Source organism: Rhodococcus sp. Q1 (genome assembly GCF_004153645.1).
Lineage (GTDB): Bacteria > Actinomycetota > Actinomycetes > Mycobacteriales > Mycobacteriaceae > Rhodococcus > Rhodococcus gordoniae.
In genome coordinates, this window is record NZ_SDMJ01000007.1 from 114,916 (window position 1) to 161,035 (window position 46,120).

The following is a 46,120-nucleotide window of genomic DNA, read 5'->3' on the forward strand; positions in this document are numbered from 1 at the left end:
TGGGTCCTCGACCCCGTCGGTGTGGGCGGACTCGCGTGGCGCACCTCGCTCGCCGCCGACCTGCTGAAGTTCCGTCCCACCGCGATCCGCGGCAACGCCTCCGAGATCATCGCGCTGGCCGGTCTGGGTGGCGACACGCGCGGCGTCGACAGCGCCGACGAGGCCGCTGCCGCCGTGCCCGCCGCCCTGACCCTGCTCGATCACGCCGACGCCGTGTCGGCCTCCGGTCCCGTCGACCATCTCGTCGGCCGCGACCGCGAAGGCTCGATCGTCGGGCTACGCATCGCCGGCGGCAGCGCGATGCTGCCGCGCGTGACCTCCACGGGATGCTCTCTCGGTGGTCTCGTCGCCGCCTACCTCGCGGTCGCGGAGACCCCGCTCGCCGGCCTCGCGGCAGCACACACGCACGTCGCGGTGGCTTCCGAGATCGCCGAGGGGAACTCCACCGGCCCAGGCTCGTTCGCCGTCGCCTACCTCGACGCCCTGTTCACCGTGGACGCCGACACGGTGCGCGCCCGCGCCCGCGTCGAGCCGTTCGAACTCCCCTCGAAGGACACGAAGTAATGCCTGTCAATACCTTCTGGTATCTCACCCAGGCCGACGGCGACTACCCCTGGAGCCCCGGCGGGTTGTACCCGGTGGACGGGCAGCGGCAGATCGAACTCGCGAAGACCATCGACGACGGCGGCTTCGAGGGCGCGCTCGTCGCCACCTGGCCGAACGATCCGTTCATCTCGGCGACGTGGGCGGCCGCGCACACCAGCCGGATGAAGTTCCTCGTCGCGATCTACGCGAACATGATGCCCGCGCGACTGCTCGCCGAGAAGGCCCTGACCTTCGACGCGTTCAGCGGTGGCCGCCTGATGATCAACTCGGTCAACGGCCGGGAGAACATCCTCACCAAGTACGACATGAACGTCGAGCACGACCGGCGGTACGAGCTCGGCGAGAAGTACTGGGACGAATTCCGCCGGATCTACGCCGAGGGCACCGAGTCGAACTTCCCGAACACCCCGTTGCGTATCGACGCGCCGGCCGACCGTTCGGTGCCACTGTGGGGCACGGGCGACTCCCCCGCCGGCCTGCAGAACGCCGGCAAGATCCTCGACGCCTATCTGATCATGCTGCGTGAGACCTCGTTCGTCACGCAGAAGTTCACCGCTGCCCGCGAATCCGCTGCTGCGGAGGGACGCGAGTACACCGACTTCGGCGCACTGTCCGGTGTGATCGTGCGCCCGAGCCGGGACGAAGCGATCGAGCGGTTCCGGTCGCTGTTCGAGAAGGCCGGCATCGAGCAGATCCAGGACGTGCTCGACAAGGCGGTCCGCCGCCGCACCCACGGCAAGCAGGACCTGAAGACCTTCACCGCGCGCGACGCGCAGCGGCAGGGCTGGGTCGACTCCATCAACGCCGGCACGCTGCCCGAACCCGAGGACCTGTATCTCGGCGACGGCCTCTACGCGGGCATCACCGCGTGGTCACCGCTGGACATCTTTGCCACGGGTTCGTCGGCGGTCTACTACGTCGGCGACCCGGACGAGATCACCGGCCACGTGCGCACCCTGCGCGACGCGACCGGACCGACCTCCCTGATCCTCGCCGGATGGCCGCTCATCGACGAAGCGAAGAACGTTGCGGAGCACCTGATTCCGCGTTTCGAGAAGCTCTGACGGTAACGCCGGCGGGATCGGTCAGGGGGTGTCGACGAGACGGAACCCCGACCCGATCCCGTCGCGCGCGTCGATCTCGGCGAGGATCCGGTCGGCCCGCTGGTAGGCGGCGAATCTCGTATCGGGAACCTGCCGGTCGCCGGAGACCCGGGTCGGCGGGAACCGGTATCCCACGGACAGTCCCAGCCACTCACCCGTCTCGGCACGTACGAGCGGACCCCCGGAGTCGCCCGGTCGCATGAGCAACGGCGACGACATCAGGTTCTCGTCCACCCGCACCTCGCCGGTCGCGCAGGCCACCGACGTGCTTCGCCCTGCCGCGCAGTGTGTCCCGACCGGCAGCTCGCCCTCGTCGAACGCCGCCACCGACTCGAGCACCACACGTTCTCCGCGGTCGTTCGGCGCCGACGTGTTCGACCCCCGTACGCGGGTCTCGTCGAGGACGACCACCGCGTAGTCGGCGATCTCGTCGGTGGGGAATCCGAGCGGATCGATCGAACCCGTACTCGCGACATCCGTTTCGGCACCGATGGCACCTCGATGCTGTTCGTCGACCTTCCAGATCGGCGACGATCCCGTTCGATAGCAGTGCCCCGCCGTGATGGCGACCAGACGACCCGCGTCGTCGTGCCCGACCGCCGCGACCGAACACCAGCCCGGTGTCGGCTCCGGCGAGAACGAGATCCCGTCGCCGGGCCGGAGGACGACCCGGTCGTCTCCCCCGCCCGCCGAAGCCACGCCCGACGCTCCGGAAGCGAATGCGGCAGCGGCACAACATACTGTGAATGCGCGTCTCACGACTTCTTCGCAGCCTTCATCGACTTCTTGAACTCGCGCACCTCACGCAACGACTGCTCGTCGACGACGTCGGCGATCGACCGGCGCGCGCCCTCGTGCCCGTAGTCGCCGGCAGCTTCCCGCCACCCTTCGGGCCGCACGCCGATCTGCTTGCCGAGCAGTGCCAGGAAGATGCGTGCCTTCTGGTCGCCGTAACCCGGCAGCTTCTTCAGCCTCCGCAGAACTTCCTTGCCGTCCGGGTGGCCGGACGTCCACAATGCTGCGGCGTCGCCGTCGTAGTCCTCGACGATCGCCGCGCACAGCGCCTGGATCCGCTGACCCATCGACGTGGGGAACCGGTGTACGGCCGGTTGCTGCGCACACACCGCGACGAACTCGTCGGGATCCGTCGACGCGATGCGGTGCACGTCGAGACCACCGAGACGGTCGGCGAGCTTCTTCGGTCCCGCGAACGCGACCTCCATCGGCACCTGCTGGTCGAGCAGCATGCCGATGAGAAGGGCCAGCGGATCCTCGGCCAGCAGTGCGTCGGCGTCGGGATCTCCGACCAGGTTCAGCGTCGATGACATGACGACGATCATGCCCTGCGCGTCAGGGCCGGCGCCACACGACCACCGCGATCACGATGCCCAGGGTGAGGGCGATCGATGTGGTCAGCGCATGCAACCAGTGCGGGAAGAGAGTCGGTTGCGACGTTGCCGGAACGGCGGCCAGCGCAGCGAACAACGCCACGACGGCGATGACCGACGCGGCCGCGGACCACCCCTGGGCGAGGCGGGTGTGCCTCGCCCCGCGCAGCTCCGCACTGTGCAGCAACGCGTGCTCGACGACTTCCACGATCTCGGACAGCTCCGCGTCGAGTTCCGCCATCTCGGCGGCGACCCGGCCGGCCATGAGGGCGCGCAGCTGGGTGGGGTGCGTCCACGAGTGGAACCGGTCGTCGTGGAGCGATTCCTTGCGCAGGAGAAGGCGGTCCATCCGGCGGGCCTGCATGATCGCGATGTCGTCGAGAACGGTGGCCAGCCGATCCCCGCGGAGCCCGTCGGGGTGGCGCAGACGGTCCATGATCGTCCAGTAATCGGCCGAGGCCCGCGCTCGCACCGCCACCCACGGGATGAGCCCGTAGATCATCTCGCGAGTGCCGTGCCCGACATAGTCGCTGCCGAGAGAGGTGGCCTCGAGGTCGAACAGCACCGCACCGGAATCCTCCCGCACCGCGAGGGCGGCGCCCGGCTGAACGGGCCGGTCCACCAGCGGCACGCGGTCCCATCCCCACAGCACACCCCAGGACCGTGCCGCGGCGCGGGCCTCCGGACCGATACGCGGTCCGTCGACGAGAGAACGGACGCGCTCGCCACCGCTGGAGAGCACTTCCACGACCATCCCCTCGACGACCTCCCGATCACCTACTCCCCGGTGGCGGTGGACGACGAGTTCGTGGAGGGGACGGAACGTCGTCGGCGCGCACAACCGCCTGTTCAGACCCGGGAACACATCGTTCAGGCAATCGTCGGCCGTCAGCTCGAAGGGTGCGAGGAACTCGCCGAGCACGGGACGCAGACCGGCTCCGTCGCGGTCCTGCAGCGGGTCGCTCCGCCAGTCGATCAGCGGGGAGCCGTTGTCCGTCAGCGATTCCAGCGCCAGCACGAGGCCGTGACCCGGAACGTCCCACAGCGACACGCACGTCGCGGGGTGACCCACATACGGCCGGGTCGCATCCGGGGCCTCCCGCAGCGAACCCGTCGACGCGCCGAACGAGACGACCGGCCGTGCCGGGTCGACGATGTGCCGGAAGGCGAGCAGGCACGGCGGACGCACACCGTGGTCGGTATCGGGGTGATCGGCGATGCGTGCGGGAAGGAAGGGCTCCATCTTCTCGACGGGCGGAACTCGCGGCGGCGTCTCGGGCGCCGCCTCGATGTCGAGCGCCAGGAGGAACACCTTCAGTACGCCGACACACCCCGTGACAGATCCGACGGCCGATACGCCGACTCCGGAATCCACGAGCGCGCGGTTTTCCATCACACTCACCACTTCCGAACCCGCCGCACGGTATGCGGCGACCCTGACCCGCGAGTATGTCAGGTCGGGAGGGGAAAGCAAGTCGGTGTGACGCCGGGTCCCGAAAACGCTCCGAACAGGGTGGTTCGGGGTTGTCCACCGCCCATCCACGTGTTGTCCACAACTTTATCCACAGGCTGGGAACAAACTCACAGACTCTGCAGCCGGGGAGGTACGCAACACAGAAAAGAGGCTCGCAACACCGGCAGTCACTGCTGGTGTTGCGAGCCTCGTCCTCGCGTTGCGGGCCTGTCGGCGCACTACTTACCGGCGAGCGCCTTCTCTGCTGCGGCGAGCAGCACGCAGGTCGCGACACCGTCCATGGCCTTCTCCAGCTCACCGAGCGAAGGGAAGCTCGGCGCGAGACGGATGTTCTTGTTCTCGGGGTCCTTCTTGTACGGGAACGCCGAGCCGGCACCCGTCAGCGCGATCCCCGCTTCCTTCGCCAGGGCGATGACACGGGCTGCCGTGCCCTCGACGACGTCGAGGCTGATGAAGTATCCACCCTCGGGCTCGGTCCACGACGCGACCTTCGACGCACCCAGGCGTTCCTCCAGGACGCGGCGGACCAGCGCGAACTTCGGCGCGAGGATCTCGCGGTGCTTCGCCATGTGTGCGCGCACACCCTCGGCGTCGCGGAAGAAGCGCAGGTGGCGCAGCTGGTTGACCTTGTCGGGGCCGATGGACTTGATGCCCAGGTACTTCTGGTACCAGGCGAGGTTCTCGGTGGAGCTGCCGAAGAAACTCACGCCTGCGCCGGCGAAGGTGATCTTCGAGGTGGACGCCAGCGCGAACACGCGATTGGGGTGACCGGCCTGCGCGGCCAGGCCGAGGATGTCGATCGCGGGCGCGAGGTGCTCGGTGAGCGGATGCACCGCGTAGGCGTTGTCCCAGAAGATCCGGAAGTCGGGAGCGGCCGCCGGCATCGACACCAGCTCGCGGGCGACCTCCTCGGAGTACACCGCTCCGGTCGGATTCGAGTAGGTGGGCACCGTCCACATGCCCTTGATCTGTGGATCGTTCGCGACGAGATCGGCGACGAACCGCACGTCGGGGCCGTCCTCGCGCAGCGGCACGGGGATCATCTCGATGCCGAGCGACTCGGTGATCGCGAAGTGCCGGTCGTAGCCGGGTGCCGGGCACAGGAACTTGACGACCGACTCCTGCGACCACGGGCGCGGCGAGTCGACCGTGCCGTGCAGCAACGACCAGACGACGAGATCGTGCATGATCTCGAGGCTCGCGTTGTTGCCCGCGATGAGGTTCTCGGCGGGGATGTTCAGCAACTCGGCGAAGATCGCGCGGAGCTCGGGCAGGCCCGTCAGACCACCGTAGTTACGGGTGTCGGTGCCGTTACCGTCGCGGAAATCGTCGGCACCCGGCAGCGACAGCAACCTTGCGGAGAGGTCGAGCTGCTCGGGCGAGGGCTTGCCGCGGGTCAGGTCCAGCGTCAGCTTCTCCGACTTCAACCGTTCGTAGTTGGCGGACTGGCGCTCGTGCTCTGCAACGAGTTCCTCATGGCTCATCAACCCGAACTGGGTCTGCGTAGGCATGCGGAGGGACCTTTCACCGTGCACGGCGACACGGGCATCGGCGGAAATTAAGAGGACCCCGCGCACCCGGCAGAGCCCGTTGACCCTTGCTGCCTTCCGGCCCTGGGGGAGTTCACAGGATGCGCGCCGCGCGGGATCCATCGGCAAGTGTAGAGGAACGTGTGCCCCCGCGGCGAACCAGCCCCCGCAGAGCCCTCGGATTCCGGGTGCGACGTGCCCGTTTGGCAACTTGGGGTCACCATTCGGTATGCTTCCCCACGGAGGATTCGCCTAGTGGCCTATGGCGCTCGCCTGGAACGCGGGTTGGGTTAACGCCCTCAGGGGTTCAAATCCCCTATCCTCCGCCACGGAACCCCGTGGGACGCACAGCGTCCCACGGGGTTTCTGCTTTTTCACCCCCTGTGTTCGCGTGCCCGGCCGATCTCGGGCACGATGCGTCTCGTGACCGCGGACGACAATTTCCCGCTCTCCGGCGACGCCGACCACGAGCAGGCTTCGGTCTGGGTGGAGATGTTGGACCGCGAGATCGACGAGCTGTCCACGACCATCGAGAGGACCGGGCAGAAGGCCCGTGCCGAGCATCGGGTGGGCGCCGTGGACCGGGCGCGCCGGTTCGACGCGGAGGTCGAGCGGCTGGCCGCCCAACTCCGCGATCTCCACCGCATGCGCCGCAATCTCACCGACCGCTTCAGCTGATCGGGAGATCGCGGCGGTGCGCTACTCGCAGGCGCTGCGGTGCGCTACTCGCAGGCCACGCCGTCGCCGTCGCGGTCCATCTTCGGGCGGTAGCCGGGCTGCCCCGCGTACAGCGGCGCCGCTCCCGCGGCCCGGGCAGCCGAACAGTTCTCGAAGTACACACTCGCCGGAGCGGCGGGCTGCGCAGGCGCCACCGGTGCGGGCTCTGCGGGAGCGGGTGCCGGTGCCGGAGCAGGGGCGGGTGCCGGAGCAGGGGCCGGGGCCGTCGTGGTCGTGGGCACGACGGCGGGCGCTGCGCCGGCAGGAATTCCTCCTCCGCATTCGGTGAGGACCCGTGCCATCGCATCGTGCTCGGCCTGCGTCACCCACAACCCGTAGATCGCCTTGACCTCGATCTGCCGCGCGACGTACGTGCAGCGGTAGGCGCGGTTCGGCGGCAGCCAGGTGGCGGCGTCGCCGTCGCTCTTCTGCTGGTTGGTCGGCCCGTCCACCGCCTGGAGATTGCGCGGATCGTTGGCGAAATCGGCCCGGGTGCCTGCGTCGAGTTGCTGCGCGCCCTTCTGCCACGCGTCGGACAGCGCGACGACGTGGTCGATCTGCACCGCGGTGGAGGTGTCCTGTCCGCGCGTGAACGCGATCGTCGTCCCGGTGTACACGTCGTTCAGGGTTCCCGACGCCACGACGCAGTCGCGGGTGCCGGACTTGTAGACGATGTCGACGAGGTCGCGTCGCAGGATGTCGTTGCGGGTGTCGCAGCCGTTGCGCCCGAACTCCACCGACACGTCGTCGCTCCACGCCTGACCGAACAGGTCGCGGCTGTAGCCGGTCTTGGGTGCGCGGCCCTTGATCGGCAGGGCCGCCAGCCGGGCCAGGGCATCCGACGAGGCCGCCGGGGCGGCCGGGCTCCGGTCAGCGGGGCTCGGGGCGCTCGCGGACGTGGGGCGTGTCGTGCCGGACGGCGTCGTCGTGGAGGTCTCCGAACTCGGTGCCGGGGATTGTTCGGAGGTCGCCGCCGGCGCGACGGCGGTGTCTTCGACGGTCGAGTCGCAACCGGAGAGGGTCAGACCCACGACCGTCGCGACGACGAGAAGGGACAGCCGGGACGACAAGCGGGGCAAGGACATCGGGAGAACTCCTGAGAACGACGGTGCCGGACGGCTCCGCCTTGTCCATCGCGTTCACGGCGCCCGGTCGTTACAGCACGTAAGTGTCTCGGTAACTGCTGCCGACGTCGTCCCGGTCGACACGGTTCCTACTATCGTCCTGTGGTCGGTTACGGCAGGCAGTTGCAGGGACTCGCGATCGCATTGTCCTCTCTCGCAGGGTTCATCGACGCCCTCGGTTTCATCACCCTCGGCGGTGTCTTCGTGTCGTTCATGAGCGGGAACTCCACCCGTCTCGCGGTCGGCACGGCAGACGGCACGTGGAAGACGGTGGCCCTCATCGGCGGTGTGCTCGCGCTCTTCGTGCTCGGGGTGATCCTCGGCAGCGTCGTGGCGGAATCGACCGACCGCGACCGGCGGACGCGCAAGACCGCGGTCCTCGCGACGGTGACGGTGTTGCTGACGATCGGAGCCGCCGCCGTGTTCGCAGGCTGGACACCGGTCGCCGTGATCGCGATGACGCTGGCCATGGGAACGGAGAACTCGGTGTTCCGCCGTCACGGGGAGACGACCGTCGCGCTCACCTACATGACGGGCGCGCTGGTCAAGATCGGGCAGCGGATCGCGGCGGCGTTCTTCGGTGGTCCGCGCTGGAGCTGGCTGCCCTATCTGGGTCTGTGGGGCGGCCTGGTGACGGGCGCGGTTCTCGGCGCGCTCGCCCACAGGGTGCTGGGGCTGCACGCCCTGTGGATCGCAGCGGCGTTCGCGGCCGCGTTGACGCTCTCGGTCCGTTTCCTCTCCGATCACGAGCTCACCGGCGGGGTGTGATTCCCGCCCCCCGTACGTTCGTACGGTGGAGAGCTCGGTTACGGTGCTCCCCATGCGCACGCGCCCCTACGTCACCACCAGCCCCACAAGGCTCGCCGCGGCCCTGCTCGACGTGGCCGCGCGCAACGGTCTCGACGCGGCGAGCGTGCGGGAGGTGGCCAACGAGGCAGGGGTCTCGATCGGGGCGGTGCAACACCATTTCCCGACCAAGGACGAGATGCTCGCGTACTCGTTCCGCACCCTCTCGGACCGGGTGCTGAACCGGTTGACGAACGTCGATCCCGACATCGATCCGGCGCGCACCCTGTTCTCCGCGCTGAGCCAGCTGCTCCCGCTCGACGAGGAACGCGACAGCGAGGTCCACGTGATGTCGGCGTTCGCCGTGCGGGCGGTCACCTCCCCCACGCTGAGCGCCATCCGCACCGCCACCCTGTTCACGATCCGCACGGGCATAGCGCGCGTATTGATCCGCGCGGGAACACCCGACCCGGAGACCCGGGCCGCCCTGTTGCTCTCGGCCGCGAACGGGCTCGCGCTCGACGCGGCGGCCGGCCCCGATCTGTACCCGCGGGAGTATCTGACCCACGCTCTGCACGCCCAGGTCCAGCTCGTCCTCGACGGCGCCGACGCGCACTGACCCGCGCCCCGGAATCCGGGACGCGGGTCGGGAATACGGTCGCGCAGCGGGTCGGTAATCGACCGACCGCCCCGCGGTCAGTGATCGACCGACCGCCCCGCGGTCAGTGGGCCGACCAGCCGCCGTCCATCGTGTACGACGCGCCGGTGACCATCCCGGCCTCGTCGGAGACCAGCCACGACACGAGCGAGGCCACCTCCTCCGGCTCGACCAGCCGGGGCACCGCCTGATCGGTGAGCAGCACCTCGGAGAGCACGCGATCCTCCGGAATGTCGTGTGCACGGGCCTGTTCCGAGATCTGCTTCTCCACCAGCGGGGTACGGACGTAACCCGGATTGACGCAGTTGCTCGTCACACCGCGGGGACCGCCCTCGAGCGCGACGACCTTGGAGAACCCTTCGAGGCCGTGTTTGGCGGTGACGTACCCGGCCTTGAAGGCCGAGGCACGCAGCCCGTGGACCGATGAGATGTTCACGATCCGGCCGAAGCCCCGCTCGTACATGCCGGGCAGCGCGGCCTTCACGAGCAGGAAGGGCGCCTCGACCATGAGCGTCTGGATGCGGCGGAAGTCGGTGAGGGCGAAGTCCTCCACCGGCCGAACGACCTGGATGCCGGCGTTGTTGACGAGGATGTCGACGTCGAGGCGGAGACCGTCGAGGCCGTCGGTGTCGAGCAGGTCGACGCCCCACGCCTCTCCCCCGATCTCGTGGGCGAGCGTCTTCGCGGCGACCTCGTCGACGTCGGCGACGGTCACTCGGACTCCCCGACCGGCGAGGGCTCGGGCGCAGGCCGCCCCGATCCCGCCGGCACCGCCGGTCACGAGTGCGGTGCGGGCCCTCATGCGGAGACCCCGGCGTTCTCGGCGGCCTTCTCCTGGGCCACCGTCTCCGCGTCCGCGGCGTCGATGTCGCGCAGCGAGATGCCCTTCGTCTCACGTGCCACGATCACCGCGACGATCGTGATCAGCGACGAGCCGAGCAGGTAGAAGGAGATCGGGACCGACGAGTCGAAGCGGCTGAGGAGGCTCGCGGCGATGATCGGGGCGAGCGACCCGGCGACGATCGAGGTGACCTGGTAGCCGAGCGAGACACCCGAGTAGCGCATGCGGGTCGGGAACATCTCCGCCATGATCGCGGGCTGCCCCGCATACATGAACGAGTGGAAGACGAGTCCGATGACGATCGCCGAGACGATCCATGCGCTGTTGCCGGTGTCCATCATCGGGAAGGCGAGGAAGCCCCAGGCACCGGCGGTGACGGCACCGATCATGTAGACGGGGCGTCGCCCCAGCGTGTCCGACAGGCGTCCGACCACCGGGATGACCACGAAGTGCACGGCGTGGGCGGCGAGCATCCACCACAGGATGTGGCTGGTGTCGGCACCGACGACGACCTTCAGGTAGGTGATCGAGAAGGTGACGACGAGGTAGTACATGACGTTCTCGGCGAACCGCAGGCCCATGGCCGTGAAGACGCCACGCGGGTAACGCTGGAGCACCTCGAAGACGTTGAACGAGGTCTCCTTCAGCTGCTCGGCCTCCTGCTGCGCCTCGAGAAAGATCGGGGCGTCGGTGACCTTGGTGCGGATGTAGTAACCGATCAGGACGATGACGGCGGAGAGCCAGAACGCGACGCGCCAGCCCCACGACAGGAAGGCCGACTCGGGCAGCGTCGTGGTGAGGACGAGCAGGACGATCGTCGCGAGGAGGTTGCCCATCGGCACGCCGGCCTGCGGCCAGGAGGCCCAGAACCCGCGCGACCGGTCGGGGCTGTGTTCGGCGACCAGCAGCACTGCGCCGCCCCACTCACCGCCGACTGCGAAGCCCTGGATGAACCGGAGCGTCACGAGCAGCGCCGGGGCCCAGTAGCCGATGGCACCGAAGGTCGGCAGGCAGCCCATGAGGAAGGTCGCGACGCCGACCATGATGATGCTGGTCTGCAGCAGTTGCTTGCGCCCGAACCGGTCGCCGAAATGACCGAAGACGATTCCGCCGAGCGGCCGCGCGACGAAACCCACCGCATAGGTGACGAACGCCGCGATGATCGCGTCGAGTTCGTTGCCGCCGTCGGGGAAGAAGACCTTGGCGAAGACGAGGGTGGCGGCGGTTCCGTAGAGGAAGAACTCGTACCACTCGACGACGGTGCCCGCCATGGACGCACCGACGACCCTCCGCAATGCCGACTGTGAACTCTCCGGCCCATCCGTTCGTGCCTGTTCGACGCTCATTGCTGCACCCTCCCGGGACGATCTGTGACGGGGAACACTTCCACACGCATATGCCGAGTATCGATACGCACATATGCATTCACAATGACGCGATTCGCAGACACAATCTGCGAAACTGCACATATGAGCGTGCCCTCGGCCGATGACCTCCTCGTCCTGCTCGCCGTCGGGCGCAGCGGAAGGTTCACCAGCGCGGCCGACGACCTGGGCGTCAATCACACGACGATCTCCCGCCGGATCGCTGCACTGGAGCGAAGCCTCGGCGGTCGCGTGCTCACCCGGTCGGCGGCGGGCTGGGAACTGACCGATCTCGGCCGCGAGGCCCTCGACGCCGCCGAACGCATCGAAGCCGCGGTCGGGCGACTGCGGAACCCGAGCGGCGAGCGCCGACTCGAAGGCGTCGTGCGCATCTCCGCCACCGACGGTTTCAGCGCGTACATCGCAGCCCCGGCCGGCGCGCTCGTCCGGCAACGCCACCCGGGTATCTCCGTCGAGATCGTCGCCACCACCCGTCGCGCCTCGCAGCAACGATCCGGGATGGACGTCGAGGTGGTCGTGGGACGGCCACAGGTGCACCGCGCCGAAGCGCACCGTCTCGCCGACTACACCCTGGGTCTGTACGCCTCGCGCGACTATCTCGCCGCGCACGGCTCCCCGTCGTCGGTCCGCGACCTGCGCGAACACACCCTCGTGTACTTCATCGACTCGATGCTGCAGGTCGACGACCTCGACGTGGCGCGACGTATCGCCCCCGACATGCAGGATTCGATCAGCTCGACGAACGTGTTCGTGCACGTCGAGGCGACCCGTGCTGCCGGAGGCCTCGGTCTGCTGCCGTGCTTCATGGCCGACCGGCACCCCGACCTCGTCCGGATCCTGCCCGGCGAGGTCGAGGCACGTCTGGCCTACTGGCTCGTCGCACGCTCGGAGACGTTGCGCCGGCCGGAGGTCGCGGCGGCGGTTGCGGCGATCCGGGAGGTCACCCATGCCCAGCGAGCGGTGCTCCTGGGTGCCGCTCGCTAGAGTGCACGGGTGTCACTTTCGGGCGAGGACGAGGCAGGAGCGGGCCGCTTCGCCCCGAGCCCCTCGGGCGACCTGCACCTCGGCAACCTGCGTACCGCCGTCCTGGCGTGGTTGTTCGCGCGGTCGACGAACCGCCGGTTCCTGATACGCGTCGAGGATCTCGACCGGGTGCGTCCCGGTGCGGAGCAACGTCAACTCGCGGACCTCGCGGCGATCGGCCTCGACTGGGACGGCCGGGTGGTCCACCAATCCCGTCGCCTGCGTCTGTACGACGAGGCGATCGCGCGGCTCGAGCAGGCCGGCCTGACCTACGAGTGCTACTGCACCCGACGCGAGATCCTCGAGGCCACCTCCGCGCCCCACGCTCCTGCGGGCGCCTATCCGGGCACCTGCCGCGGCCTCACCGACGAGCAGCGCGCCGAACGCCGGGCCTCCGGCCGTGCCCCCGCGATCCGGTTGCGGGCGTCCGAGGAGTGGTTCACGGTCCACGACCTGCTGCACGGGGATTTCACGGGCATCGTCGACGATCTCGTCCTGCGCCGCAACGACGGAACCCCCGCCTACAACCTCGCCGTGGTGGTGGACGACGCCGACCAGGGCATCGACCAGGTGGTGCGCGGCGACGACCTGCTCACCTCCGCCCCCCGACAGGCCTGTCTCGCACACCTGCTCGGATTGCCGGAGCCCGTCTACGCGCACGTGCCGCTCGCGCTCAACGAGGAGGGCAAGCGACTGGCCAAGAGGGACGGTGCGGTGACGCTGGGCGATCAGCTCGCGCTCGGCCACACGGCCGCCGACGTGCTGGGCACGATCGCCGTGTCGCTGCGTCTTGCGGACCCCGGCGAGCCCGTGTCGCCGGAACTGTTGCTGGACCGCTGGAATCCCGTGCGACTTCCCCGTGATCCGTGGGTCTTCACGCCGGCGGGGGAAGGCATCCGACAGGACACGACGCGGACATAGCGGATGCAGATCCCGTGTGATGTACGTACTCTCTCGGAAGTGTCCGAACCCGGAGACGAGAGGCAGCGATGACCACCGGTGGTTACGACCCGAATCAGGATCCGCAGAAGCCGGGTGGTTATCCGCCGCCCGGCGGCTATCCGCCGCCGTCGGGCGGTGGCACTCCCCCGCCGGGTGGGAACTATCCGCCGCCCGGAAATTACCCGCCGCCCGGTGACTACCCGCCGCCGGGTAACTATCCCCCACCCTCGGGTGGCAACTACCCACCGCCGGGTGGGTCCTACCCGCCGCCGGGGAATTATCCGCCCCCACCGTCGGGGGGCAATTATCCGCCTCCGCCGGGCGCGTACGGCGCCGGAAACTTCGGTGGGCCGCCCACGAACCAGTTGAGTGTCGGCGACGCGATCTCCTACGGCTGGTCCAAGTTCAGCGGCAACGCGGGCGTGTGGATCATTTTCATGCTCGTCGCGTTCGTCATCCAGGGCCTGATCAGCGGCATCTTCAACGGATTCGACTTCACCGGCGACACGACCGAGTTCTCCGCCCTGAGCATCGTCGGCAGCATCGTCTCCGCGATCGTCGGTTACCTGATCCAGGCCGCTTTCGTGCGCGGGGCACTGGCCGAAACGGACGGGCAACGGCCCGCATTCGGCACGTTCCTGCAGATCGGCCCGATCGCCGCGGTCATCGTCGCGGGCCTGCTCGTGGGCATCGGCACGACGATCGGTCTCGTGCTGTGCATCATTCCGGGCCTGGTGTTCGCGTTCTTCGCGTGGTGGACGATGCAGTTCGTCATCGATCGCAACCAGGACGCGGTCACCGCGATCAAGTCGAGTGTCAACGCCGTGAAATCGAATGCGGGGACGTTGTTCCTGCTCGCACTCGCACTGTTCGGCCTCAACCTTCTCGGTGCTCTGCTGTGCCTGATCGGCCTGCTGGTCACGGTGCCGGTGTCGATCATCGCCGTCACGTACGCCTACCGGGTCACCACGGGTGGTCCCGTAGCGGCCTGACCCGGCTCGACGGCGCCCTCCCGTCGCACACCCCCCCGAGGCATCTACCGACGCGCCACGGCACGCTGTACCGTGGCGCGTTGCCATGCCGATCGCGACAAGGGAGACATTTTGACGACAGGCGGATACCCACCACCTCCGCAGGACCCCCACGTTCCGGGTGGATACCCCGGTGGCGGTTCCCCCTCGTACGGTGGCACACCGTCCGACTACACCCAGCAGTTCCCGCAGTACGGTGCGCCCCAGAACGGGGCCCCGCAATACGGCGCACCTCAGTACGGCGCACCCCAGTACGGAACACCGCAGAACGGAGCTCCTCGGTACGACGCACCCCAGTACGGCGCACCTCAGTACGGGGCGCCGGCGGGCGACCAGTTCGGTGGAGGCCCGGGATTCCCCGGCCCGAACTTCGGCACCGGCACCCCGGGGCAGCTGTTGCCGCGTTTCGGCGCCCGCATCATCGACGGCCTCATCGTCGGCATCCCCATGGGGATCCTGAGCGTGGTCATGCTCCTCGCGAGCGGCGGAAGCGGCTTCGTGAACTTCTTCATGACGGTCGTCAGCGGTGTCGTCGCCTTCGGCTACTGGACCTACATGGAGTCCACCCAGGGCGCGACCCTCGGCAAGAAGCTCCTCGGACTGTCGGTCGCCGGTCCCGCGGGCGGCAACCCCACCCTCGAGCAGGCCGCCAAGCGCAACGCCTTCGTCGCGCTGCAGATCCTCACCGGCATCCCGTTGCTCGGCTTCCTCGTCGGTCTGCTGTCGTTCGCCGCATACATCGGTATCGCGGTCACCATCGAGCAGGACGGCAACAAGCAGGGCTTCCACGACAAGTTCGCCGGCGGCACCCAGGTCCGCAAGTCCTGATCTCACGCGTGTCACGGGCCCCGTCCTCGAGCGGACGGGGCCCGTTCGTCACATTTGGGGTGTTCGCGCACGTACAGACGGTCCGCAACTTCGTGATCGGCACGTCGTGATGCTTGGATGTCCGGGTGACCGAGCACGGACCGAACACCTCCCCCGCCCTCTTCGACCACGCCGCCTTCGCACGCGTGAGCCGCAGCCCGTACACGGGAATCGTCGTGCTGTTCACCGCGGTGCTGATGATCTCCAACATCTCCGCGACGAAGGGCATCGCCTTCTTCACCGACTCCGAACTCGGGTTCGGTCCGCTGCAGATCCTGCCGATCATCACCGACGGCGGATTCTTCCTGTTCCCCCTCGCCTACATCCTCGGCGACGTACTCAGCGAGGTGTACGGCTTCGCAGCCACCCGCCGCGCGGTGTTCTACGGATTCGGGGCGGTCGCGCTGTCCGCGCTGTGCTTCTGGCTCACGCAGCAGCTTCCGCCCGCCGACTTCTATACCGGGCAGGAATCCTTCGAGAACGTGCTCGGGGTGGTGCCCCGGATGTTGATCGCCGGACTCGCCGGATACGCGGTCGGGCAGCTGCTCAACTCGTACGTCCTGGTCCTGATCAAGGAGCGCACGCGGGAGAAGTACCTGTGGGCGCGTCTGATCGGGTCGACCGTCGTCGGCGAGTTCGCCGACACCCTGATCTTCTGCTCGATCGCCGCGGGCGTCATCGGCATCACGACCTGGGGCGATTTCGTCAACTTCGTGGTCGTCGGATTCCTGTGGAAGACGCTGGTCGAGATCATCGTGCTTCCGGTGACCTACCGCGCGATCGCGTACGTCAAGAAGCGCGAACCGTCCTACGCGTGACGGGTCACGCCCGATGACTCAGGCCTCCTGACGCCGGCTCGCGTAGAACCGGCCCAGGGTCTCGGTCTTGAACTCGGCGAAGGTGCCGTTCTCGATGCTCGTCCGGATGTCGTCGACGAGCCGCACCGTGAACCGCTCGTTGTGGATCGTGCACAACGTCGAGGCGAGCATCTCCTTCGCCTTGAACAGGTGGTGGATGTACGCGCGCGTGTAGTTCCGGCAGGTGTAGCAGTCGCAGTTCTCGTCGATCGGCGTGAAGTCGCGCCGGTGGCGACTCGTGTTGATGTTGAACCGGCCGTCCGGGTGGTAGATCGCGGCGTTGCGCGCGACGCGCGAAGGATTGACGCAGTCGAAGGTGTCGACACCGTGCTCGACGGCGACGAACACGTCGTCGGGTTCGCTGATGCCCAGCAGGTGCCGCGGCTTGTGCTCGGGCAGTTCCTCGGTGCACCAGCGCACGATCGTGCCGAGGTTGTGCTTCTCGAGCGCACCGCCGATGCCGTAGCCGTCGAACCCGCGGCCGGTCTCACCGACGATGGATTCGAGGCCCCGGCAGGCCTGTCGGCGCAGGTCCTCGTACTGCGCGCCCTGCACGACCCCGAACAACGCCTGATAGGGACGGTGGGCACGATCGGCGGTGAGCTTCTCGTGCTCGGCGATGCACCGCACCGCCCACGCCTGGGTGCGTTCGAGCGAGCGTTCCTGATAGCCGCGCGTGTTCATCAGTGTCGTGAGTTCGTCGAAGGCGAACATGATGTCGGCACCGAGTTCGTGCTGGATACGCATCGACACCTCGGGGGTGAACCGGTGCCGCGACCCGTCGAGGTGCGATTTGAAGGTCACCCCGTCGTCGTCGACGTGCGCGAGCCGTTCCTTGCCCTTGGCGATGACTTCGTCGTTCTGGACGCCCACGGACTCCATCGCGATGACCTTCTTGAAACCGGCACCGAGCGACATGACCTGGAAACCGCCGCTGTCGGTGAAGGTCGGGCCGGGCCAGTTCATGAACTGTCCCAGCCCGCCGGCCTCGTCGACGATGTCGGAACCGGGTTGCAGATAGAGGTGGTAGGCGTTGGCGAGCAGCGCCTGGGAGCCGAGCTCGGCCATCGTCTCGGGCAGCACCGCCTTGACGGTCGCCTTCGTGCCCACCGGGACGAACGCCGGCGTCCGGATGTCCCCGTGCGGGGTGTGGATCGTGCCGGTGCGGCCGAGTCCGTTGTCGAGACGCGCTCCGACGGTGAAGAATGGATCGGACGGGGTCGGAATGCTGGGATCGGTCACTTCCGTATCCAATCATGTCGCCACACCGAGACCGCGAACACGGCGACGCCGGCCAGGGCCAGCAGCACGCCGACCGCGGCGGGAGCGGTGTAGCCGAATCCGGCGGCGATCACGACCCCGCCGATCCACGCCCCGAACGCGTTGGCGAGGTTGAACGCCGCGTGGTGGAGCGACGCCGCGAGCGTCTGGGCGTCCTCCGCGACATCCATCAACCGCACCTGCAGGGCCGGACCCACCGCGGCACATCCGACACCCAGACCGAAGACCATCACGAAGGCGGTCCAGGGGTTGTGGGCTGCGGCGACGAACAGCGCGAGCAGCACCGCGAGCGAGGTGATCGACGCGAAGACGCCGGGGATCACCCCGCGGTCGGCGACACGGCCGCCGACGGCGTTGCCGACGACCATGCCCACTCCGAAGAGCATCAGCGCGACCGGCACGAGCGATCTCGACACTCCGGCGACGTCGGTCAGCGTCGTGCTGATGTAGGTGTACACGGCGAACACGCCACCGAAGCCGATGACGGCCACCGCGAGGGTGAGCCAGACGGTGCTGCTCTTCAGCGCCCCGAGTTCGACCCGCACGCTGGTCGTCGGTATCGACAGTGTCGGCACCCAGGCCGCGAGAGCGACGACGGTGGCCACTCCGAGCACCGCCACCAGCACGAACGCCGCGCGCCAGCCCAGCGCCATGCCGAGCCACGAGGCGGCGGGCACCCCGACGACATTCGCCACCGACAGCCCCATCATCACCAGAGACACCGCCCGCGCGCGGCGACCGGGTCCGGCGAGATGCGCCGCGACCAGCGCGGCGACCCCGAAGTACGCACCGTGCGGCAGGCCGGCGACGAACCGGGAGGCGACGAGCAAGCCGTAGTTCGGGGCCAGCACCGTTGCGGCGTTACCGAGGGTGAACGCGACCATCAGCGCGACCAGCAGTGTCTTGCGCGGGACGCGTGCGGCGATCGTGGCGATCAGCGGGGCACCGACGACGACACCGGCCGCGTAGGCGGAGACGACGTGACCCGCGGTGGGTTCGGAGACCCCGATGCTCGTCGCGATCTCGGGGAGCAGCCCCATGGCGACGAACTCGGTGGTTCCGATACCGAACCCACCGAGGGCGAGCGCCCACATCACCAGCGTGCGCGCAGGATGTCCGGAGTCGGCGTGGGCAGGATCGTCGATGGGGCGGCCGGAAGCCGTGGTGGTCATCGGTGAGGAAACCTTCGATCGTCGATGGCCCCGGAGCCGGACGTCGTGCGGCCCGGGACGAGGGCGCCCTCGGGGAGCGGCGCATGGGCAGCTTCCATTCTGGGGCAGTCCGGCCACTCACTTCTTCCCACGACGACGTGAGTTGCGCCATCTCGGGATCGTCAGGTGAGGAAGGTCGTATCCGCCCGTTCGGCTCTGCGCGCCTCGAGCCTCCTCGCGACGAACTTGCCGGCCTCGTCCACCCACAGCACCGTCGAGCCGACGGCCACCGCGAGCAGCCATTGCTCGGAGGTGAGCGAGGTGGTGTCCATGAATCCCTGCAGGGCGCCGAGCTGCACCACGCAGATCTGGAGAACGACGACGGCGACGATCGCGATCCAGATGGTGTGGTTGGTGAACGTCTGCGCCGAGAACACCGATCCGAGATCCGAGCGCACGTTGAACAGGTTGAAGATCTGGTAGAAGACGAACGTGGTGAACGCCAGGGTGGTCGCGAACAGCGGGTCGGATGCGCTGTCGGGGAACAGTTCCGGGCCGAAATGCAGAACCGCGACGGTGCCGGCCGTCATGACGATGCCGAGCCCGAGGATGCGCTGCACCCGGGAGCGTTCGAGCAGGGCCTCGTGGGCGGGGCGCGGGCGTCGCCTCATCGCGTCCGGGGCGGTCGGATCGACACCGAGCGCGAGGGCCGGCGGTCCGTCCATGATGATGTTCACCCACAGGATCTGCAACGCACTGAAGGGTGCCCCGCCCGCGAGGCCGAGTACACCGGCCGTCAGGAAGATCAGGACGAAGCCCCACGCCGTGGTGAGCTGGAACTTCACGAATTTGATGATGTTGTCGTAGATTCCGCGTCCTTCGGCGACCGCGGCGACGATGGTCGCGAAGTTGTCGTCGGTGAGGATCATGTCCGCGGCGCCCTTGGAGACGTCGGTGCCGGTGATGCCCATCGCGACACCGATGTCCGACTGTTCGAGCGCCGGAGCGTCGTTGACGCCGTCGCCCGTCATCGCGACGATTTGCCCGTCGGCCTGCAGCGCTTCGACGAACCTGATCTTGTGTTCGGGCGCCACGCGGGCGAGGACACCGAATTCCTGTGCTCTCTGGCGCAGTTCGTCATCGGTGAGTGTGTCGAGGTCGGCGCCGGAGGCCGCCGACCCGCGGATCCCGAGTTCCTCGGCGATCGCGGAGGCCGTCACCAGATGGTCACCGGTGATCATGTGCACCGCGATGCCCGCCTCGTGGGCCACGGCGATGGCATCCTCGGCCTCGGTTCGCGGCGGATCGACGATGCCGACGACCGCGTGGACGGTCAGGCCGGACACCTTCTCCTGCAGGGCATCCGTGTCACCACGCGGGACGGCATCGAGATTGCGACCTGCGATCATGAGGGTGCGCAGGCCTTCCGACGCCAGTGACTCCACAGCCCGTCGGATCCTCGCGCGACCGTCGTCGTCGAGCGGCATCGGACCGGCGGAACCGGCGATCGACACGGCCCGGTCGAGCAGCACGCCCGGGGCCCCCTTCACGAAACAGCGGTATCCGCCGCCCGGCAGGGTGTGGAAGGTGGCCATGTACTTGTAATCCGAGTCGAACGGCACCTCCGCGATGCGGTTCAGCGCGGCGCGCGCACCCTCGACGTCGATACCCCCCTTCTCGGCGAGCACCACGAGAGCGCCCTCGGTGGGATCGCCGACGAGCACTCCGTTCCTCACCGTCGCGTCGTTGCACAGACCCATACCGAGCAGTGCGTCCGTGAAATCCGGTGCGGGCAGGCCGTCGCCGACGAGGATCTTGCCGTCGGTTCCGTAACCGGTGCCGGTGACACGGAAAGCGCGACCGGCGACGAGCAGACGCTGCACCGTCATCTCATTGAGCGTGAGGGTGCCGGTCTTGTCGGTGCAAATGTGGGTGGTGCTGCCCAGCGTCTCGACCGCGGCGAGCCGTTTGACGATGGCACCGCGGGCGGCGAGGCGTGAGGCACCCATCGCGAGGGTGAATGCGACCACGGCCGTGAGCCCTTCGGGAATCGTCGCGACCGCGAGCGACACGGCGGTGACGAGGAGATCCGACCACGACTGTCCCCGCAGCAGACCGAGGACGAACACCAGCGCCACCGTCACGATCGCAATGATCGTCAGGGTCTGGGCGAGCTGACCGATGCGTCGTTGCAGTGGTGTCTGTTCGGTGCCGGCCGACCCGAGAAGGGTTGCGATGGCGCCCATCTCGGTACGCATACCCGTTCCGATGACGATCATCGCAGCGCGTCCCCGCGTGACCTCGGTGTTCATGAACAGCATGTCGGTGCGGTCGCCGAGCGGCGCATCGGGATCGTCGACGACATCGACCTGCTTGTCGACCGGCTGGGATTCGCCGGTGAGCGCGGCCTCGGCGACCTGCAACCGGACGGCGGTGACGAGACGGCCGTCGGCCGGGACGGTGTCGCCGGCCTCGAGGAGCACCACGTCGCCGGGGACGAGTTCGGCGCGGGGCACCTCCGTCCCGCGACCGTCGCGCAGCACCCGGCTGGTGGACACCGACATCTTCTTCAGCGCCGCGAGACTGCTCTCGGCCCGCGATTCCTGCACATAGTTCAGCACGGTGTTGAGCGCGATCACCGCGAAGATGACGACGGAGGTCTCCCATTCACGGGAGACAGTGGCGCTGACCACCGCCGCCACAACCAGTACCAGCGTCATCTTGTCGGCGAGCAGCGACAGCACCCGCCGCCAGGTCGGAACCCGTTTCGCCTCGTCGAGCAGATTCGGGCCGTGCTCGTCGCGGCGCCGCTCGACCTCCTCCGCGTTCAATCCGCGTTGCGGGTCGACCGCGAACGCCTCGGCCACGTCGGCCGCGTCGCGGGTGTGCCAACTCGAGGTGGTCGCGGGAGCCTGTGCGGGCATCGGCACTCCTCATTCGGGGCTGCTCTCGGCGGATCGGGCGAACGCGGTCCTGACGGCCGGTTTCACCGTAACCGCCGGAGCGTTCCACTGCGCCGGAAGCCGGTTCGTGATGTGCTGGATACGGCAGCGGAACCGGAGGAGTGAACGCGATGAGCGACAACCCGAACACCGACGATCCCGTCGTCCCGCTCGACGAGGACCAGTGCTGGGACCTGCTCGCGACGGGCAAGGTGGGTCGGCTCGTCACCGTCGTGGACGGGCGGCCGGAGATCTATCCCGTCAACTACGTCGTCGACGAGCGCACGGTGTACTTCCGCAGCGGTGAGGGCAGCAAGCTGTCCGAACTGGCGGTGTACTCGCAGGTCGCGTTCGAGGTCGACGAGATCCACGAGGACTCGGCGTGGAGCGTGGTGCTGCACGGACACGCCCGGGTCCTGCGCAGTTTCGAGGATGCGGCGAGGATCGACGCCCTCGGACTGACCCCGTGGGTTCCCACCCCGAAGTACGACTACGTCGCGTTGAAGGCCACCGATCTCACCGGGATGCGGCTCACGCTCGTCCAGCGCTGAGCAGTGGCACCCTCTGTGCAGCAGCACCGACTGCTGATGCGGTTCATGCTGCTCTCGGTGGCGACCGCGCTCGCGACGATGCTGCTGAAGGCGTCGGCGGCATGGATCACGGGATCGGTGGGTCTGCTGTCGGACGCGCTCGAATCCGGGGTCAACCTCGTGGCGGCGCTCGTCGGCCTCGCGGCGCTGCGCCTCGCCGCGAAACCCGCCGACGAGAACCACGACTTCGGGCACGGAAAAGCCGAATACTTTTCCGCCGCGGTGGAGGGCACCATGGTCTTCGCTGCCGCGACAGCGATTCTGTGGACGTCGGTGGAGCGCCTGATCTCACCGCAGGCTGTGACCGAGGTCGGCATCGGCCTCGTCCTGTCGGCCGCATCCTCGGCGCTCAATCTCGTGGTGGGTCTGCTGCTGATCCGACAGGGACGCGCACACCGGTCGATCACGCTGGTCGCGGACGGAAAGCACCTGCTGACGGACGTGTGGACCTCGGCGGGCGTGCTCGTCGGCGTCGCGCTCGTCGCACTGTCGGGCTGGGACGTGCTCGACCCGATCGTGGCGATCCTCGTCGCGTTGAACATCCTGCGGATCGGATTCGGGCTGGTGCGACAGGCCGTTGTGGGCATGCTCGACGCGGTCCTGCCGGCGGAGGATGTGACGGCGGTCAACGCCGTCCTCGACCGCTACCGCGAACCGGGACAGGTGACGATCCTGCCCCCGCGGACCCGCGAATCGGGACGCCAGCGCTTCGTCTACCTCACGGTGCGGGTGCCGGGCGAATGGACGGTGCGGGCCGGGCACGACCTGCTCGACCGCATCGAGGCGGACCTCGCCGAAGCGCTGCCCGGCGTCGTCGTGTTCAGCCATCTCGAACCCACCCGGGCACCGGCCGAGTCCGGGCGGCCGGGCGGGATCACGCGGACGTGATCAAGCCCGCGCCGAGACCGAGCATGAGTACCGCCACGCCGCCGTCGAGGATGCGCCACGAGGCAGGCTTGGCGAACCAGGCGCGCAGATAACGGGCACCGTAGCCGAGGGCGGCGAACCACACGACGCTTGCGGTGATCGCCCCGGCACCGAACCACCAGCGTCCGGGATTGCCGTAGTGGTTGGCCACCGATCCGAGCATGAGCACGGTGTCGAGATAGGTGTGGGGATTGAGCCAGGTCAGCGCTAGGCAGGTCAGCAGGGCCGCGCCGATGGTCACGGCGCCGCCCGGAGCGGCGGACAACGCGGACGGCTTCAGCGCACGACGTGCCGCGAAGAGTCCGTAGCAGATGAGGAAAGCGGCACCTCCCCAACGGATCACGTCGATCGCGCTGGGTGCGCGGTCGAGGATCGTCGCGATCCCGGCGATGCCCGCGGTGATGAGCAGCGCGTCGGATATCGCGCACACCGCGATCACAGGCAGTACATGTCGTCGCGCGATGGCCATGCGCAGGACGAAGGCGTTCTGCGCGCCGATGGCGACGATGAGGGACAGACCTGTGACGAATCCGGCGGCGACGAGTGACATGGCATCGACGCTAGGAACCCTGCCGAGATAAGAACAATTGATTTTGCTGTAGCTACATTAGAGTTCCTTCATATGGATCTCGACTTCGCTCAACTTCGCACTTTTGCAGCGGTATTGGACGAGGGCACCTTCGACGGTGCGGCGGCTGTTCTTCGCGTCACACCCTCCGCGGTGAGTCAGCGCATCAAGTCGCTGGAGCAACACGTCGGTCGGGTGCTGCTGCGGCGGACCCGCCCGGTGACCGCGACCTCGGCCGGTGAGGTGGTGATGCGGCTCGCCCGGCAGGTCGCCCGACTCGAACAGGATGCTTCCGAAGAACTCGGATTCGGAGCCGACGCCGGGAACTACGCCACGATCCCCCTCGTCGTCAATGCCGATTCCATGTCCACCTGGCTGCTTCGGGCTCTGGCCCGGATGCCCGTGCGATATCGCGCCCTCTTCGAACTGCACCGGGAGGACGAGTTCCATTCGACGAATCTCCTGCGCGACGGCACCGCCATGGCCGCGGTCACCTCCGTCCCCGAACCCGTGCAGGGATGCACGTCCGAGAAGCTCGGCGCCATGCGTTATCACGCGATGGCCAGCGTCGACTTCGCCGACCGCTGGTTTTCCGGAGGCATGACCCCCGCCGCGCTGCGCGAGGCCCCGATGCTCGCCTTCGACCGCAAGGACGACATGCAGGATCGGTTCGTCCGCACACGGACCCGCCGGAAGACGGACCCTCCCCGCACCTACGTTCCGGGCGCCCTCGAATTCGTCGACGCGGCGCGGCTGGGTCTGGGCTGGGCCATGCTTCCCGATGCGATGGTCACCGGCACGACCGATCTCGTGAGCCTGGCACCGGACGACCCGATCGACGTGCCGCTGTACTGGCAGCGGTGGCGGTTGGACTCACCGGTGCTCGACGCACTGACCGATACGGTGCGGCGCACCGCACTCGAAGTGCTGCACTGAAATTCGGCAGACGCGGTTCCGGTCGCGCGGCCGTCCACGAAGCACACCACCGGGATCGTCTGCCCCGCACAGGGATATCGCCCGTGGCCGGGACGCCGCCGAAGCCTGCCGCGGTCACTCCACGAGTGCTTTGAACTGCGCGTCGTACAGCCGCGCGTACGCGCCGGACGCCTCGAGCAACCCCTCGTGCGTGCCCTGCTCGACGATCCGTCCGTCCTCCATCACCACGATGCGGTCGGCGTTGCGGATGGTCGACAGGCGGTGGGCGATGACGAAACTGGTGCGGTCGTCGCGCAACCGTGCGGTGGCCTGCTGGACGAGCAGTTCGGTGCGGGTGTCGACGGAACTCGTCGCCTCGTCGAGGATGAGGATCGACGGCTTGGACACGAACGCCCGCGCGATCGTGATGAGCTGACGCTCACCGGCACTGAGGTTGCCGTCGTTCTCCTCGTCGATGACGGTGTCGTAGCCGTCGGGCAGGGCCCGCACGAAACGGTCGACGTAACTCATCCGGGCCGCCGACATGATCTGGTTCTCGGTGGCGTACGGATTGCCGTAGGCGATGTTCTCGCGGATGGTGCCGCCGAACAGCCAGGTGTCCTGCAGGACGATGCCGATGCGCGAGCGCAGCTCGTCGCGGGACATCGAGCGGATGTCCACGCCGTCGACGAGGATCCGTCCCGCGTCGACCTCGTAGAACCGCAGGATCAGGTTGATGAGGGTGGTCTTGCCGGCGCCCGTCGGGCCGACGATCGCGATCATCTGGCCCGGCTCGGCCCGCAACGACAGGTTCTCGATGAGCGGCCGGTCGGGGGTGTACGAGAACGCGACGTTCTCGAACTCGACGAGGCCGTGCCGGCTCCACGGCATCGTCGGCGCCGCGACCTCCGGTTCCTCCTCCGGTTCGTCGAGCACGGCGAACACCCGCTCGGCCGACGCGGACGCCGACTGCAGCAGGTTGACCATCGCGCCGATCTGCGCGAGCGGCTGCACGAGCTGTCGCGAGTACTGGATCATCGCCTGGATCTCACCGAGCGTCGCGGTGCCCGACGCGATCCGCAGACCACCGAGCACCGCGATGACGACGTAGCCGATGTTGCCGAGGAAGGTCACGAACGGCATCACCAGACCGGACACGAACTGCGCCCGATAGGAGGCCTGGTACAGCGATTCGTTGGTGTCGGTGAAGCGCCGCTGCACTTCTTCCGTCCGGCCGTAGGCGGTGATGAGCTCGTGTCCGGTGAAGGCTTCCTCGATCTGACCGTTGAGCTTGCCGGTCGTCTCCCACTGCGCTGCGAAGTGCTTGCGCGAGCGCCTCGCGATGATCACCGTCGCCACCACCGACGCCGGGACGGTCAGGATCGCGACCACCGCCAGCATCGGCGAGATGTACAGCATCATCACCACGAGCCCGAACAGGGTCAGGACCGCGAGGACGAGCTGGGAGATGGACTCCTGCATGCCCGCCGAGACGTTGTCGATGTCGTTGGTGACGCGGCTGAGCAGGTCGCCGCGCGAATGCGTGTCGAAATAGCGCAGCGGAAGCCGGTGGATCTTGCGTTCGACCCGCGACCGCATGTCGCGCACGACGCGCTGCACGATCTCGTTGAGGCCGTAGGCGGCGACCCAGATCAGGCCGGACGAGAGCAGGTACAGCGCGAGCACGATGACGAGGATCCGGCCGAGGGCCGGGAAGTCGATGCCGAGCCCGGGCACCACATCCATACCCGAGACCATGTCGGCGAACTGGTCGCGTCCTTCGGCGCGCAGACCGGCGACGGCCTCCTCCTTGGACCGGCCGGCGGGCAGTTGCATGCCCACCACCCCGTCGAAGATGACGTCGGTGCCGCGGCCGAGGACGAAGGGCGCCACCGACATGCTCACGACCCCGAGGAAGGCGGAGAACAGGACCGAGTAGACGGCGTAACGCTGCGGGTGGAGCAGACCGAGCACCCGGCTGACGGTGCGCACACGCGACGGCGCCGCGGCTTCCGGAGTCGTCATACCGTGGCCATCCTCTGCGACTCGACGATCTCCGAGTACGTCCGGCACCGGCCGAGCAGCCCCAGATGCGTCCCGGAATCGACCATGACGCCGTTGTCGAGGACGACGATGCGATCGGCGTCCTGCACCGTGGAGACCCGCTGCGCGACGATGAGCACGCATGCATCGCGCGTCTCGGGCTCGAGCGCGGCCCGCAACCGGGCGTCGGTCGCCGGGTCGAGTGCGGAGAAGGCGTCGTCGAACAGGTAGACGGAGGGCCGGCGGACGAGGGCCCGGGCGATCGCGAGTCGCTGGCGTTGCCCGCCGGAGACGGTCGTGCCGCCCTGGGCCAGGACCGTGTTCAGCCCGTCCTCGCTCTTGTGGACGAAGTCCGCCGCTTGCGCGACCTCGAGGGCGTGCCACAGTTCGTCGTCGGTGGCGTCGGCGCGCCCGTACCGGAGGTTGTCGGCAATGGTCCCGGAGAACAGGTACGCCTTCTGTGGCACCACGGCGATGCGTGAGCGCAGCACGGTGGTGTCGAGCGCCCGGACATCGACACCCGCGACGAGCACCTGCCCGGCGGTGACGTCGATCAGGCGCGGCACGAGCCGCATCAGGGTGCTCTTGCCCGAGCCGGTGCCGCCGATGATCGCGGTCGTGGAACCGGGATCGGCGCGGAACGACACCCCGCTCAGCACGGGGGCGTCGGCGCCCGGATAGGAGAAGCCCGCGCCTCGCAGTTCGAGGGTGACGCGGGGCGGGAGTTCACGGACGGGTTCGGCGGGCGACGTGACCGTCGGTTCCGTGTCGAGGACGTCGAGGATGCGTTCGGCGCAGACCGTGGCGCGCGGCGCCATGATCGCGACGAACGACGTCATGAGCACGGCCATGAGAATCTGGGCGATGTAGGTGATCATCGCGGTGATGGAGCCGACCTGCATCGCACCGGCGTCGATACGGTGAGCGCCGACCCACAGCACGGCCACGGTGCTCACGTTCGAGATCAGCAGCACCGCCGGGTACAGCACGGAGTTCACTCGTCCGACGCGCAGGGCGGTCGCGGTGAGGTCGTCGTTGGCGCCGTCGAAGCGGGCCTTCTCGGTCTCGTCGCGCACGAACGCCCGGATCACTCGGATGCCGGTGATCTGCTCACGCAGCACCCGGTTCACCGAGTCGATGCGTTTCTGCATCACCCGGAAGCCGGGAAGCATGAGGGCGATGAGGGTGATCATCGTGAAGATCAGCACCGGCACGGCGACGACCAGCACCAGCGAGGTGCCGGGATCCTGACGGATCGCCATGATCACGCCGCCGATCCCCATGATCGGGGAGGTCACCACGATGGTGCAGGTCATGAGCACGAGCATCTGGACCTGTTGCACGTCGTTGGTGTTGCGGGTGATCAGCGACGGGGCACCGAACGTCCCGAACTCGCGCGCCGAGAACTGCCCGACGCTGCGGACCAGCGCGAGTCGCACGTCGCGGCCGAAGCCCATGGCGGCACGCGCCGCGAAGTAGACGGCACCGATCGCGGCCCCGATCTCGACGGCGCCGATGCCGAGCATCACCAGACCGGTGCGCACGATGTAATCGATGTCCCCGGTCGCCACGCCGTTGTCGATGATGTCGGCGTTGAGACTCGGGAGCAGCAACATGCCCCCGGTGGCGATCAGCTGCAGGAGTACGACCCCCGCGAGGGCACCCCGGTAGGGCGCCATGAAGCGGCGCAACAGCCGTAGCAACATGGGCATCACGCTACCCGCGCCTTCCTGCGACGATCTCCACGGACGGACGGGCGGCCACGCACCGCTGCGGGTACGCGGCCGCCCGGTGGTTCGTCACAGTCGTGCGGATTCCGGGGTGGACTCGGTGGCGGCGAGCTCGCGGGTGAGCTTCTCACCTTCGACGTCGACGTTCGGAAGGATCTTGTCGAGCCACTTCGGCAGCCACCACGCCTTGTCGCCGAGCAGCGCCATCACCGACGGGATGATGACCATGCGGACGATGAAGGCGTCGAAGAAGACCGCCGCCGCGAGCGCGAACCCGATCGACTTGATCAGCGAGTCCGGCTCCGCGATGAACGCCGCGAACACCGAGATCATGATGATCGCCGCTGCGCTCACCACGCGGGCGCCGTGGGCGAAGCCGCTGCGGACCGCGTCCAGCGCGCTCGCGCCGTGCACGTAGTCCTCGCGCATCCGCGTCACCAGGAACACCTGGTAGTCCATCGCGAGACCGAAGACGACACCGATGAGGATGATCGGCATGAAGCTCACGATGGGCTGCGGGTTGGAGATCAGACCGCCCCAGCCCTCCTGGAACACCGCGACGGTGGCGCCGAAGGTCGCCAGAACGCTGAGCAGGAAGCCCAGGGTGGCGGTGAGCGGAACCAGGATCGAGCGGAACACCAGCATCAGCAGGATGAAGGCGAGGCCGACGACCACGGCGAGGTACGGGGCGAGAGCGCTCTGGAGGCTGTCGGAGACGTCGCCCTCGAGCGCGGTCTGACCGGTCACGCCGTAGGACAGGCCGAATTCCTCGTGCAGCTCGGCCTCGCCGTCGCGGATGCTCTGGACGAGGTCCATCGTCGTGGGGTCGGTCGGGCCGCTGCGCGGGGTGACGAGGATCTGGGCGGTGTCGCCCGCCTCGTTCACCGCGACGATCTGGGCGTTGGCGACCTCGTCGTGTTCGTAGAGGGCACCGACGACGGCACCGAACGCGGCCGGGGGCTCCACTTCGGCACCCTGGGTGTCGACGACGACGACCAGCGGGCCGTTGCGCCCGGGGCCGAATCCGTCGTCGATCAGGTCGTAGGCCTTGCGGGCGCTGGTGGCGGGATCCGCGGTGGCCTCCGACGGCAGCGCGAGATTCAGTCCGGTGGCGGGCAGGGCGAGCGCACCGAGGAGGACCACACCGGCGATCAGCGGGATGGCGGGGCGGCGGGTGATCAGGCCGACGAACTTGGCGCCCGCTTTGGGGGTGTCCTCGTCGGACTCACGCTTGTTCAGGAACGGGACGCGACCCGCGAAGACCTTCTCGCCGAACAGTCCGAGCACGGCGGGCAGCAACGACACGGCGATCAGCACGGCCATGAGCACCGTGAACGCGGCGGCATAACCCATGACCGACAGGAACGGGATGCCGACGACGCTCAGTGCCATGAGGGCGATGATCACCGTCAGGCCGGCGAAGACGACTGCGGAACCGGCGGTGCCCACGGCGCGTCCGGCGGCCTCGCCACGATCGGAGGTGATGGTGAGTTCGTGCCGGAAACGCGAGACGATGAACAGCGAGTAGTCGATGGCCACAGCGAGGCCGATCATCACCGCGAGCGTCGGGGTCATCGAGCTGAGATCGGCGAAGCCGGTGGCGATGGTGATGCCGAGGCTGCCGATGCCGACGCCGACGAGCGCGGTGATCAGCGGGAGTCCGGCGGCGACGAGCGAGCCGAAGGTGAGGGTGAGCACGATCGCGGCGATGCCGATGCCGATGAGTTCGGCGGTGCCGCCGGGCATGCCCATCTCGGCGGCGGCCGTGCCGCTGACCTCCACGGTCAGACCGGCGTCACGGCCGATCTCGGCAGCATCGAAGATCTGGTCGCGCAGCGCCTGGTCGACGTCGGTGATCTCGCCCTCGAACGGGACGGTGACGAAGCCGACGGTGCGGTCGGCGCTCAGCGGCGACAGGGCCTGGGCGTCGGACAGCGCAGCCTCTTCGGGGGTGCCCTTCTGCGCGGCGACGGCCTTCATCTGCTCGACGAGACCGGCGTCGGCGAGGACCGGGCCGACCAGGGCGCCGGCCTGCTCCTCCGGAGTTGCGGTGGCGGGGTCGACCTTCGCGGCCGGCGAGACCCGGTCGATGCCGCGGATCGCGGCGAGGACCTCGTCGACGGCGGCCAGGTTGCCGGGCTCGTCGAGCGTCTGCCCGTCGGGTGCCGCGAACACGTAGCGCGCGCTGAGCCCGTTCATGGGGTCCTCGGCCGAGGGGAACCGCTCGGCCATGAGGTCCTGGGTCTTCTGCGCGGGGGTGCCCGGAAGCGTGAACGCGTCCGTGGTGGGCCCGGACAGAGTTGCCGCACCGACCCCGAAGAGGACGAGCAGCGCGATCCAGAAGGACAGCACTGCGCCCTTCCGTCTGTGGGCGAACTTGCCCAGCCGGTACAGGTAGGTCGCCACGGGGCACCCTTTCTATGTCGGAAGATCCTGGTGGAGGGCCGGATGGTGGGGCGGATTCCGCGGTCGGGCGGAGTGGGAGTCAGGGAAGAGCACCGCTACGGAAAACCACGTCGGAGCCGGTCGAACGCCTCGCGGATGAGTTCTTCGACCGACCGGTCCGCCGTCCCGGCCGCATGCGTCTCCATGGCTGCCCGCACGGCACCCATGGCGGCGTAGTTCAGCAGCGACGGGTACAGGTCCGAGGCGGGGTCGGTGCCGGTGCGCTCGGCGATGATCTCGACGAGCAACTGCGACGAGCGGCGCTCGACCTCGATCTGCCGGGACAGCAGCACGTTGCTCTCCTCGAGCAGGGTGATGCATGCGACGATCTCGTCGAACGGCCAATCGGCGTTCTGCACGACATCCAGGGCCACCGTCAGCAACGAGTCCATGATGTCCTCGTCGGCGGGACGATCGCGCAGCAGATCGATCCACTCCTCGACCCTGGTCTCGAGGTACGCGAGGACGGCGTCTTCCTTGCTCGCGAAGTAGTTGTGGAAGGTGCGGGTCGAGACACCCGCGCGCGCTGCGATCGCGTCGGCCGTCACGGCGGACAGACCGTGCTCACGGGCGAGTTCGGCCGCGGCGGTCGCGAGAGCCGCACGAGTGGCTGCCTTCTTGCGGTCGCGCAGGCCGGGAGTGATGGTCACTCCATCCACGGTACCGATTTTGCAGAGCTCTGTAAGTTTGCAGAGTCGTGCAAAGTTATGACATCGCCCACAGGCGATTCCGCTCTATTGCGGGCTTCACACCCGGCGACGCTCCCAGGCGCCCGGATCCTTCGTGAGATCTTCCACGAACCCGGGGAGGCCGCCCGTGACGACGTCCGCGAGCGATACCTCTTCGAGCACGGCGCGCAGGTTCACACGCACTGCGATCCACACGTCCTGCAACCGCTCGGCCGCCCCGCTGTAGGCGACATCCTCGGGCCGCTCGCCGCGCACCGACGCGAGCGGGCCCTCGACCGTGCGGATGATGTCGGCGATGGAGATCTCGGTCGCGGGCCGCGCGAGCGAATAACCACCCTCGGGTCCCCGCCTGCTGTTCACCAGCCCGCCCCGCCGCAGGTCGGCGAGCACCGCCTCGAGGAACTTGTGCGGGATGTTCTGCGCCGTCGCGAGGGTCTCCGCCTTCGTCAGGCGACCGCCCTCGATCGCCGCGAGTTCGAGGAGGGTCCGCACGGCGTAGTCGACCCTCGCGGTGATGTGCATGCCATGCCTCTCGCGCTGCCTGATGTCCTCGGCGTGCCCGTCTCGACGGGGACGGTCAATTCCTACCAGCAATACCGAACCGCCCGGCATCACGCGGGTGCGAGTCACCGTTCCATGCCCCTGGTGATCCATGCCACAGCGGCGGTAATGTGGACGGTTGTTCACAGCTATCGGAGGCCGTTGCGATGTGGGAAACCTTGCAGGAATCGTGGGGGTCGCTGCTCGACCCTCTCCACGATCCGGTGACTCTGGCGATTCCCGCCTTCCTCACCTTCCTGATCCTCGAGTGGGTCGCCGCGCGCACCCTCGAACACGTCGAACCCGGACCCGACGGACGCACCCGTCCCCCGCGCGGCGGCTACGAGAAGCGGGACGCCCGCGCGAGCATCTCGATGGGCCTCGTCTCCGTCGTCACGAGTGCCGCGTGGAAGGTCCTGGCGCTCGTCGGATATGCGGCATTGTGGGTCTACGTCGCACCTTGGCACCTGCCGGCCGACGCCTGGTACACGTGGGTGATCCTGCTCGTGGGCATCGATGTCCTCTGGTACTGGTACCACCGGATGGCCCATCGCGTCCGCCTGGTCTGGGCGACCCATCAGGCCCACCACTCGAGCGAGTACTTCAACTACGCGACGGCCCTGCGCCAGAAGTGGAACAACAGCGGCGAGATCATCATGTGGCTGCCGTTGCCCCTGATCGGCATCCCACCGTGGATGGTCTTCGTCGGTTTCTCCGTCAGCCTCGTCTACCAGTTCTTCGTGCACACCGAGCGGGTAGGCAGGCTCCCCCGCCCGATCGAGTTCGTGTTCAACACGCCCTCGCACCACCGGGTCCATCACGGCTCCGACCCCGACTATCTCGACCGCAACTACGCCGGCATCCTCATCGTCTGGGACCGGATGTTCGGCACCTTCAAGGCCGAGGAACACCGCCCGACCTACGGCCTGACCAAGCCCGTCGGCACGTACAACATCTGGGATCTGCAGACCCACGAGTACCGTGCGATCGCCCGCGACTGGCGCACGGCCGGCAAGTTCCGCGACAGGCTCGGCTACGTCTTCGGCCCGCCCGGCTGGGCGCCGCGGCCGACGCCCGCGGAGGAGACCGAGACCGTCAGTTCTGCTCGAGCGTGACGAGGAAGTCGACGCTGCCCGCGTCGTCGACCGTCACGAATCCGAGGTTCGGCGGTTCGACGCCGTAGTCCGACCAGGTCGCCGGGATGCTTCCCGACGCCACGAGGCGTTCGCCCGTACGCAGGACGTCGACGTCGACGGTCACGGGCCGTTCAGCACCGCGGAGGGTGAGCGTGCCGGTCGCGGTCACGGACCCGATGCTGCCGTCGCCGGGCACGGACGAGAGATCCACAGGCTCGGTGAGCGTGAACGTCGCCGTCGGATGGGTGGCGGTATCCATCACCCGCGTGCGGAACTGGCCGTCGCGCTGACCGCTGTCGGTGGTGATGCCGTCCACCTGCACGACGACCTCCGCGGCGTCGAGGGTGCCGTCGGTGACTGTCGCCGACCCGGAGACCTGATCGGTGCTGCCCACCACGGTGACGTCGGCGCCGCGCAGGATCTCGTGCACGGTGTACCCCGCGGCGGTGCGGTTGGGTTCGGTTCCCGCGACGACGGTCCACTCACCGTCGAGGCCGCCGGTCGCGGCTTCGGCGCCCTCGGTCGAGACGGAAGCCGCGGGTGCGTCGTCCTCGGCGATGAAAGTCCCGTATACCCATGGCGCGACGAAGAAGCCGAGGACCGCCACGACCACGACGGCGACGAGGGCCCACACCAGTTTCCGCATCCTGCAAATTTAAACGATGTCGGGTTCCGTGTGAGGTGCTACGTCACGGCGCGGACGCAACGTGAACCACGCGACTCCGGCGGAGACGATCATGAGGACCACCCCGATCCCGGAGGTGATCGTGACTCCGCTGTCGAACGCCGATCCTGCTGCGGCGAGCAGCGCGTCGGCCCGGTCGGCCGGCAGCGTCTCGGCCACGGCGTGGGCGCCGCCGAGCGTCTCCCGGGCGGCTTCCGCCTGCTCCGCGCTCAACCCGGCAGGAAGCAGGAGGTGCGCGGTGTAGGACGCGGAGAGCACCGAACCGAGGATCGCCGTACCGAGCACGGCACCCATCTCGTAGGCCGTCTCCGACACCGCCGACGCGGCACCGGCCTTCGCGGGCGGAACGCTCGACACGATGAGGTCGTTCGACAGCGTCTCCGCCGCACCGATACCCGCGCCGAGGACCGCGAACGCGACGATGATCGGCGTGAGCGCCGACGGTGAGGCGAGCAGGAAGACCAGTGCGTAACCGATCGCCGAGAGCAGCAGCGCCGAGACGATGATCGACGACGGCCGCACCCACCGCACGATCGCGACCACCGACATCCCGGCGACGACCATCACGGCCAGTCCCGGAACCAGACTCAGGCCGGCCTGCATGGGGCTCTGCCCGATCACCAGTTGCAGATGCTGGGACACGAAGAACAGGAAGCCCACGAGGGAGACGACGGACAGAAGGTTCACCGCGACGGCACCGGAGAAGGTGGGAACACGGAACAGGCGGACGTCGAGCATGGGGTTCGGGCGCCGCAACTGCCGGCGCACGAACGCGACGAGCGCCACCACACCGACCACGGCTGCAACGACGGCGACGGTACCGAGGCCACTGTCGGCGATCTTCTTGATGGCGAAGACGATCGGCGCGAGGGCCAGTAGCGACAGTGCGATGCTCACGACGTCGATGCGGCCCGGGTTCGGATCCTTCGACTCGGGGACGAAGATCGGCGCGAGCACCAGCAGCGGGATCAGCACCGGCACGGCCAGCAGGAAGACCGAACCCCACCAGGCATGTTCGAGCAGGAATCCGCCGACGATCGGCCCGAGTGCAGCTCCCGCCGCGAAGCACGAGGCCCAGATCGCGATGGCGAGGCGACGCTGGGCGGCGTCGAGGAAGATGTTGCGCAGCAACGACAATGTGGACGGCATGAGCATGGCCCCGAAGAAGCCGAGCACACCGCGTGCCGTCACGAGCAGTTCCGCGGAGGGCGCATAGGCCGCCGCGACCGAGACGGCGGCGAATCCGGTCGCGCCGACGAGCAACAGCCGGCGTCGCCCGATGCGGTCGCCGAGACTGCCCATCGCCACCAGCAGACCTGCGAGCACCAGCGGGTAGATGTCGATGATCCACAGCTGTTGCGCGGCGGTGGGCTGCAACGCGGAGGAGATCCCGGGCAGCGCGAAGGCCAGGACGGTGTTGTCGACCGACACGAGCAGCACCGGAAGCATCAGTACCGCGAGGGCGACCCAGTCCCGGGCAGCCGCCTTCGTCACGGTGGGTTCCGAAACAGGCACAGATGTCGCCACGATTATCGAACTTTCGCGAGGGGGGATTCGAACCCTCGTTACTGTACCAGCTGGACGGTACAGTAACGACGTCGTACGATCAGGCCGTGCCACCCGCCCCCGCCGCCCGCGCCAAACTCCTCGACGCCTTCGTGACGATCCTGCTCGAGCAAGGCGAGCGCGCCGCGACCCTCGAGGCCGTCGCCGCCACCGCCGGTGTCTCGAAAGGTGGTCTGCTATACCACTTCCCGTCGAAGGATGCTCTGGTCGAGGGTCTCGCCGAGCACCTCGAAGCGCTTGCGGCAGAAGATGTGGAGGTGATGAATGCGGCCCCGGAAGGACCCGCGGCGTACTACATCCGCACCTCGGTCTACGCCGACACTCCGCTCGACCGGGCCATCGTCGCCCTGACCCGCCTGAGCCAGACCGCGAACCCGCGCGCCCAGCAGGCGCTGCGCCGCATCCACCAGGGCTGGTTCGAGGCCCTGTCCGAGGAGGTCAGCGATCCCGCAGCAGCGCGAGCGGTGATGCTCATCGGAGATGGGCTCTACTACGGGGCTGCGATGTCGGGCGAGACGAGCGAGACGCCGCCCGAGGACGTCGACGAACTCCTCGACCTCGTGCGGAAGCTGATCGGCCCGAGCGACTGACTTCGGGGAGGTCGCCCTCACCCGAGCCGATGCAGTTCGACGTCGCGCAGCGTGCCGTCCTCGATGGTGGCGGTCATGTACGTGCAGTGCGGCTGACGACGCCGGTCGGTGGGCGAACCCGGGTTGAGCAGGCGCAATCCACTCGGTGCCGTCGTGTCCCAGGGAATGTGCGAATGACCGAAGACGAGAACGTCGGTGTCGGGACAGGCGACGGCCATCCGCTTGTCGCGGCCCGTCGACGCCCCGGTCTCGTGCACCACCGCCACCCGCACCCCGTCGAGGGTCACGCGTGCGACCTCCGGCAACCGTTCCCGCAGGATCGGACCGTCGTTGTTGCCCCAGCACGCAACCAGCAGCTGCGACCGTTCCTCCAGAGCATCGAGCAACGACACGTCCATCCAGTCGCCCGCGTGGATCACCACGTCTGCGCGATCCACTTCGTCCCACACCTGCGACGGCAGGTCGCGGGCGCGCGTCGGCACATGGGTATCGGCAAGCAGCAACAGACGCATGGCCCTCAGTCTGCCGTGGGTTCACTGTGTGCCGCAGGCACTCACGGGTAACCACGACGCATGACCACTCCAGCTCACGACAGACTCGCCATCGTCACCGGCGCCGACTCCGGCATGGGCAAGGCGACCGCCGAACTGCTCGCCGCCGAGGGTTTCGACGTCGGCATCACCTTCCACACCGACGAGGCCGGGGCGGAGGACACCCGTGCCGCGGTCGAGCAGCGCGGACAACGATGCTTCGTGGCCCGGCAGGACCTGACCAGCCCGGACACCGCCGACGTGATCGACGAACTCGCCGGCGAACTCGGCGGTCTCGGAGTGCTCGTCAACAACGCCGGCACCGGGCACCGCGACGAAGTACTCGACCTGTCCTTCGACCGGTGGCGGGAGATGCTCGCCACCGACCTCGACGGCCCGTTCCTGTGTGCGCAGCGCGCCGCGCGGCACATGATCGGCTCCGGTAAAGGCGGCCGGATCGTCAACATCACGAGCGTCCACGAGCACATCCCCCGCTTCGGCGCGTCCGCCTACTGCACGGCGAAGGCCGGACTCGGCATGCTCACGCAATGTCTGGCGCTGGAATGGGCCCGGTACGGCATCACGGTCAACTCGGTGGCTCCAGGTGAGATCTCCACGCCCATGACCGGCATGGACGAATCCGAGGCCTTCCACGAGGAGCGACCGGGCAACCCCACCGGACGACCCGGGCACGTCGACGAGGTCGCGTCCGTCGTCGCGTTCCTTGCGTCCCCTCGCTCGTCGTACCTGACGGGCCGCTCCATTCCCGTCGACGGCGGCCTCATGCTGATGGCCGCACACGGACACGACATGAACGACGGGAGTTGGCGCGAACTCTGACGACGACCGGTCACCCCTCCGCCGGCGTCCACAGGCGAACCGGTGGTCGACTCGGAGTTGGGGGGGAACTGGATGCGCACGACACCGCCTACGGAACGATTCGGAGCGGGAACGGCGAGGGGTTACCGAGCGACCTATCGTCCCGAGGTGTGGGCCCTGATCGGCGCGGGCCGCGCGTCGGACTTCATGCTCGTGAACGGTGCTGCTCTGGGATCGCCGACGACGAGCTTCGGCCACGGCGCCGCGGCGATCGGTTCGAAGGGGATGGTGGCATCCCAGCACGGCCTCTCCCGCATCGACGTCGACGCTGCACACAGCCGCTCCGGGGTGGCCTCGGCCGGTGGCATGTCGACGCTCTCCGTGGTGAGACGTAGATAGTCCTCCGCAGTGAGCTCGGGCGGGAGCGCCGCCTGTGACCCGCGAGCACGGGCGAGGTTCTCGGCGACCACCGGTTCGCTCTCCGCAACCTTCAGGCACCCGGGCTGGATCAGGCACAGCGAACGCACCAGGTCCGGCCGTTCCGCCGCCGCGAGCATCGCTGCGACCGCACCGTACGAATACCCGGCGAGGTAGGCGCCGTCGCCGAGCAGTTCGACGATGTCAGCGGCGTCCACCTCGTAGTCGGTGCGATAGGCCCCATCGAGATCCGGCGAGTCGCCATGCCCGCGTCGGTCCATCAGGATCAGCCGACGTGACGCGCCCCAGGGCCGCTGCCGACCGAAACCGTAGGTCTGGTCGTCTCCTCAGGCCGGCACCCCGTGCACGAGAACGGCCGGTGGGACGTCGGATCCGGCGCGTCCGACGATCGTCGAGCAGACGCGCTCCACTATTCCCCCTCCCGATTGCGAGCATGCAGGCGCGAACCTATGGGAAGACCCGTGCGAATGCAGCCGGTTGCATCAGCGCAGGTGGCGCACGAAGAACCTGGACGCGTCCTCGACTGCGAACGGTGGGACGCCGGTATGCCCGCCCATATTGGCCTGCAGTGTCTTCTCCTTCGAGCCGATGGCATCGAACAGGTCCAGGGCCGCCCGGCGGTCGTTCGATTCGTCGTCCCACTGCAGCAGCATGTGCACCGGAACGGTGAGTTCGCGAGCCTCGTCGAACATCACGCGAGGAACGAAGCTCCCCGCGTACAGACCTGCGGCCACGATGCGAGGCTCGACCACTGCCAACCGGATACCGATGGAGATCACTCCCCCCGAACATCCGACGGGGCCGCCGACCTCGGGCAGCATGAGCAGGTCGTCCAGGAGGGCTCGCCATTCCGGCACTGCTCTGTCGACCAACGGGAGGACGAGTGCGTCGACGATCGCGGCGCTCACCGGCTCGCCCGTCTCTATCGCTCGATGCAGGTCGGTACGCGCCTGCTCGACGGCGGGCCACCGGGGGCGGGTGCCGCTTCCGGGGAGTTCGAGGACGGCGGTCGCGAAGCCCTCGGCTGCGGCCTGCTCGGCCCGGGCCACCAGGCGGGGATACATCCTGCGCAGTCCCAGAGGAGGGTGGCCGAGCAGGATCAACGGCACCGGGGCAGACGCCGATGCGGAAGCGGGCGTCCACATGAGTCCCGGAACGTCGTCGAGGACGAATTCACGTTCGACGATGCGGCCGTCGTCGAGAGGCCGCTCGGATTCGAAATGCATGGTCGTGCCTTTCGGGGAGTGCTCTGGTGGCGCTCCCGGACGACCTATCGTCCGACCGTGACGCCGAGTCGGAGCACCCACGTCGATACTGCGTTCACGGGTACCACCTCCTCGTTCACTCGCACGGCTTCCCTGAAGGTAGCAGTAGCCGGCGCGAGCGCCAACGGATTTTCCTCGACCTCGGAGCCGGACATCGCCGAGCGTGCCCGGGCAGTCACTCCCATCGGCGCTCCGGACATGAGAAAAGCCCCTCACCTGCGTGAACAGGTGAGGGGCTCTCTGGCGGTGGCGGTGGGATTTGAACCCACGGACGGGGGTTACCCGTCACACGCTTTCGAGGCGTGCTCCTTAGGCCGCTCGGACACGCCACCGCTAGAAGACTTTACCGGATCGAGCGCCTCAGCCGAAATCCCCTGGTCACAGCTCCGATGCCGGACCGCGATGGTCGCGGAAGAACTCCTCGAGCACCGCAGCGCACTCGGCTTCGAGCACACCACCGCGCACTTCCGGACGGTGCGTGAGACGCCGATCGCGCACGACGTCCCACAGCGACCCGACGGCGCCCGTCTTCGGTTCCCACGCCCCGAAGACCACACGCGACACTCGGGACAGAACCAGCGCACCCGCACACATCGTGCAGGGCTCGAGAGTCACGGCGAGGGTCGCGCCCTCGAGACGCCATCCGTCGCCGTAGACCTGTGCTGCCGCGCGCAGGGCGAGCACTTCGGCGTGCGCTGTGGGGTCTCCGGTGGCCTCGCGGGAATTCGCGGCTCTCGCGATCTCGGTGCCGTCCGGCCCGAACACCACCGCGCCCACCGGCACATCACCGGCGGGCGCGGCAGCGGCGGTCTCCAGCGCGACCCGGATCAGTGCCTCGTCGTCGCGCAGACCCATCTAACGGAGCTTGTCCAGGGTGTTACCCAGGACGTCGTCGAAACCGAGTCGCTGCGCGATCTCGTCGAGCTGCTCATCGGGGTACAGGTCGGTCTCCGACAGGATCACCGAGAGCACAGGCTCGGGCAGACCCATGTCGGCGAGGATGCCGAGGTCGCCTTCCTCCCACGGTTCGATGTCGTCGAGTTCGTCGGGATCGATGTCGGGGATCTCGACGTTCAGCGCATCGAGGACGTCGGCGGCGATGTCGTAGTCGACAGCCATCGTCGCGTCGGACAGCAACAGTCTCGTTCCCGACGGTGCGGGACGCACGATGACGAAGAATTCGTCGTCCACGTTGATCAGACCGAACACCGCGCCGGAACTTCTCAGCTCCCTCAATTCGGTCACCGCAGCGTCGAGACTCGTCAGTGCAGCACCGGCCAACGCCCGGCACTTCCAACGACCCTCCTCACGCGTCACGGCAACGGCGAAACCGTCGAGGTCGTCGTTCGAATTCCCCGTGGGGTTCCCACTCGGGGTAACGGAAGGGCTCTTGTTCCCTACACGCTGTGCAGCCATGGGCGCAACGGTAGTCTGCCGCGTCCGGTGAATGAAGCCCAGCACGCGATATGCCAACCTGAGAAGGTGTCCTCAGCCGTGTCCTCCCCGCCCGTCTGTGTCCTCGGTCTCGGCCTGATCGGTGGTTCGCTGTTGCGCGCCGCCGCGACGACGGGCCGACAGGCATGGGGCTACAACCGCTCCGCGCAGGTCGTCGATGCTGCTGTCGCCGACGGCTTCGACGCCTCCACCGACCTCACCGCCACATTGCGTCGCGCAGCCCACGCCGACGCCCTGGTGGTGATCGCGGTGCCGATGCCGGCGGTGGGCAGCATCCTCGAGGCGGTGGCCGAACATGCACCCGATGTCGCACTCACCGACGTGGTGAGCGTCAAGGCCGAAGTGGCCGCTGCCGTCGCCGCACACGGCCTGTCGCGACGTTTCGTGGGCGGACACCCCATGACAGGAACGGCCGAGTCCGGATGGACCGCAGGCACCGCCGAGCTGTTCCGCGACGCAGTGTGGGTGATCACCGTCGACGACGGCACCGATCCCGAGGTGTGGCGGCAGGTCGCCGACCTCGCGCTCGACTGCGGCTCCGTCGTCGTACCCGCCGAGTCCGGGGAACACGACGCGGCGGTCGCGCGGGTGTCCCATCTCCCCCATCTGCTCGCCGAAGCGCTGGCCCTGTCGGGCGCCGGTGGTGGTGATCTCGCGCTCGGTCTCGCCGCCGGCTCGTTCCGAGACGGCACGCGGGTTGCGGCGACGGCCCCGCCCCTGGTGGACGCGATGTGCGAGGGCAATGCCGAGGCCCTGCTCGTCGCACTCGACGAAACCCTCGACGTGCTGACGACGGCCCGGGAGCAGCTCGCCGACCGCAGCACCTCCGCTCTCACCCGCGCCGGTCACGAGGCCCGGACCCGCTACGAGCAGCGCCGCCGCGACCCCATCGTCGGCACGCAACCCGGCGACGACGGCTGGATCGCAGTATTCCGCGAAGCCGGACGTCGCGGTGGAGTGTGGACGCGATGAACCTCCGCGACACGGCATCGGCCCTGGCCACCGGCAAGACGACCGCCACCGACCACGTCCGCTCGGTCCTTGCAGAACTCGGCGCTCTCACCGGCACCCCCTGGGAGAACGCCGTCGCCGCCCGCAACGACGAGGTCGCCCTAGAAGCCGCGGCCCTCGCCGACGAACAGATCGCCGCGGGGAACTGGATCGGCCCCCTGCACGGCGTCGCGGTCGCGGTGAAGGACAACATCGACGTCGCCGGATTCCCCACCCGCTGCGGCAGCGCGGTCCTCGCCGACGCACCGCCGGCCGGGCGCGATGCCCGCATCATCGAGAAACTCCGTGAGGCCGGAGCGATCGTGGTGGCGAAGACCCATCTCCACGAGTTCGCCTACGGACCCACCGGATTGGTCAACGCATCCGGAGCAGCCGCGCATCCGCACGATCCGGATCTGATCAGTGGCGGTTCCTCGTCCGGATCCGCAGTGCTGGTCGCACGGGGCATCGTGCCCGTCGCGCTGGGAACCGACACGGGCTGCAGCGTGCGCACCCCGGCGGCGCTGTGCGGGATCGTGGGGTTCAAGCCGGGCTTCGGGGCGCTGCCCGAACAGGGCGTGTTCCCGCTGTCGACGACCTTCGACCACATCGGTCTGCTCACAACCGACGCCCTGGACTCGTCGCTCGCGTGGGGCGCCCTTCCCGGCATCGCGCACCTGCGCACCCCGGTCTCCGAACTGCGCATCGGACGGCTGCGTGGTGGCATCTGGGATCTGTCGCCCGTCTTCGACGACGCGGTCGAGACTGCGTGTCGCACCCTCACCGATCTGGGTGCCCGCGTCGTCGACGTGGAACTGCCCGAGACCGACGAGATGCTCGAGCTGTATCCCGTGGTCACCGGTTCGGAAGCGTACGAGACGCATCGCGCGTGGTTCGAGGCCGATCCCGGACGCTATCAACCCCCGACGGCCGCTCTGCTGGCCGCGCAGCGCGACCGGCCCGCCTACGACTACATCCGAGCGGCCCGAGCGGTGACGCGACTACGTCACGACGTCGTACATCGCCTCCGCAGCGTGGACAAGCTCGATGCGTTGATCACCGTCACGACCGGTGTGCGTTCGGCGCCGCTCACGAGCGATCCCGTCGAGTTGCGCGCGCCGCTGCTGCAGATGTGCATCCCGTTCAGCGTCCTCGGTGTTCCGGCCGTGTCGGTGCCGGCCCCGGATGGGGATTCGACGCCGGTCGGGCTCCAGATCGTCGGGCTTACCGGAGGTACCCGCGGGCACGGCAGCCACCCCGCCGAATCGGCCGCGTTCGCTGTGGCCATGGCGGTGGAGGCGTCGGGACAACCTTAGATCCGCGAAGCGCGACCCCGATATTCGAGGACGAAGCCGTCCTTGTCGACGGTCACCGACGACGACGATCGCGGCGACAACACGTGGATTCCGTCGGACGCGCTGCTGTAGACGACCGTGGCCTCCTCGATGCTGAGATCGATGAGGTTGACGTACACGACGGGCACCTCCACGTCGGCGGCTCCGGTCTGCAGGTCGTGCCGGCGGATCGGCAGGGCATTGAAGAACGGACTGAACACCACGTCCGCATCCAGTGCCCCACCGAAGGTGGACCGCTGATGGTTGATGCCGTTGTCGGACATCCAGATGCCCTCTTCGGACCTCGTGAGCGACATGTGGCGCTCACCTGCGGCGAGCGTGGTGCGTACCGACAATCTGCGGGTGACACCGTTCTCGTCCGTCACCAGGTCGTAGGACGCGCTGAATGCCGGATGATCGGTGCACTCCGCAGCCACGATGCGGCCGGATGCCTTGATGCGGCGGCCGGAGAGCTGTACTCGTACCGACTCCATCCGAGGTACATCGACCGCACGCCACGTGAGTAGCGCGGGCCAGGTAGACGCGGAACCGGTGGCGTCAGAGGCTGGGATGCTCACGGTCTATACGTTATGCGACGAACGGCACACCGTGGGCGGCGGTGTCGTGATTCGTCGGCCCCGACCGCGACAGGATTCCCACACCGCTACGCCGTGTCCGGCAATGCCTCGTGGCGGGATGCCTGCCGCAGATGGTGTGAGAACACCGACAATGCCGCAGCACCGACAGCGACGTTGAGCAGAGCTCCGAACTCCTGCACGGCAAACTCCAGGACATCGACGAAGAAGACCGTGATCAACGCGGCCGTGCGGAGCGCACGAACGGCCCATCTCTGCCGGCGCCAGAGGGCCACCGAACCCACCACGCACAGCAGGACGGTGACGGCGGAGCCGACGAGCTGGATCACGGTCATCACGTCGTTCGTCCGCTCGGCGAGATCTTCCTGCAGCGTGGCCACCGCGTTGACGAGAATGCCGGCGGAGAACAGCGTGAGCAGAGCCGCCGCCACCCGCACGCTCCGGTCGCCCCGCAGACGATCCGGCAACCGGATCGACACCCACGAAAAGCGCGACGGCACCTCCCGGCACCGAGTGAGAAGGAGGTCGATCTGCTCGACGACCTCGGTATCGACCCCACCCTCCCGAGCGCGTTCGAGCTGTACTCGCGCCTGGTCGCGATCGGTCGGTGTCAGACCGTGGGTGAGCCCGTCCGTCGCAGTGAGCGCCGCGTTGGCGAGATACTCGTCGGCCGAGGGGCCACGACGGAGATGCACCGCCCGATTGGCCACGAGCAACAACACGACGACCACATACATGATGGCCACCGACGGGCGGTAGAAGTAGTCGTTGGTCTTCGTGACGAACTTGCCGACCTCGTCCAGGAACAGACCGAAGCCGATACCGCCGAGCACCACCGCGATGCGATCGGGTGCCCGGCCGATGAAGGTCATCGAGACCATCAACGCGGCGATCATGAGCAGCCCACCCCACAGCACATGCGCGATGTGCAGGACCGACCCGCCGACCTGCGGATAGCCCGTCAGATGGAGGTACAGACGCGTGGCGAGGACGGTCGCCACCGCGGTGATCAAGAGCGCTTCGACCTGCGCGGACGACGCGGTGTCCCGCAACAGCCGAGAACGGGAACGGGTCAGCACCGCTGTCATGGCTCGCGAGCTTATCCCGCCCGGGTTCTCCTCGGGTTTCTCCGCCGGATCCGGCGGCGCGGCGCCTGCGCGGAGCGGCTCCCCGATGTGCTGTGTGGCCTAGAGTCGCTCTATGCGCACAGTGTGGACAGTTCCTCCGAACATTGCCCAAACTCTGCTGGAATCTCCCGAGATCCAGATGTTCCTGACCAGCAACGAGTTGCCGGACACAGCGGACGATCCACGCCAGAGACTTGCGGAGTTCACCCACGCGCTCGGCGCATTGAGTCGTCACATCGGGCGCACCTTCGGTTCCGTGGACGTAGCCAACCGCGAACTGTTCGGCGGGTCCGCCGGCAAAGTACCGGTAGCGCTGCGCCTGACCGTCCTGCGTGCCCTCGTGAACCACGTCGACGATCGCGCTCCCAGCCCGAAACTGCTTCCGAAGAACATCTGCGACCAGCTCGGTGCCTACGTCTACGCCCTGCTCGACCCGCGCGACCGCAGCATCTTCTACATCGGTGCCGGACGTGGAAACCGGATCTTCGCCCTGGTGTGGACCGCACTCGGAGAAACCTCGAAGCTCACCGAGTCCGGCGAGAAGGCACCGCTGGCCACACCGGAGACCGAGGCGGCTCTGCGGCGTATCCGAACCGTCTACGAGTCCGGCTACGCAGTGGAGCATTTCGTCGTCGCCGACGCCCTGAACCCCAAAACGGACGGCGACCACACCGCCGCCGTGACGGCCGAAGCGGTCATCGCGGCACTCGGACTGACCGAACCACACCGCGGCGAATGGGTGCTCACCAATCTGGCGGGCTCCACCGAGGAATCCGAAGCCGACCGCACCGCGATTCCGATCGCCGAACTCGTGCGGCAGTACTCGGCCTCGCCCGCTCCCGAACTGCCGACGCCGTGCGTGGTGCTCCGGGTCAACGAAGCGAAGAAGGCCTCCCCCGCGGCGGTGCGCGAACTCGCATCCAAGCCGTGGCCGGCGGGTTCGGCCGCTCGCGGAATCGACGGACTGCCGATCATCGTCGTTGCCGACAACATCGTCCGGGCGGTCTACCGCGCCACAGGCTGGGAGGCGGCCGCTCGCACCGAAGAGAACGGCGGCACGATCCTCTACCGGTTCGTCGGGGAAGCCGACGACGAGCTCGAGAGAAAGTTCGTCAATACTCGTGTCACGCCCGACCGGCTCGGTCTCAAGCGCTGGCCGTCGCACGGGTGGGCGCCTCGTCTGACGCGTGCTCTGCCCCGGCCGGTCGCGCGTCCGAAGGCATCGCGCTCCTGATTCAGAGCTGCTCCCCGGCCCGAGCCGGGGAGCAGCGCCGTTTCGGTTGTCGGCAACCGTTGGGCCGGCATATCTTCCGGCTACAGAAACACGAAAGGGGACCCACTGCTGTGGGTCCCCTTTCGGAACGGGTGTTCGGCGGTGTCCTACTCTCCCACACCCTGTCGAGTGCAGTACCATCGGCGCAGACAGGCTTAGCTTCC

Annotated in this window: 44 protein-coding genes, 2 tRNA genes and 1 other RNA gene (1 of these 47 cut by a window edge); 20 read left to right on the forward strand and 27 right to left on the reverse strand. The window is 68.2% G+C overall.

The window, feature by feature from the left end; all coding sequences use genetic code 11:
* Nucleotides 1-564, forward strand: partial view of a hydroxyethylthiazole kinase gene (gene thiM, locus EQ874_RS19140; RefSeq protein ID WP_129977768.1) — the 3' portion only. 282 nt of this gene lie to the left of the window's left edge; 564 of the gene's 846 nt are visible here — the last part of the coding sequence; its start codon lies beyond the left edge, outside the window; its stop codon occupies nucleotides 562-564.
* Nucleotides 564-1,670: an LLM class flavin-dependent oxidoreductase gene (locus EQ874_RS19145; RefSeq protein ID WP_129977769.1), complete on the forward strand. Its 1,107-nt coding sequence runs from the start codon at nucleotides 564-566 to the stop codon at nucleotides 1,668-1,670. The genes thiM and EQ874_RS19145 overlap by 1 nt, the downstream gene beginning before the upstream one ends.
* 21 nt (nucleotides 1,671-1,691) lie before the next feature.
* Here the strand turns inward: EQ874_RS19145 and EQ874_RS19150 are convergent, their stop codons facing one another.
* The 5 genes from EQ874_RS19150 to ffs all read right to left on the reverse strand — a co-directional run bounded on the left by EQ874_RS19150 (nucleotide 1,692) and on the right by ffs (nucleotide 6,224).
* Nucleotides 1,692-2,408 (reverse strand): trypsin-like peptidase domain-containing protein, encoded by a 717-nt coding sequence (locus tag EQ874_RS19150; protein WP_242496816.1) that lies wholly within the window; start codon nucleotides 2,406-2,408, stop codon nucleotides 1,692-1,694.
* Between the two features lie 56 nt (nucleotides 2,409-2,464).
* Nucleotides 2,465-3,037, reverse strand: a complete 573-nt coding sequence (locus EQ874_RS19155; RefSeq protein ID WP_129977771.1) for an HhH-GPD-type base excision DNA repair protein — start codon at nucleotides 3,035-3,037, stop codon at nucleotides 2,465-2,467.
* Nucleotides 3,038-3,059: 22 nt separating this feature from the next.
* Nucleotides 3,060-4,409, reverse strand: coding sequence for a hypothetical protein (locus EQ874_RS19160; RefSeq protein ID WP_242496817.1), 1,350 nt, complete (start codon nucleotides 4,407-4,409; stop codon nucleotides 3,060-3,062).
* 380 nt (nucleotides 4,410-4,789) lie between these two features.
* Entirely contained in the window at nucleotides 4,790-6,082 is a 1,293-nt protein-coding gene (locus tag EQ874_RS19165) for an aminotransferase class I/II-fold pyridoxal phosphate-dependent enzyme (protein ID WP_129977772.1), read from the reverse strand.
* 47 nt (nucleotides 6,083-6,129) lie between these two features.
* An RNA gene (gene ffs / locus EQ874_RS19170) (signal recognition particle sRNA small type) lies at nucleotides 6,130-6,224 on the reverse strand.
* A gap of 117 nt (nucleotides 6,225-6,341) precedes the next feature.
* Here ffs and EQ874_RS19175 point away from each other — a divergent pair.
* Both EQ874_RS19175 and EQ874_RS19180 read left to right on the forward strand, forming a co-directional pair.
* Nucleotides 6,342-6,429 (forward strand) — tRNA-Ser (locus tag EQ874_RS19175).
* 85 nt (nucleotides 6,430-6,514) lie between these two features.
* On the forward strand, nucleotides 6,515-6,778 hold the full coding sequence (locus tag EQ874_RS19180; RefSeq protein WP_016932882.1) for a hypothetical protein: 264 nt from the start codon (nucleotides 6,515-6,517) through the stop codon (nucleotides 6,776-6,778).
* A 44-nt stretch (nucleotides 6,779-6,822) separates the two neighbouring features.
* Here EQ874_RS19180 and EQ874_RS19185 read toward each other — a convergent pair whose 3' ends face one another.
* The gene (locus EQ874_RS19185; protein ID WP_129977773.1) at nucleotides 6,823-7,902 is read right to left on the reverse strand and encodes a DUF1524 domain-containing protein; all 1,080 of its coding nucleotides are present in this window, start codon (nucleotides 7,900-7,902) and stop codon (nucleotides 6,823-6,825) included.
* Nucleotides 7,903-8,043: 141 nt separating this feature from the next.
* On the opposite strand from EQ874_RS19185, the gene EQ874_RS19190 reads away from it, so the two are divergent.
* Nucleotides 8,044-8,709, forward strand: a complete 666-nt coding sequence (locus EQ874_RS19190; RefSeq protein ID WP_064062862.1) for a YoaK family protein — start codon at nucleotides 8,044-8,046, stop codon at nucleotides 8,707-8,709.
* Nucleotides 8,710-8,761: 52 nt separating this feature from the next.
* Nucleotides 8,762-9,346, forward strand: coding sequence for a TetR/AcrR family transcriptional regulator (locus EQ874_RS19195; protein ID WP_129977774.1), 585 nt, complete (start codon nucleotides 8,762-8,764; stop codon nucleotides 9,344-9,346).
* Nucleotides 9,347-9,449: 103 nt separating this feature from the next.
* Here EQ874_RS19195 and EQ874_RS19200 read toward each other — a convergent pair whose 3' ends face one another.
* Complete coding sequence (locus tag EQ874_RS19200) at nucleotides 9,450-10,187, reverse strand: 3-hydroxybutyrate dehydrogenase (RefSeq protein ID WP_064062864.1); 738 nt, start codon at nucleotides 10,185-10,187, stop codon at nucleotides 9,450-9,452.
* Nucleotides 10,184-11,572, reverse strand: a complete 1,389-nt coding sequence (locus tag EQ874_RS19205; RefSeq protein WP_129977775.1) for an MFS transporter — start codon at nucleotides 11,570-11,572, stop codon at nucleotides 10,184-10,186. Before EQ874_RS19205 ends, EQ874_RS19200 begins: the two co-directional genes overlap by 4 nt.
* A gap of 123 nt (nucleotides 11,573-11,695) precedes the next feature.
* Between EQ874_RS19205 and EQ874_RS19210 the strand changes: the two genes are divergently transcribed.
* The 5 genes from EQ874_RS19210 to EQ874_RS19230 all read left to right on the forward strand — a co-directional run bounded on the left by EQ874_RS19210 (nucleotide 11,696) and on the right by EQ874_RS19230 (nucleotide 16,292).
* The gene (locus EQ874_RS19210; RefSeq protein ID WP_129977776.1) at nucleotides 11,696-12,595 is read left to right on the forward strand and encodes a LysR family transcriptional regulator; all 900 of its coding nucleotides are present in this window, start codon (nucleotides 11,696-11,698) and stop codon (nucleotides 12,593-12,595) included.
* Between the two features lie 9 nt (nucleotides 12,596-12,604).
* A complete protein-coding gene (gene gluQRS / locus EQ874_RS19215; protein WP_129977777.1) occupies nucleotides 12,605-13,555 on the forward strand; it encodes a tRNA glutamyl-Q(34) synthetase GluQRS in 951 nt (316 codons plus the stop codon).
* 68 nt (nucleotides 13,556-13,623) lie between these two features.
* The gene (locus EQ874_RS19220) at nucleotides 13,624-14,568 is read left to right on the forward strand and encodes a hypothetical protein (protein ID WP_064062868.1); all 945 of its coding nucleotides are present in this window, start codon (nucleotides 13,624-13,626) and stop codon (nucleotides 14,566-14,568) included.
* A 111-nt stretch (nucleotides 14,569-14,679) separates the two neighbouring features.
* Nucleotides 14,680-15,435 carry an RDD family protein gene (locus tag EQ874_RS19225; protein ID WP_064062909.1) on the forward strand — a complete coding sequence of 252 codons (756 nt, stop codon included), beginning with the start codon at nucleotides 14,680-14,682 and terminating at the stop codon, nucleotides 15,433-15,435.
* 125 nt (nucleotides 15,436-15,560) lie between these two features.
* Nucleotides 15,561-16,292: a queuosine precursor transporter gene (locus tag EQ874_RS19230; protein ID WP_129977778.1), complete on the forward strand. Its 732-nt coding sequence runs from the start codon at nucleotides 15,561-15,563 to the stop codon at nucleotides 16,290-16,292.
* A gap of 18 nt (nucleotides 16,293-16,310) precedes the next feature.
* Here EQ874_RS19230 and tgt read toward each other — a convergent pair whose 3' ends face one another.
* From tgt to EQ874_RS19245, 3 genes are all read right to left on the reverse strand, one after another.
* Entirely contained in the window at nucleotides 16,311-17,573 is a 1,263-nt protein-coding gene (gene tgt / locus EQ874_RS19235; protein WP_016932893.1) for a tRNA guanosine(34) transglycosylase Tgt, read from the reverse strand.
* Nucleotides 17,570-18,706: an MFS transporter gene (locus EQ874_RS19240; protein WP_242496823.1), complete on the reverse strand. Its 1,137-nt coding sequence runs from the start codon at nucleotides 18,704-18,706 to the stop codon at nucleotides 17,570-17,572. Before EQ874_RS19240 ends, tgt begins: the two co-directional genes overlap by 4 nt.
* Nucleotides 18,707-18,945: 239 nt before the next feature.
* A complete protein-coding gene (locus EQ874_RS19245; RefSeq protein WP_129977780.1) occupies nucleotides 18,946-21,687 on the reverse strand; it encodes a calcium-translocating P-type ATPase, PMCA-type in 2,742 nt (913 codons plus the stop codon).
* Nucleotides 21,688-21,836: 149 nt separating this feature from the next.
* Between EQ874_RS19245 and EQ874_RS19250 the strand changes: the two genes are divergently transcribed.
* Both EQ874_RS19250 and EQ874_RS19255 read left to right on the forward strand, forming a co-directional pair.
* Nucleotides 21,837-22,256, forward strand: a complete 420-nt coding sequence (locus EQ874_RS19250) for a pyridoxamine 5'-phosphate oxidase family protein (RefSeq protein WP_129977781.1) — start codon at nucleotides 21,837-21,839, stop codon at nucleotides 22,254-22,256.
* Between the two features lie 36 nt (nucleotides 22,257-22,292).
* Complete coding sequence (locus EQ874_RS19255; RefSeq protein WP_207213589.1) at nucleotides 22,293-23,183, forward strand: cation diffusion facilitator family transporter; 891 nt, start codon at nucleotides 22,293-22,295, stop codon at nucleotides 23,181-23,183.
* Here the strand turns inward: EQ874_RS19255 and EQ874_RS19260 are convergent.
* Nucleotides 23,170-23,772, reverse strand: a complete 603-nt coding sequence (locus EQ874_RS19260) for a LysE/ArgO family amino acid transporter (RefSeq protein ID WP_129977783.1) — start codon at nucleotides 23,770-23,772, stop codon at nucleotides 23,170-23,172. The genes EQ874_RS19255 and EQ874_RS19260 overlap by 14 nt on opposite strands.
* Nucleotides 23,773-23,844: 72 nt before the next feature.
* Between EQ874_RS19260 and EQ874_RS19265 the strand changes: the two genes are divergently transcribed.
* Nucleotides 23,845-24,726 carry a LysR family transcriptional regulator ArgP gene (locus tag EQ874_RS19265; protein WP_129977784.1) on the forward strand — a complete coding sequence of 294 codons (882 nt, stop codon included), beginning with the start codon at nucleotides 23,845-23,847 and terminating at the stop codon, nucleotides 24,724-24,726.
* A gap of 114 nt (nucleotides 24,727-24,840) precedes the next feature.
* On the opposite strand, the gene EQ874_RS19270 is transcribed toward EQ874_RS19265, so the two are convergent.
* The 5 genes from EQ874_RS19270 to EQ874_RS19290 all read right to left on the reverse strand — a co-directional run bounded on the left by EQ874_RS19270 (nucleotide 24,841) and on the right by EQ874_RS19290 (nucleotide 32,134).
* The gene (locus EQ874_RS19270; RefSeq protein ID WP_129977785.1) at nucleotides 24,841-26,730 is read right to left on the reverse strand and encodes an ABC transporter ATP-binding protein; all 1,890 of its coding nucleotides are present in this window, start codon (nucleotides 26,728-26,730) and stop codon (nucleotides 24,841-24,843) included.
* Nucleotides 26,727-28,454 carry an ABC transporter ATP-binding protein gene (locus tag EQ874_RS19275; protein WP_129977786.1) on the reverse strand — a complete coding sequence of 576 codons (1,728 nt, stop codon included), beginning with the start codon at nucleotides 28,452-28,454 and terminating at the stop codon, nucleotides 26,727-26,729. Before EQ874_RS19275 ends, EQ874_RS19270 begins: the two co-directional genes overlap by 4 nt.
* A 93-nt stretch (nucleotides 28,455-28,547) precedes the next feature.
* Nucleotides 28,548-30,884: an MMPL family transporter gene (locus EQ874_RS19280; RefSeq protein ID WP_064062875.1), complete on the reverse strand. Its 2,337-nt coding sequence runs from the start codon at nucleotides 30,882-30,884 to the stop codon at nucleotides 28,548-28,550.
* Nucleotides 30,885-30,979: 95 nt separating this feature from the next.
* Nucleotides 30,980-31,573 carry a TetR family transcriptional regulator gene (locus tag EQ874_RS19285; protein ID WP_129977787.1) on the reverse strand — a complete coding sequence of 198 codons (594 nt, stop codon included), beginning with the start codon at nucleotides 31,571-31,573 and terminating at the stop codon, nucleotides 30,980-30,982.
* A 96-nt stretch (nucleotides 31,574-31,669) separates the two neighbouring features.
* The gene (locus EQ874_RS19290) at nucleotides 31,670-32,134 is read right to left on the reverse strand and encodes an Rrf2 family transcriptional regulator (protein ID WP_064062877.1); all 465 of its coding nucleotides are present in this window, start codon (nucleotides 32,132-32,134) and stop codon (nucleotides 31,670-31,672) included.
* 185 nt (nucleotides 32,135-32,319) lie between these two features.
* On the opposite strand from EQ874_RS19290, the gene EQ874_RS19295 reads away from it, so the two are divergent.
* Nucleotides 32,320-33,267, forward strand: a complete 948-nt coding sequence (locus EQ874_RS19295; RefSeq protein WP_064062878.1) for a sterol desaturase family protein — start codon at nucleotides 32,320-32,322, stop codon at nucleotides 33,265-33,267.
* Here the strand turns inward: EQ874_RS19295 and EQ874_RS19300 are convergent.
* Complete coding sequence (locus EQ874_RS19300; protein ID WP_064062879.1) at nucleotides 33,248-33,934, reverse strand: YceI family protein; 687 nt, start codon at nucleotides 33,932-33,934, stop codon at nucleotides 33,248-33,250. The genes EQ874_RS19295 and EQ874_RS19300 overlap by 20 nt on opposite strands.
* A gap of 9 nt (nucleotides 33,935-33,943) precedes the next feature.
* Nucleotides 33,944-35,488, reverse strand: coding sequence for an MFS transporter (locus tag EQ874_RS19305; protein WP_129977788.1), 1,545 nt, complete (start codon nucleotides 35,486-35,488; stop codon nucleotides 33,944-33,946).
* Between the two features lie 98 nt (nucleotides 35,489-35,586).
* Between EQ874_RS19305 and EQ874_RS19310 the strand changes: the two genes are divergently transcribed.
* Nucleotides 35,587-36,129: a TetR/AcrR family transcriptional regulator gene (locus EQ874_RS19310; RefSeq protein WP_129977789.1), complete on the forward strand. Its 543-nt coding sequence runs from the start codon at nucleotides 35,587-35,589 to the stop codon at nucleotides 36,127-36,129.
* Between the two features lie 17 nt (nucleotides 36,130-36,146).
* Here the strand turns inward: EQ874_RS19310 and EQ874_RS19315 are convergent, their stop codons facing one another.
* The gene (locus EQ874_RS19315) at nucleotides 36,147-36,641 is read right to left on the reverse strand and encodes a metallophosphoesterase (RefSeq protein ID WP_064062882.1); all 495 of its coding nucleotides are present in this window, start codon (nucleotides 36,639-36,641) and stop codon (nucleotides 36,147-36,149) included.
* A 60-nt stretch (nucleotides 36,642-36,701) separates the two neighbouring features.
* On the opposite strand from EQ874_RS19315, the gene EQ874_RS19320 reads away from it, so the two are divergent.
* Nucleotides 36,702-37,499, forward strand: coding sequence for an SDR family oxidoreductase (locus EQ874_RS19320; RefSeq protein ID WP_129977790.1), 798 nt, complete (start codon nucleotides 36,702-36,704; stop codon nucleotides 37,497-37,499).
* Nucleotides 37,500-37,633: 134 nt separating this feature from the next.
* Here the strand turns inward: EQ874_RS19320 and EQ874_RS19325 are convergent, their stop codons facing one another.
* From EQ874_RS19325 to EQ874_RS19350, 5 genes are all read right to left on the reverse strand, one after another.
* Nucleotides 37,634-38,185, reverse strand: a complete 552-nt coding sequence (locus tag EQ874_RS19325) for an alpha/beta hydrolase (RefSeq protein WP_347400876.1) — start codon at nucleotides 38,183-38,185, stop codon at nucleotides 37,634-37,636.
* A 213-nt stretch (nucleotides 38,186-38,398) separates the two neighbouring features.
* Nucleotides 38,399-39,142 (reverse strand): alpha/beta hydrolase, encoded by a 744-nt coding sequence (locus tag EQ874_RS19330; protein ID WP_129977791.1) that lies wholly within the window; start codon nucleotides 39,140-39,142, stop codon nucleotides 38,399-38,401.
* Between the two features lie 280 nt (nucleotides 39,143-39,422).
* Nucleotides 39,423-39,513, reverse strand: a tRNA-Ser gene (locus EQ874_RS19340).
* 46 nt (nucleotides 39,514-39,559) lie between these two features.
* Nucleotides 39,560-40,036, reverse strand: coding sequence for a nucleoside deaminase (locus EQ874_RS19345; RefSeq protein WP_129977793.1), 477 nt, complete (start codon nucleotides 40,034-40,036; stop codon nucleotides 39,560-39,562).
* On the reverse strand, nucleotides 40,037-40,597 hold the full coding sequence (locus tag EQ874_RS19350; RefSeq protein ID WP_026002850.1) for a tRNA adenosine deaminase-associated protein: 561 nt from the start codon (nucleotides 40,595-40,597) through the stop codon (nucleotides 40,037-40,039).
* Nucleotides 40,598-40,663: 66 nt separating this feature from the next.
* Between EQ874_RS19350 and EQ874_RS19355 the strand changes: the two genes are divergently transcribed.
* Nucleotides 40,664-41,608 carry a prephenate dehydrogenase gene (locus EQ874_RS19355; protein ID WP_129977794.1) on the forward strand — a complete coding sequence of 315 codons (945 nt, stop codon included), beginning with the start codon at nucleotides 40,664-40,666 and terminating at the stop codon, nucleotides 41,606-41,608.
* A complete protein-coding gene (locus tag EQ874_RS19360) occupies nucleotides 41,596-42,942 on the forward strand; it encodes an amidase (RefSeq protein WP_129977795.1) in 1,347 nt (448 codons plus the stop codon). The genes EQ874_RS19355 and EQ874_RS19360 overlap by 13 nt, the downstream gene beginning before the upstream one ends.
* Here EQ874_RS19360 and EQ874_RS19365 read toward each other — a convergent pair.
* Nucleotides 42,939-43,538 carry a putative glycolipid-binding domain-containing protein gene (locus tag EQ874_RS19365; RefSeq protein WP_129977796.1) on the reverse strand — a complete coding sequence of 200 codons (600 nt, stop codon included), beginning with the start codon at nucleotides 43,536-43,538 and terminating at the stop codon, nucleotides 42,939-42,941. The genes EQ874_RS19360 and EQ874_RS19365 overlap by 4 nt on opposite strands.
* 86 nt (nucleotides 43,539-43,624) lie before the next feature.
* A complete protein-coding gene (locus EQ874_RS19370; protein WP_129977797.1) occupies nucleotides 43,625-44,644 on the reverse strand; it encodes a hypothetical protein in 1,020 nt (339 codons plus the stop codon).
* 112 nt (nucleotides 44,645-44,756) lie between these two features.
* Here EQ874_RS19370 and EQ874_RS19375 point away from each other — a divergent pair, with 112 nt between their 5' ends.
* Nucleotides 44,757-45,917 (forward strand): GIY-YIG nuclease family protein, encoded by a 1,161-nt coding sequence (locus EQ874_RS19375; protein WP_129977798.1) that lies wholly within the window; start codon nucleotides 44,757-44,759, stop codon nucleotides 45,915-45,917.
* Nucleotides 45,918-46,120 lie beyond the last annotated feature (203 nt).

Excerpts from the sequence above, each read along its gene's own strand:
- EQ874_RS19320 (WP_129977790.1), top strand. The coding sequence starts at position 36,702 with ATGACCACTCCAGCTCACGACAGACTCGCCATCGTCACCGGCGCCGAC.
- EQ874_RS19165 (WP_129977772.1), bottom strand. The coding sequence starts at position 6,082 with ATGCCTACGCAGACCCAGTTCGGGTTGATGAGCCATGAGGAACTCGTT.
- EQ874_RS19250 (WP_129977781.1), top strand. The coding sequence starts at position 21,837 with ATGAGCGACAACCCGAACACCGACGATCCCGTCGTCCCGCTCGACGAG.
- EQ874_RS19295 (WP_064062878.1), top strand. The coding sequence starts at position 32,320 with ATGTGGGAAACCTTGCAGGAATCGTGGGGGTCGCTGCTCGACCCTCTC.
- EQ874_RS19220 (WP_064062868.1), top strand. The coding sequence starts at position 13,624 with ATGACCACCGGTGGTTACGACCCGAATCAGGATCCGCAGAAGCCGGGT.
- EQ874_RS19155 (WP_129977771.1), bottom strand. The coding sequence starts at position 3,037 with ATGTCATCGACGCTGAACCTGGTCGGAGATCCCGACGCCGACGCACTG.
- EQ874_RS19375 (WP_129977798.1), top strand. The coding sequence starts at position 44,757 with ATGCGCACAGTGTGGACAGTTCCTCCGAACATTGCCCAAACTCTGCTG.
- EQ874_RS19195 (WP_129977774.1), top strand. The coding sequence starts at position 8,762 with ATGCGCACGCGCCCCTACGTCACCACCAGCCCCACAAGGCTCGCCGCG.
- EQ874_RS19300 (WP_064062879.1), bottom strand. The coding sequence starts at position 33,934 with ATGCGGAAACTGGTGTGGGCCCTCGTCGCCGTCGTGGTCGTGGCGGTC.
- EQ874_RS19345 (WP_129977793.1), bottom strand. The coding sequence starts at position 40,036 with ATGGGTCTGCGCGACGACGAGGCACTGATCCGGGTCGCGCTGGAGACC.
- EQ874_RS19245 (WP_129977780.1), bottom strand. The coding sequence starts at position 21,687 with ATGCCCGCACAGGCTCCCGCGACCACCTCGAGTTGGCACACCCGCGAC.
- EQ874_RS19265 (WP_129977784.1), top strand. The coding sequence starts at position 23,845 with ATGGATCTCGACTTCGCTCAACTTCGCACTTTTGCAGCGGTATTGGAC.
- EQ874_RS19180 (WP_016932882.1), top strand. The coding sequence starts at position 6,515 with ATGCGTCTCGTGACCGCGGACGACAATTTCCCGCTCTCCGGCGACGCC.
- EQ874_RS19290 (WP_064062877.1), bottom strand. The coding sequence starts at position 32,134 with ATGCACATCACCGCGAGGGTCGACTACGCCGTGCGGACCCTCCTCGAA.
- EQ874_RS19270 (WP_129977785.1), bottom strand. The coding sequence starts at position 26,730 with ATGACGACTCCGGAAGCCGCGGCGCCGTCGCGTGTGCGCACCGTCAGC.
- EQ874_RS19275 (WP_129977786.1), bottom strand. The coding sequence starts at position 28,454 with ATGTTGCTACGGCTGTTGCGCCGCTTCATGGCGCCCTACCGGGGTGCC.
- EQ874_RS19210 (WP_129977776.1), top strand. The coding sequence starts at position 11,696 with ATGAGCGTGCCCTCGGCCGATGACCTCCTCGTCCTGCTCGCCGTCGGG.
- EQ874_RS19185 (WP_129977773.1), bottom strand. The coding sequence starts at position 7,902 with ATGTCCTTGCCCCGCTTGTCGTCCCGGCTGTCCCTTCTCGTCGTCGCG.
- EQ874_RS19370 (WP_129977797.1), bottom strand. The coding sequence starts at position 44,644 with ATGACAGCGGTGCTGACCCGTTCCCGTTCTCGGCTGTTGCGGGACACC.
- EQ874_RS19350 (WP_026002850.1), bottom strand. The coding sequence starts at position 40,597 with ATGGCTGCACAGCGTGTAGGGAACAAGAGCCCTTCCGTTACCCCGAGT.
- EQ874_RS19205 (WP_129977775.1), bottom strand. The coding sequence starts at position 11,572 with ATGAGCGTCGAACAGGCACGAACGGATGGGCCGGAGAGTTCACAGTCG.
- EQ874_RS19240 (WP_242496823.1), bottom strand. The coding sequence starts at position 18,706 with ATGTGGGCGCTCGCCCTCGGTGGGTTCGGTATCGGAACCACCGAGTTC.
- EQ874_RS19330 (WP_129977791.1), bottom strand. The coding sequence starts at position 39,142 with ATGCATTTCGAATCCGAGCGGCCTCTCGACGACGGCCGCATCGTCGAA.
- EQ874_RS19200 (WP_064062864.1), bottom strand. The coding sequence starts at position 10,187 with ATGAGGGCCCGCACCGCACTCGTGACCGGCGGTGCCGGCGGGATCGGG.
- EQ874_RS19255 (WP_207213589.1), top strand. The coding sequence starts at position 22,293 with ATGCGGTTCATGCTGCTCTCGGTGGCGACCGCGCTCGCGACGATGCTG.
- EQ874_RS19260 (WP_129977783.1), bottom strand. The coding sequence starts at position 23,772 with ATGTCACTCGTCGCCGCCGGATTCGTCACAGGTCTGTCCCTCATCGTC.
- EQ874_RS19145 (WP_129977769.1), top strand. The coding sequence starts at position 564 with ATGCCTGTCAATACCTTCTGGTATCTCACCCAGGCCGACGGCGACTAC.
- EQ874_RS19315 (WP_064062882.1), bottom strand. The coding sequence starts at position 36,641 with ATGCGTCTGTTGCTGCTTGCCGATACCCATGTGCCGACGCGCGCCCGC.